The organism is Streptomyces sp. NBC_00328, assembly GCF_036139655.1.
GTDB lineage: Bacteria > Actinomycetota > Actinomycetes > Streptomycetales > Streptomycetaceae > Streptomyces.
Genome location: NZ_CP108013.1, coordinates 4425283 through 4482126, shown reverse-complemented (window position 1 = coordinate 4482126; position 56844 = coordinate 4425283). Strand labels below are relative to the sequence as shown.

Sequence of the window (56844 nt, the reverse complement as noted above, 5' to 3'; positions counted from 1 at the left end):
AAGAAGCGAACAGAACCACCGAGCGGAACCACTGAGCGGAAGTGCCGAGCGGAAGTCCTCAGCGGATTCACCGAACGGAAGCACGCCGCTCCCAAGAACCGAGTCCCGACGCACACCCCCCCCGCGCCGGGACTCTCCCAGAGCCGAGCTTCGGCGCCTCCCCCCCCCGGCGCCGGAGCTCGGTTCCATGTTCGTTCCGGGGTACGGGAGTTGCCGGCTCCGACGGGACGGGCGAGCGCGGAGCGCGGAGGGTTTTTGGGCAGGACGCGGACGGGCCACCCCGAACCTGAACCCCGGGGTGACCCGGACGGCAGATTCTGCCACAGCGGCGTAACCAGCCGTCGCCGACGGTCCACCGGGTGTCACCGCCCCCGTGGCGGACGGCCGACCGTCAGGCGCCGTCAGCCTGTGGCACTCCCCCCGCCCGGCTCAGTCGCGCACCCAACTCCCTTACGTAATCCACAAGTTCTCGCGGTTCTCGCACCGTGAAGTCACAGTCGACCATCGCGATCCGCACCGCCAGCCATTCCATCGAGTCGCTGGAGGAGGCCCGCAGCCGGCAGCTGTGCCCGTCGATCGGCTCGGGCACGCCGACCCAGGCGGGCACGCGCGCCGCGACGAAGTCGGCCGGGGCGGCGAAGGTGACGTCGAACGTGTAGGTCTCCTGACGCCGGTACATCGACTGCCGCAGGAATTCGGCGGCGTTCCCCGTCGGCAGCTCGCGGGGCGTGAACCGGGCCCCCGTCGCGAAGGGTTCGGTCACCCGGTCGACGCGGAACGTCCGCCAGTCGCCGCGGTCGAGGTCGTACGCGACGAGATACCAGCGGCGGCCGGTGGAGACCAGCCGGTACGGCTCGGTCAGCCGCCGCGACGGCGTTCCGTCCCCGGAGCGGTACGCGAACCGCAGCCGCTCGTGCCCCGCGATGCTCGACGCCATCACGGTCAGCGTCTCGGGCGCGATACTCGCCCCGTCTCCGCTGGTCAGGGGAGTGGTCGCGGCCTGGAGCGTGGACACGCGGTGGCGCAGCCGGGACGGCAGCACCTGTTCCAGCTTGGCGAGCGCCCGTACGGAGGCCTCGTCCACACCCGCGACCGCGTGCCCGGCGCCGGCCCGCAGACCCACCGCGATGGCCACGGCCTCCTCGTCGTCGAGGACGAGCGGGGGCATCGCCGTGCCCGCCACCAGCCGGTAGCCGCCGTCCGCTCCCTTGGTCGCCTGCACCGGATAGCCCAGCTCGCGGAGCCGGTCGATATCGCGCCTGACCGTACGACGGGACACCCCGAGACGCTCGGACAGCTCGCCGCCGGGCCACTCGCGGGGCGTCTGGAGGAGGGAGAGGAGCTGGAGAAGCCGGGCCGGGGTATCGGTCGTCATGTTTCCAGGGTGCCGGAGAACTAGGACATGATCTGACCTAATCGGGCCTTACCTTTACTGCATGACCTCCACCGACACCTCTGAGACAGCTCTCAGCAGCCCGGCACCCGGCGTCGCGGCCGACCGACGGCGCTGGTTCGCCCTCGCCATCGTGATGACCGCGGCCTTCATGGACCTCGTCGACGTCACGATCGTCAACATCGCGATCCCGTCGATCCAGCGGGACGAGGGGGCCACGTTCAGCCAGATCCAGTGGATCACCGCGGGCTATGCGCTGGCCTTCGCCGCGGGACTCGTCACCGGTGGGCGGCTCGGCGACATCTACGGCCGCAAGCGGCTCTTCCTCCTCGGCGTGGCCGGTTTCACGGTCGCCTCGGCGCTGTGCGGCTTCGCGGCGAACCCGGAGATGCTCGTCGCCTCGCGCATTCTGCAGGGCGCCATGGCCGCGATGATGGTGCCGCAGGTGCTGTCGATCGTGCACGCGACCTTCCCGGCGCACGAGCGGGGCAAGGTCTTCGGCCTCTTCGGCGCGATCGTCGGCCTGGGCGCGGTCTCGGGTCCCCTCCTCGGCGCACTGCTCATCGAGTGGAACATCTTCGGCCTGGAGTGGCGGCCGATCTTCCTCATCAACCTGCCGGTCGGCATCCTCGCGCTGATCCTGGGCCGCCGCTTCATCAGCGAGTCCAAGGCCCCGAAGGCTCTGAAGCTCGACCTCGTCGGCGTCGCCCTCGTCACGCTCGGCCTGCTGATGCTGCTCTACCCGCTGACCCGCGGCCGTGAGCTGGGCTGGCCGCTGTGGGGGTACGTCTCGATGGCCGGCTCCCTCGTGGTCTTCGCGGGGCTGGTGGCGTACGAGAAGCGGAAGACGGCACGGGACGGTTCACCGCTGGTCGAGCTGTCGCTGTTCAAGGTGAAGAGCTTCGCGGCGGGCATCGCCGTGCAGACCGTCTTCGGTATCGCGCTCGGCATCTTCTTCCTGGTCTGGACGCTGTACATGCAGTTCGGGCTGGGCTGGAGCGCGCTGCGGGCGGGGCTCACCGGGGTGCCGTTCTCGATCGCGGTCTCGGCGGCGGCGGGCATGTCGGTACAGCTCCTTGTCCCGCGCTTCGGGCGCAAGGTGCTCCAGGCGGGCGCCCTGATCATGGCGCTCGGAGTCCTGCTCTACATCTGGGAGTCCGACCGCTACGGCATGGACATCGCCTCCTGGCAGATGGCCCTCCCGCTGGTGGTCATGGGCGCCGGCATGGGCTTCATCGTCGCCCCGCTGACGGACGCCGTGCTCTCGGAGGTCCCGCGCGAGCACTCGGGTTCGGCCTCGGGCCTGATCAACACCGTGCAGCAGATGGGCAACGCGCTCGGCCTCGGCCTGGTCTCGGTCGTCTTCTTCGGCGAGATCAGCGACCGGTTGACCCTCGCCCAGGTGGGGCCGGCCTTCGCGAACGCCTTCGAGCACGCGCTGGGCTGGGTCGCCGCGGTGCTGACCGTCATCTTCCTGCTGATGTTCGCCCTGCCGAAGCGGCCGGCCCAGCATGTGGAGGGCGCGCAGGACGAGCCGGACGCCCAGGACCAGAAGCAGGATCAGGGCCAGGACAAGGCCCTGGGCAAGGACAAGGGTCAGGACGAGGACCGGAAGCCGGAATTCGTGGGCTGATCTCCGCTAGGTCCGTTATCACCCGCGTGACGCGGAGGTCCGAGCAGGAAGGGGCCCCGGCACCTCAGGTGCCGGGGCCCCTTCCTGCTTCAGCCCAGTCGTGCCGCCCGGCGCTCCATCGCGTCCCGGGCCGCGTCCTCCGTCGCGTACACCTCGCACATGTGCCGCCGGTCCGGGGTCGCCGTGTGCTCGACCTCCCACAAGGAGATCTCCTGCCCGTCGCGCAGCAGGAACGCGTGCTCGTAGAGCGAGAAGCACAGTCCCGCCTGCCCGGCGCGGCAAGGGCGCCCGAAAGCCTGCGTGATCTGGTGCGCGAACGCCTCCCGGAGCAGCAGCGACGTGACGTCGGCGCCCGGCCGGTCCGGATTCTCCGCGCGCCGCAGGAGCCGGCGCGCGTGATCGGCGGAGTCGTCGGGCACATAGGTGTGACGCGGCTCGGGGATCGACGACAGCTGCACGAACACGGGCAGCTCGAAGTCCGGCGCGTCCGGAGGGAGCGGGAGCCGGGCCGTGGCGGTCCGCAGCTCCTCCTCGTCGACGTAGACCTCGTGCTGGGCTTCGTGCCCGGTCGCCGTGTTGTGCACCAGCTCCCACAGCGTGACGGCGGAACCGTCGGCGAGCAGCCAGGTGTGCCGGTACGTCTCCCTGTGCAGCCCCGCGCTGTGGTGCGCGGAGTGCAGCGAACTGTCGTGTGCCAGCGCGCAGTCCAGCCGCCGTATCGCCTCGTCGGGCAGCTCGAACGAGTTCAGGGCGCGGCCCAGAAGTCGTGCGAGATGCTCCTCCGGAGACTCGGGCGACTCGGGTGGTTCGTACGCTGCTGTCTCGTACGGAACGCTCAAGGTTTCTCCCGGCGTTGCTGCATGTCACCTTGTGGGTGCATACCGTAGCCCCTCGGTCGGACATCATGTCCGCGAACCGAGAAAACGTACGGACGGAAAACGGGCGGGCCGCGCGGTAAGTTCCCCCGCGGCTCGCCAGGACGTCAATAAGCCCTCGTCAGACGGCACTTCCAGCGGTCGACGCGCCCCGCGAAAGGTTCCGGCCGTAGCACCCATTGTCCGGCAAGGTGCCCTTGCCGCACCAGTTCCCGGCCGCTACAAGACGACCCCGGCGAGCGAGTCCTGACCCGCTCCACCACGCGGACCCGACTCGGACCCGACTCGGGCGCGGCTCGGGGCGGCTCGGCGCAGCGCGCGCCGGCGTGGACCCCCGTCGGCGTGGCCCCCGCCGATCCACTGCCCGCCGCCCCGAGCCGTTCGCGGTCACGAGGGAGAACCGGGACGGTCCCCCAACCCGCCGTCCCCGTACAGCTCTTCGTACGACGGCCACGCCCCGCCAGGCCCGTCCACCGGCTCCGCCGCGCGTACGGCGCGCACGATCGCGCGCGTCACCAGGTCCGCGCCCGCCGCGAGGATCTCGTTGAGCGCCAGGGGATTCCCGGCGTCGAGCGGCCGGTCACCCGTGGCCAGCGCGAACACCGTGTCCCCGTCGTTCAGCAGATGCACCGGCCGTACGGCACGCGCGATTCCGTCGTGCGCCGTACCCGCGAGCTTCTGCGCCTGCGCCCGCGTCAGCCCGGCGTCGGTGGCGACGACGGCGAGCGTGGTGTTCAACGGGGGCGGCGCGTTCCTCGCGGCGGCCTCCGCCAGCCGCAGCCGGGCCGCCTCACGCACCGCGGCGGACGGACCCGCCGTACGCCCTCGCGCCAGCTCCCCGTACGGAATCCCCGTTTCCGGCTCCACCGCCGAGCCCGCCGCGTTGGCCACCACCAGCGCGGCCACCGTGACACCGGACTCCAGCACGGCGCTCGCCGTCCCGACCCCGCCCTTGAGTACACCGACCACGGCCCCGGTACCGGCGCCCACGCCGCCCTCCCGCACCGGCGTGCACAGCGCGCTCGCGGCGGCGGCCTCGACCGCGGCGATCCCGGTGGAGGCGTCCGGCCGCGACCGGAAGTCGCCGCCGCGCCCGAGATCGAAGACGCAGGCGGCGGGCACGACGGGCACGACGTGCGTCGGGTCCGGCCCCACGCGCACCCCCCGTCCCCGCTCCTCCAGCCACGCCATCACGCCCGACGCCGAGTCCAGCCCGTACGCGCTGCCTCCGGTCAGCACGACCGCCTCGATCTTCTGCACGAGGTTGCGCGGATCGAGCGCGTCCGTCTCCTTGGTGCCGGGCCCGCCGCCGCGTACGTCCACGGCGGCGATCACACCTCCCTCGGGAGCGAGCACCACCGTCGTCCCCGTGAGCCAACCGTCCCCGCTGCGCGTCGCGTGCCCCACCCGCAGGCCTACGACATCTGTCAGAGCGTCAACTGTCATACCTCCAGTCTTCCCTGGCCGCGGGCCCCGGCAGGTGTTCGCGCGCGTTGGGCTACGCGCTTCGTGCCGCGCCGGTTGCCGCTTCCCGCGTCACCACGCGTGTGTTCATCAGCATCCCGACCGCCACGGTCAGTGCGGAGACGATCCCCGCGGCGAGCACCGCCCAGTCGCCCAGGAAGGTGCACAGGATGACGAGCAGGGCGGTGGTCGGCAGGACGATCTGCTGGGCGATGCCGACCTTGAAGTGACGGGAGTGCAGTACCCAGACGGCGAGGAAGTACAGGGCGGTCGGCAGCGTCACCGCGGCGGACGCCGAGAGTGCCGAGATGTGCGCCGTGCCGACCGTCTGTTCCACCGCGACCTCCAGACCCGCACCGATCGCCGCCGCCGACGCGAAGATCAGATAGTGGCCGTATCCCCAGAGGAAGGCCTCTCCGTTGGACCGCAGATGGCCGTGGATCGGCACCACGAAGTAGATCCACCAGGCGGAGAACACGATCAGCAGGCCGCCCGCGGCGATGGGGAGCAGCTCGCCCAGCGCGTCGTGCTCGTCGACGGCCGACTTCACCGCGACGGTGGCGGCGGCGATCGTCTCGCCCAGCACGATGATCGTGAACAGGCCGTACCGCTCGGCGATGTGGTGCGGATGCCAGGGCGTGGTGAAGGCCTTCTCCGCGAACAGCGGGACGCACAGCTCGGCGACGGCCACCACCAGGAAGACCCACGGGCGGTCGGCTTCCGGCGCGAACAGCAGGCCGAGCCAGCCGATCTGGCACAGCAGTACACCGCCCGCGTACCGCAGCGCCATGGTTCTCTCGGTCCCCTCGGTGGACCGGGCCACTCTCAGCCACTGCGCGATCATCGCGAACCGCATGATCACGTAGCCCAGCCAGACGACCAGGAAGTCATGGGTCTCGAACGCCTTGGACACCCCGGCCGCGAGCACCAGGACGCCCGCGATCTGCACCAGCGTGACGACCCGGTAGAGCACGTCGTCGTTGTCGTAGGCCGACGCGAACCAGCTGAAGTTCATCCACGCCCACCAGATGGCGAAGAAGATCATCGCGTAGTCGAGGATGCCCTGCCCCGCGTGTCCCTCCGCCACGGCGTGCACCAGCTCGGCGCCCGCCTGGGCGATGGCCACCACGAAACACAGGTCGAACAGGAGCTCCAGCGGCGACGCGACCCGGTGTGCCTCGTCACGGCCCCGGGCGGTCATTCTGCGCAGCGGCCGGTGGCTCGCGGGCCGTGGTGTCGAGGCGGATTCCGGAGCGGAACGGGAGGTCATAGGGCCAAGCACAGCAGAAAAGTGGCGGAAATTCTTGTGAATGCCTTCACAAGTGACCCTGGGCCGGCCCGGCCGGGCCGGCGCCCCCGCGGCGTACTCTTGGGGCATGAGTCCCGCCCCCGCCCCCGAACCGCGCGATCCGAAGCCGGTACTGGTCTTCGACGATCCGTTGAACCAGCAGTCCTCGGACGATACGGACCGTGGGTGGGGCGAGCGGGCCGACAGCACCGGTGACAGTGCCGCCGACCTGAAGCGCTTCCTCGACGAGAAGCCGCCCCACCACCTCTGAGCCAGGCTCCGGGTGTCCTTGCCCCGGGACGCGCCGCCCCCGGGCTCCCGGCGGCGAGATGTGTCGCTCCCGCGCTTCCGGCGCCGGCCGAGTACCCGGGCGGGTGCCCCCGGCCTCGCCGTCAGTAGTCGCGGCGACCCTGACCGCGCTGGGCGACCAACTCGTCGCGGATCTGCTTGAGCACCTCCAGCTCGGACACCTCGAGGACCTCCTTCGCGCCTTCCTTCGCCTTCTGGCGGGCCGCCTGCCGGGCCAGGAACTTGGCCATCGGCAGCACCATCAGGAAGTAGACGACGCTGGCGGTGATCAGGAAGCTGAGCGAGGCGCCCAGCACCGAGCCCCACATGATGCGGATGCCCGCGTCCGCTCCGGTGCCCGTGCAGCGGCCCTCCAGGCAGGAGCTGTAGCTGTCGAGGTTCTTCGTACCGACAGCGCCGACCAGCGGGTTGATGATGCCCTTCACCACGGCGTTGACGATGTTCGTGAAGGCCGCGCCGATGACCACGGCGACGGCCAGGTCGATGACGTTGCCCCGCATCAGGAAGGCCTTGAAGCCCTCCCAGACGCTGGGCTGCTTGTTGTCGCTCACTAGGAGGCCCCTCCGCACAGGTTGTGGAACAAACAGCTCCGCAACCTACGGCAGGGCAGGTCGGGCCCGTCCAACTGGGTAGCTCGAACGAGAGACTTGACACGGTTTCGCCGCTCATCGCAGCGTCACCGCCAGCCGCGATGTGGTGCCGGCGCCGGCCAGTCGCACGGCCGTCGCCCGCGGAACGGAGAGGACGAGCAGTCTTCCGCTGTCGGTGGTGCCGACGTCAGGAACCCCGGTGACCCGCGCCCCGGACGCGACCACCCGCACCTCGCCGCCGCTGCCCGCCGCGACCACGTCGACCCGGTCGCCGGGACGCACCAGGTTCACCGTGGCACCGTCGGCGATCCGGACCGGCGCCCTCACCGTCTCGTCCGCGCCCGGCCCGCGCATGGGTGCGGAAGCCGTGGTGGGGGCGGAAGCGGAGGGCGTGGGCGCCGGATGCCCGCGTGCCCCCTCGGTGTCGCCGGGGCCGGCCGCCACGAGCGCGGCCGCCGTCATGGCCAGGCCCGTGGCGGCCGCCCGCCTCCTGTGCCGTGCGAGGAGCCGCAGCCTGCCCTGCCCGCCGCGTACACGGACGGGCGCGAACTGCGGCACCTCGCACGTCGGAGGCGTGTCCGTGCCCGGCGGGCGGATGTACGGGGAGAGCTGTGCCATGGTGACCACCACCTGTGACGAGGGACCGGCTTGCGATCCCACGATGAGGTCTCGCGGCGAAGCCCGCAGACGTCCGTGGACGACCCAGGGGTTGTGGACAACTCCCTCACCCGAACGGGAGGTTCCGCCCCCGTCCGATACGGGTCACGGCAGCTCGAAGCCGGGATCCATCCCGCCCAGCGCGCTCGTGCACAGGCAGTCCCGCGATCCGTTCGCCGGCAGTCCCGCGACCGCGTCGAAGAGCACGCCCCGCAGCCGGTCCACGTTGGCCGCGAACACCTTCAGCACCTCGTCGTGCGAGACGCCCTCACCGGTCCCGGCGCCCGCGTCGAGGTCGGTGACCAGCGTCAGCGACGTGTAGCAGAGCTCCAGTTCGCGGGCGAGCGCGGCCTCGGGGTGCCCGGTCATGCCGACCACCGACCAGCCCTGCGCCTGGTGCCAGAGCGATTCGGCCCGGGTGGAGAACCGCGGACCCTCTATGACCACGAGCGTGCCGCCGTCCACCGGTTCCCAGTCCCGTCCGCGGGCCGCTCGCACGGCGACCTCACGTCCGACGGGGCAGTACGGGTCGGCCAGCGACACGTGCACCACGTTCGGCACCGTGCCGTCGGGCAGCGGCAGCCCGTCGAAGTAGGACTGCGACCGTGATTTCGTACGGTCCACGAACTGGTCCGGAACGAGCAGGGTTCCGGGCCCGTACTCGGGACGCAGCCCGCCCACGGCACAGGGGCCGAGGATCTGGCGGGCGCCGACGGAGCGCAGCGCCCACAGGTTGGCCCGGTAGTTGATGCGGTGCGGCGGCAGATGGTGGCCGCGGCCGTGGCGGGGCAGGAAGGCGACCCGCCGGCCGGCGATCTCCCCGAGGAACAGGGAGTCGCTGGGCGGCCCGTAGGGGGTGTCCACCCGCAGCTCGGTCACGTCGTCGAGGAAGGAGTAGAAGCCCGAGCCGCCGATGACGCCGATCTCGGCCGAAGCCGTCGACCGCACCCCGGCCGGGGTCTGTGGGTTCTCCGTGTTCGCCATGAACGGCACCCTAAGGGCTGTCCCGGACCGAGGAACGCCGAGGACCCCGTCGTCGTAGACGACGGGGTCCCGTGGAAAGCCTTGGACGGCCGTGTTGGCCCGAAGGCGGCGACGGCCGGTCCGGGAGTCCCGGACCGAGGAGTCCTTAAGCGGCGGAGCTGCCGGCCGAGCCGGTGCTCGACGACTTCGTGTCCGAGGACGACGAGGTGGACGCCGACGACGAGGACTTCGCGTCCGTGGTCGAGGACGTGGACGGCTTCGACGCGGGCGAGCTGCTCGACGACGAGCCGCGGCTGTCGTTGCGGTAGAAGCCGGAGCCCTTGAAGACAATGCCGACGGCCGAGAACACCTTCTTCAGGCGGCCGTTGCATTCGGGGCACTCGGTCAGGGCGTCATCGGTGAACTTCTGCACCGCCTCGAGGCCCTCGCCGCACTCGGTGCACTGGTACTGGTAGGTCGGCACTTGTCTTCCTCCTGGCACTCTCACTCAGTGAGTGCTAACGACGGTCCATACTGACGTATTCCGCGAGATCAGTCCACTGTCACCGGCACGCGGTGACCGACGCCACGTGCGACGGCGCGGCTCGGGGCGTGTGAGGCGAGGCGTGAACGCAGCGCCACCAGGGTCGCCAGAGCCAGTGCCGTACCGGCCATCGGCACCAGGAACCCGGCGCCGTCCCAGAGCCTGTCCTCCAGCTGTCCGGCGACCGTGACGGCCGCCGCCTGGCCGAGCGCGACGGCACCGGTGAGCCAGGTGAAGGCCTCGGTGCGGGCGCCCTGCGGAACGAGGCTCTCGACCAAGGTGTAGCCGGTGATCAGGCTCGGAGCGATGCACATGCCGACCACGAGGCCGAGGCCGGCGAGCACGATCAGCGAGTTCGCGGCCCACAGCCCGGAGGCGGCCAGCGCGAGGGCGGCGTACCCGACGACGAGCCGTCGCTGCGGGGCCACCTTCCAGGCGATCGCGCCGCAGACGATGCCCGAGAGCATGTTGCCCGCCGCGAAGACGCCGTACAGGACACCGTTCAGGCCGGGCTCGCCGATCGACTCGCTGTACGCGGCCAGCGAGACCTGCATGCCGCCGAAGACGGAGCCGATGCCCAGGAACGTCATGATCAGAACGCGTACCCCGGGGATCCGCAGAGCGGAACCGTGCTCCACGCGCGCGTGCCCGGCGGGGGAGACCGCGGGCTGTGTGTTCTTCTGCGCGGCGAACAGCAGACCGCCGACCAGGGTCAGTGACGCCTCGGTCAGCAGGCCCGCGGCGGGGGTGACGGCCGTGCACAGCGCGGTGGCGAGCAGCGGGCCGAAGACGAAGGTCAGCTCGTCCGTGACGGACTCGAAGGCGGCCGCGGTCGACATCAGGGGCGAGCCCTGGAGCTTCACGCCCCATCGGGCCCGCACCATGGGGCTGACCTGCGGCACCGAGGCGCCGGTCGGCACGGCGGCGACGAAGAGGACCCACAAGGGGGCGTCCGCCAGCGCGAGCGCGGTCAGGGTGAAGCCGGCCACGGCGTGCACGAGGACGCCGGGCAGCAGGACGGCCCGCTGCCCGTACCGGTCGGCCAGACGCCCGGTGAAGGGCGCGAACAGCGCCATGGAGACACCGGTGGCGGCCGCGACCGCGCCGGCCGCGCCGTACGAGCCGGTGGTGTGCTGCACGAGCAGCACGATGGAGATCGTCAGCATGGCGAACGGCTGCCGGGCGGCGAAGCCGGGGAGCAGGAACGTCCAGGCGCCGCGGGTACGCAGCAGCTGTCCGTAGCCAGGACGGGAGGTGACCGTGGATGCCACGGCCCGTGCCTTTCTGCCGCCTGGTAGCGCGCCCGTGCGGGGGGCGCCGAGAGCTGTCCTCTTGCGCGGATCTGCGGTAGATACCGGCATCCCCTGCGAAGGGACGTCTCGGCCGCCATACGGTCGCGCCAGCTCTGCGTCAGGCAGAGTTGGTTCGATCAAGGTGTGCGTTTCATCGTACAGGGGGTGACCGTCGTGCCGGGCCTGTGAAAAGGAGCACTCCGTGGCCGTGGGCCTGTGAATGCCCATCTTTTTCGAGATCGTGTTCGATGTCTCGCAAGGGGCCGTCCGGTGTCGCGCAAGGGCCGGCGGCGGCTCACGACGCCCGCGGCAGCCCCGTAGGACCCTCGGCACCCGAGACGGCCCGTAGGACCCGCGATGACCCGACGGTCCCGTCACAAGCCTGTTCTGTGCTGTGTCCGGTGCTCCGTTCCACCGTCGCCGATGCCCAGCCAGTCGGCGAGCTTGCCGCCCTTGCCCACCGCGCGGAGGCGTCTTTCGGTCGCGTCCCGGACCGGGTCGGTCGCCACCACCAGCAGTTCGTCGCCGAGCCGCAGCACCGTCGTGGGCATGGGCACGAAGGACTGCGCCTCGCGGACGACGAGCGTGACCGCCGCGCCCGGGGGCAGCCGCAGCTCGCCCACCTCCACACCGTGCATCCGCGACCCCTCGGGGATCGCCACGGACAGCAGATGACCGCGCAGCCGCTCCAGGGGGGCCGACTCGATGCCCAGGTCGGCGGCCCCTGCGGACTCCCCGAGACGGAGCTTGCGGGCCAGCCAGGGCAGGGTCGGACCCTGGACGAGGGTGTAGACGACGACCAGGACGAAGACGATGTTGAAGATCCGCTCGCTCTCCGCGATGCCGCTCACCATCGGGATCGTCGCCAGGATGATGGGCACGGCGCCGCGCAGCCCCGCCCAGGACAGCAGCGCCTGCTCCTGCCACGGGATGCGGAACGGCAGCAGGCCCACGACCACGCTCAGCGGCCGCGCCACCATCGTCAGCACCAGGCCGATGAGGAGGGCCGGGACGATGTCGTCGCCCATCTCGTGCGGGGTGACCAGCAGGCCGAGCAGCACGAACATGCCGATCTGGGCGATCCAGCCGAGCCCCTCGGCGAAGCCGCGCGTGGCCGGCCAGTGCGGCAGCTTCGCGTTTCCGAGCACCATGGAGGCGAGGTAGACGGCGAGGAAGCCGCTTCCGTGGGCGAGCGCACCGGCGGCGTAGGCCGCGACGGCGATCGCCATCACGGCGATCGGGTACAGGCCGGAGGCGGGCAGCGCCACGTGCCGCAGTCCGTACGCGCCCAGCCAGCCGACCGCGATGCCGATGGCGGCGCCGATGGTCAGCTCCAGCGCGATCTCACCGAGCAGCGCGTACCAGTGCTCCACCGGGCCCGCGGTGGAGAACGCGACGACCAGGATGACCACCGGGGCGTCGTTGAAGCCCGATTCGGCCTCCAGGATGCCCGTCACGCGCGTGGGGAGGGGGATCTTCCGCAGGACCGAGAAGACCGCCGCCGCGTCCGTCGAGGAGACGACCGCCCCGATGATGAACGCCTGGCGCCATTCGAGGCCGATCAGATAGTGCGCGGCCGCGGCCGTGACACCGACGCTCACCGCGACGCCCACCGTTGCCAGCGAGGAGGCCGCCGGCAGGGCCGGTCTGATCTCCTTCCACTTCGTGCCGAGGCCGCCTTCGGCCAGGATCACGACCAGGGCCGCGTACCCGATGACCTGGGTCAGTTCGGCATTGCTGAAATGAACGTCGCCGACTCCGTCCTGGCCGATCGCGACGCCGATCCCCAGGTACACGAGCAGCGTGGGGAGCCCGCTGCGTGAGGAGATCCGGACCGCCGCCACCGCGATGAGCAGGACGAGCGAGCACACGAGCAGGAGCTGGTTGAGGTGGTGGACAGTCAGGGGCTGTTCCTTTCTCGCCGATCCGGTCCCGCCGCGGGCGGCCTCCGGATCCGAGCACCGGAGGCCGGCCACTTCGATGCAAGTACTTCGTTACCTTACCTAACTCTTGACGCTTTCTTGACGTTCCCGGAGGCAAGATCGAACAGTCGTGCTTTCCGGTTTCCTACTCCGCGTCAAGGCGCGGTGGGCCCTGCGCCTATGGTTGCCCCAGCACTCCAGGACCGCCTGCCGCTCGCGTTAGGACAGCAAGGACAGCGATGCCCCCCAACACCACCGCCTCTTCCGGCCAGCAGCCCGGCAAGTCCGGCAGGAAGAAGGGGCGCAAAGCCCGACTGTTCTTGATTGTCCTGGTTCTCGCCATCATCGGGGGCATCGCCTTCGGCGCGTACTGGAGCATCAGCACGGTGCGTGCCTCGTTCCCGCAGACCAAGGGATCCATTCGGATCGACGGGCTGTCAGGGCCTGTGACCGTGCAGCGCGACGGCAACGGGATCCCGCAGATCTACGCCGCGTCCGACGCGGACCTGTTCATGGCCCAGGGCTTCGTCCAGGCGCAGGACCGGTTCTACGAGATGGACGTGCGCCGCCACATGACCTCGGGCCGGCTGTCCGAGATGTTCGGCGCGGGCCAGGTCAAGAACGACGAGTTCCTGCGCACGCTGGCCTGGGACCGGATCGCGAAGAAGGAGTACGACACCAAGCTGTCGGCCTCCACGAAGAAGTACCTCCAGGCGTACTCCCAGGGGGTCAACGCCTATCTTGAGGGCAGGAGCGCCAAGGAGATCTCCCTGGAGTACGCCGCCCTGGGCTTCACCAACGACTACAAGCCGACCCGGTGGACCCCGGTCGACTCGGTGGCCTGGCTCAAGGCGATGGCCTGGGACCTGCGCGGCAACATGCAGGAAGAGATCGACCGCTCCCTGATGACGAGCCGGCTCGGCCCGAAGCAGATCGCGGACCTGTACCCGGACTACCCCTACAGCCGGAACAAGACGATCGTCCGCGAGGGCTCGTACGACAGCGTCACCGGGACGTACAGCTCCTCGGACGCCGCCTCGACGTCCACGGCGGGCACGGGGCTCACGGGCGGCACCGCGGCCCCCTCCGGCTTCCAGAGCCAGCTCTCGGGGCTCTACAAGGTCCTCGACGACCTGCCCACCGCCGTCGGCGTGAACGGCAACGGCATCGGCTCCAACTCCTGGGTCGTCGCCGGCAGCCACACGATCACCGGCAAGCCGCTGCTGGCCAACGACCCGCACCTGTCGGCGTCGCTGCCCTCGGTCTGGTACCAGATGGGCCTGCACTGCACGGCCGTCTCCGCGAAGTGCCAGTACGACGTCTCCGGCTACACCTTCGCGGGCATGCCCGGCGTGGTCATCGGCCACAACGCCGAGATGGCCTGGGGCATGACCAACTCCGGGGTCGACGTCACCGACCTCTACCTGGAGAAGATCACCGGCCAGGGCTACGAGTACGACGGCAAGGTGCTGCCCTTCACGACCCGCAAGGAGACGATCAAGGTCGCGGGCGGTGCCGCCCGGACGATCGTCGTCCGGCAGACCCAGGACGGGATGCCGCTGCTCTCCGACCGTGACGACGAACTGGTCCAGGTCGGCAAGAAGGCCACGGTCGACGCCGAGGCGCCCGACCGGGGCGACGGCTACGCGATAGCACTGCGCTGGACCGCGCTGGACCCGGGCAGGACCATGGACGCCGTCTTCGCGATGGACAAGGCGTCGGACTGGAGCGAGTTCCGCAAGGCGGCCGCGTCCTTCGAGGTGCCGTCCCAGAACCTGGTCTACGCCGACGGTGCCGGCGCGAGCGGCAACATCGGCTACCAGCTGCCCGGCAAGATCCCCACGCGCGCCAAGGGCGACGACGGCTCGCTGCCCTCGCCCGGCTGGGACTCGAAGTACCGCTGGACCGGCTACATCAAGCAGTCCGCCCTGCCCTACGAGTACAACCCCAAGCGCGGCTACATCGTCACCGCCAACCAGGCGGTCGTCGACCCGGACAAGTACCCGTACACGCTCACCACGGACTGGGGCTACGGCACCCGCAGCCAGCGGATCACCGACCTGATCGAGTCGAAGACCAGGGGCGGCGCCAAGATCTCGACCGATGACATGCGCCAGATGCAGCTCGACAACAGCAGCGAGATCGCCAAGCTGATCGTGCCCAAGCTGCTCAAGATCGACGTGCCCGACAAGGACGTCCGCGACGCGCAGAAGCTCCTGGAGGGCTGGGACTACACCCAGGACGCCGACTCCGCCGCGGCCGCCTACTTCAACGCCACCTGGCGCAACATCCTCAAGCTCGCCTTCGGCAACAAGCTGCCCAAGGAGCTGCGGGTCAAGGGTCAGTGCCTGTGGGTCGAGCGGGCCGACACCACCGGTCCGGCGGACGAGGACCAGACGGTGCGCGAGTGCGGCGAGCGTGAGCCGGACCAGGCGCAGCCGGACGGCGGCGACCGCTGGTTCGAGGTGATCCGCAAGATCATGGACGACGAGCACAACGACTGGTGGAAGTCGCCCAAGACGCGCAAGACGAAGGACGACGACCCGATCGACACCCGGGACGAGCTGTTCAGCCAGGCCATGACGGACGCCCGCTGGGAGCTGACCGCCAAGCTCGGCAAGGACATCGACACCTGGAGCTGGGGCCGGCTGCACCGCCTGTTCCTGAAGAACCAGACCCTCGGTACCGAAGGCCCCGGTTTCCTGCAGTACATGCTCAACCGCGGCCCCTGGAAACTCAGCGGCGGCGAGGCGACGGTCAACGCGACCGGCTGGAACGCGGCGGGCGGCTACGGGGTGGTCTGGGTGCCCTCGATGCGGATGGTCGTCAACCTCGGGGACCTCGACAAGTCCAAGTGGATCAACCTCTCGGGCGCCTCGGGGCACGCCTACAGCTCGCACTACACCGACCAGACGGAGAAGTGGGCCAAGGGAGAACTCCTGCCGTGGGCCTTCACCAAGAAGGCCGTCGACAAGGCGACGAGCGACACCCTGGTCCTGAAGCCCTGACGCTTCGGCGGCCGTCGGCGTCGGCGTCCTCGCCGTACTCGACGCCCTGAAGCCGGTGTCCGACGAAAGTGGCCCTCCACGCGTGCGTGGAGGGCCACTTCGCGTCCGCCGTCCGCCGTCCGCCTTTCTCCCGCGTCCGCATTCCGTCAGCGGAAGCGGCGCACTCCCAAGGGGGTCACCACCGCGTGCACGGGCCGGTCGTGCGCCTCCTCCGGGACCCGGTCGACCACCTCGGTGTCGTACAGGAGCACCACCAGGGCCGGGTCGGCGCCCGAGCGTTCCAGACGGGCCAGCACGCGGTCGTACGAGCCTCCGCCGCGCCCCAGCCGCATCCCGCGGGCGTCGACGGCGAGTCCGGGCAGCAGAACGGCGTCGGCGTCCTGGACGGCCGCCGGTCCCAGCCGCTCGCCCGCGGGCTCCAAGAGGGCCATTTTCCCGCCGTGTCGGACCTCCGCGAGGGAGTCCGCCCCGGTGTACTCGCCCCAGTCCAGGTCGTTGTCCGGCAACAGGACCGGCAGGATGACGCGCACCCCGCGCGCGCGGAGCGCGTCCAGGAGGGCGAGGGTGCCCGGTTCGCTTCCCACGGACACGTACGCGGCGACCGTGCCGGCCCGCGCCAGTTCGGGCAGTTCCAGGGCGCGGGCGGCGAGGGCGGCGGCGGTTTCCCGCACGTCATCGGCCGTCAACCCATTTCTCACCGACAGGAGTTCTCGCCGCAACATTCGTTTGTCAGGCTCTGGTTCGCGTCCGACGTGTCTCACAGGTGACTCCTGTAGTTCTCTTAATCCGTTCATATGATCGTGAATTAACCGGAGCCACAGATTCTGCACATAGCCACCGGTTATGGTTGCGGACATGACTGAGTCGCACCCCAGGATCACCAAGGCTGTCATTCCCGCGGCAGGCCTCGGCACCCGGTTCCTGCCGGCCACGAAGGCCACTCCCAAGGAGATGCTGCCTGTCGTCGACAAGCCGGCGATCCAGTACGTGGTCGAAGAGGCCGTGTCGGCGGGTCTTGACGACGTTCTGATGATCACAGGCCGCAACAAGCGCCCGCTCGAAGACCACTTCGACCGCAACTACGAGCTGGAGTCCGCCCTTCAGAAGAAGGGCGACGCGAGCCGGCTCGCCAAGGTCCAGGCGTCGAGCGACCTCGCGACCATGCACTACGTGCGTCAGGGCGACCCCAGGGGCCTCGGTCACGCCGTCCTGTGCGCGGCCCCGCACGTGGGCCGCGAGCCCTTCGCCGTGCTCCTCGGCGACGACCTGATCGACCCCCGCGATCCCCTGCTGGCCCGCATGGTCGAGGTCCAGGAGCGGCACGGCGGCAGCGTGATCGCGCTCATGGAGGTCGCGCCGGAGCAGATCCACCTCTACGGATGCGCCGCCGTCGAGGCCACCGACGAGGGCGACCTGGTCAAGGTGACCGGTCTCGTCGAGAAGCCGGACGCCGCGGACGCGCCCAGCGCCTACGCCGTCATCGGACGCTACGTCCTCGACCCGCACATCTTCGACATACTGCGCAAGACCGAGCCGGGCCGCGGCGGCGAGATCCAGCTCACCGACGCCCTCCAGCAGCTCGCCGCGGACGAGAAGGTCGGCGGCCCCGTGCACGGCGTCGTCTTCAAGGGCCGCCGCTATGACACCGGGGACCGCGGCGACTACCTGCGTGCCATTGTCAGACTCGCATGCGAACGTGAAGACCTGGGCCCGGACTTCCGGACCTGGCTTCGCAGTTACGTAGCCGAGGAGATGTAGGGATTTGAGCAGCGCCGCGACCCGCACCACCGGCCAGGAACACCTCTGGTCGGTGGACGACCACCTGGAGGACATCCTCACGACCGTCCGCCCTCTCGAACCCATCGAGCTGCAACTCCTCGACGCCCAGGGCTGCGTCCTGCTCGAGGACGTCACGGTGCCGGTCTCCCTGCCGCCGTTCGACAACAGCTCGATGGACGGGTACGCGGTCCGGGTCGCGGATGTGGCGGGCGCGAGCGAGGAATTCCCGGCGGTCCTGACAGTCATCGGGGATGTCGCGGCCGGCCAGGCCGACCAGCCCTACGTGGGCCCCGGCCAGGCCGCCCGCATCATGACCGGCGCCCCGCTTCCGCCCGGCGCCGAAGCCGTCGTCCCCGTCGAGTGGACGGACGGAGGCCTCGGCGAGGGACCGGTCTCCCGGATGCGCGCACACAGCACGTCCCCCGAGGGTTCCTCCGGACAGGTCCACGTCCACCGCCCGGCCGAGGCGCGCGCGCACGTCCGCGCCAAGGGCAGCGACGTGAAGGCGGGCGACCGCGCCCTCGAAGCCGGCACCGTCCTCGGCCCGCCGCAGATCGGCCTGCTCGCCGCGATCGGCCGCGGCACCGTACGGGTGCGCCCCCGCCCGCGCGTGGTCGTCCTGTCCACCGGCAGCGAACTCGTCCAGCCCGACGAGGAGTTGGGCACCGGACAGATCTACGACTCGAACAGTTTCGCCCTGTGCGCGGCCGCCCGCGACGCCGGAGCCATCGCCTACCGCGTCGGCGCCGTCGCCGACGACGCCGAGACCCTGCGCTCGACCGTCGAGGACCAACTCGTCCGCGCGGACCTGATGGTCACGACCGGCGGGGTGAGCGTCGGCGCCTACGACGTCGTCAAGGAAGCGCTGTCCTCGGTCGGCGACGAGGACGAGGAGGGCGGCGGCATCGACTTCCGCACCCTCGCCATGCAGCCCGGCAAGCCCCAGGGCTTCGGATCCATCGGCCCCGACCACACCCCGCTGCTCGCGCTTCCCGGCAATCCCGTCTCGTCCTACGTCTCCTTCGAGCTCTTCGTGCGCCCCGCGATCCGCGCCCTGATGGGGCTGCCGGACGTCCACCGGCCCAGGATCCGGGCGAAGCTCTCCGCGGACAAGGCGCTGACCTCGCCGAAGGGCCGGCGGCAGTTCCTGCGGGGTACGTACGCGGACGGCACGGTCACGCCCGTCGGCGGCGCCGGATCCCACCTGGTCGCAGCCCTCGCGCACGCCGACGCGCTGATCGTCGTCCCCGAGCAGGACACCTCGGTCGAGCCCGGCGCCGAGGTCGAGGTCGTGGTCCTCGGCTGAGCGGCCGGACGGAGCGGGCGCCCACCCGGCCCCACCGGGGGCGCCGGCTCACGCCGGGGGCGCACAGCCCCTGACGGGCGGCGTGGCGGCGTACGGGGCGGGCGGTAACCTGTCGCGCAACCAGGCCCACGCTCCGCACCGCGACGGGCCACGACCGGGAGCGCCCACGCACATGACTGTTCCGTCCCGGGGGGAGACCTCCGGACCCCCTGTGCACAGCCGACTGACGCACATCGACGAGGCCGGCGCCGCCCATATGGTCGACGTGTCCGGCAAGGACGTGACCGCACGCACCGCGCGCGCGAGCGGCCGGGTCCTGGTCTCGCCGCGTGTCGTGGAGCTGCTGCGCGGCGAGGGGGTCCCCAAGGGCGACGCCCTCGCCACCGCCCGTATCGCCGGGATCATGGGAGCCAAGCGCACACCGGATCTGATTCCGCTGTGCCACCCGTTGTCGGTGTCCGGTGTCAAAATTGATCTGTCGGTCGCGGACGACGCCGTCGAGATCCTCGCCACCGTGAAGACGACCGACCGCACGGGAGTCGAGATGGAAGCCCTCACCGCGGTCAGTGTGGCGGCCCTCACCGTGATCGACATGGTCAAGGCTGTCGACAAGGGGGCGGTCATCACGGACGTACGGGTGGAAGAGAAGACGGGCGGGAAATCGGGCGACTGGAGCCGGGCATGAGCGGCGGGAGCGTCATCGGCGGAGCCCTTCCGGCGGACTACAGCGCGCTGGTCGTCACGGCCTCGAACCGTGCCGCCGCCGGTGTCTACGAGGACAAGGGCGGCCCCCTGGTCGCCGGAGGCCTCGCGGAATGCGGCTTCGCGGTCGACGGGCCGTGGGTCGTGCCCGACGGTGACCCCGTGGAGGAGGCGCTGCGCAGCGGAGTCGAGGCGGGTTACGACGTCATCGTCACCACCGGCGGCACGGGGATCTCGCCCACCGACCGCACCCCCGAGGCGACCCGGCGGGTGCTCGACCACGAGATCCCGGGTATCGCGGAGGCCATCAGGGCGTTCGGCAGGGACAAGGTGCCCACGGCGGCGCTCTCGCGGGGGCTCGCCGGAGTCGCCCGGGGGACGCTGATCGTCAACCTGCCGGGCTCCACCGGCGGGGTGAGGGACGGACTGGCCGTTCTGGAACCCCTCCTGATCCACGCCGTCGACCAGATCCGCGGCGGCGACCACCAGGGACCCAGCGGCAGTGGGGGTGCGAGCTGAACAGCACATCCTGGCCGGTCGAGCTGGTGGACGGCGATGTCGTCCTCCGGCCGATAAGGCTGCGCGACCAGCGGGCCTGGCGCGAGGTGAACCGGCGCAACCGCGACTGGCTGCGTCCCTGGGAGGCGACGATCCCTCCCCCCACGCCGAGCGGCCCGATCGCGCACCGGCCGACGTACCGGCAGATGGTCCGCCACCTGCGGGCCGAGGCCAACGCGGGCCGGATGCTGCCCTTCGTGATCGAGTACCAGGGGCGGCTGGTCGGCCAGCTCACCGTGGCCGGGATCACTTGGGGCTCGATGTGCTCCGGGCACATCGGCTACTGGGTGGACCAGTCGGTGGCGGGCCGCGGGGTGATGCCGACGGCCGTGGCGCTGGTCAGCGACCACTGCTTCCGCACCGTCGGACTGCACCGCATCGAGGTCTGTATTCGCCCCGAGAACGGGCCCAGCCGCAGGGTCGTGGAGAAACTCGGATTCCGGGAGGAAGGGCTGCGCCCGCGCTATCTCCACATCGACGGCGCCTGGCGCGACCATCTCGTCTTCGCCCTCACCGCGGAGGAAGTGCCCGAGGGGCTGCTCGGGCGCTGGCGGCGGACGCGTTCGGCGAGGAACCGTTCGCATCAGGTGGGATCGGAGCAGGCCGGCTCGCAGAACCCGAGCAAGCCCGGCCACCCCGGAAAATGAAATAGGTGTTCGAAAATGATCGGCGAGCGATCGCGTCAGGACATTAAATTCGCGCTCGCGACGGCCTGTTGATCGCATCGGTCACAAAAAAAGTTCGAAATATCAGCCGGATCGTGCGACACACCGGCGCAATTGGCAGATGGCCTCATACAAACCCCTCTACCGTGTGAGGCGTGAGCAGCAGCGGCCTCATCTACGCAGTCATTGTCGGGGCCTGGGCCGCCTACTTGGTGCCGATGTGGCTCCGTAGGCAGGACGAGCTGAACGAAGCCCGTCCGACGGAACGCTTCAGCACCGCCATCCGGCTGCTGTCCGGACGGGCGGGCATGGAGCGTCGATACGCCAAGGACCTGCGCGCACGCTCCGCCGAGGAGGAGGAGCCCAGCGCCGACCCGGACGGCGTCACCGATTCGGTGGACGTCCGGGCCTTCGCCGTATCCCCGACCCGGCCCCAGGCGACGGACCGGCACCGTCCGCACGTCCAGGAACGAGTACAGGTGCCGGAGCCGGCCCGGGCGGAGCAGGAGCCGGGCGCACGCGCTCCCGGCAAGGAGAGCGGGGCGTACGAGACCTCGGGCACGGCCCGGTCCGTACCGCACCAGTCGGGTGCGCCGTCGCCGAGACCCCCGGCCAAGTCCGCGCCCCAGCAGGCCGCGTCGTCCACGCCCGGCGCCCGCCGGGCGGTCTCGGCGGAGGCCGCGGCGCGGGCCCGGCGTACGAAGGTCCTCGCACGCCGGCGGCGTACGACGGTCATGATGTTCCTCGCCTTCACCCTCGGCGCGGTCGTCGCGGCCGTGGGCGGGCTCGCCTTCCTGTGGGCGCCCGGCGTGCCGGCCGTGATCCTCAGCTCGTACATCGTGCACCTGCGTGTCCAGGAACGGCGGCGCTTCACTTACACCATGGACCGCCGCCGGGCCGAGGTCGCGGCGCAGCGGCTCAGGGAGCGGCAGCCCCGCCGCCGGGCGTCCGTCGACCCGGTGGCGGACGAACCGGAGGAGGGCTCCGCCCCCGACACCGACCCCGGTCTCCTGGCGCTCGCCGCCGACCGTCGTGCGCTCGTCGAGCAGACCGATCACGCCGAGTGGGTCGACCAGCAGCGTGAACGGCAGTGCGGGCCCGCCCAGGGGGACAGCTGGGACCCGGTGCCGGTTCCCCTGCCGACCTATGTGACCGCGCCGGTCGCGCCCAGGGCGACGTCCAGCGTGGACCTGGGCGCCCCGGACGCGTGGAGCTCCGCACGCTCCAGCACGGTGGAGCCGAGCGCGCCCGAGGCGGAGCCGGACGAGGAGGACCTCTCCGAAGGATCCGAGGGCGCCGGGGCGGCGGACGACAGCCGCAGCGACGCCCGGCGGGCGGCGTCCGCGCGCCGGGCCCGCGAGCGCGGACGGACGCCGCTGTTCGACCAGTACGAGGACGGCGAACGGCCGCGCGCGGCCAACGAGTGACGAGTGCGCCGACGGGGGTGCGCGGGGGTCCGGCTGACCAGGCAGGAACGGATTACCGAGCACCTCGATCGGGATGCTAGAGTTTCACTCGTTGCAAGGGCCTGTGGCGCAGTCTGGTAGCGCACCTCGTTCGCATCGAGGGGGTCTGGGGTTCAAATCCCCACAGGTCCACCGCAGCTCAGAGCCCCAGTCGGAGAGATCCGGCTGGGGCTCTTTGGTGTTGCGCAATGGCGAGGCGCGGCGACTGCTTCCGGTCTTCGCCTTCCGGGCTTTTCGGTCTTCGCCCTCCGGGTTTTCGGGCCTTCGCCATCCGGGCCTTTCGGTCATCGCCTTGCGGGCCGATGGCCGTACGCGGCTGTCGGAACGGACCGGCCTTCACCGGACGTTCACGAGGACTCCATGCTGTGCCCATGATCACGCCCGCCGGACCGCAGGTCCCCGCTCAGGCCTCCCCCTCGCCGCCCGCGGCCGCATTTCCCCCCGCCGGCCCGGCCCGGCCCCGGCGGAAGTGGTGGATCGCCCCGCTGGCCGGGGTGCTGGTGGCGCTCCCCGTCCAACTCGTCGCCGCCTTCCTGCTGCTGATGTCCCCCATGGCGTTGGACTCGTGCAGCGCCGCCAGCCCCTGCGGGCGCACGGAGGCCGCCATCGGCGCGAGCCTGGTGCTGCTTCTGCTGGCGGTGCTCTCCCTGGGGGTGCCGTGGTGGCGGGCGAGGAGGAAGAGCCTCGGCGCGGGAATCGGGGTGAGCCTGATACCGCTGGGCCTCACCCTGGCGTCCATCGGCACGCTGCTCGTCGGGATCGTGCTCGGCTGACCCCACGGCACCGGCGACCGTGACGGACCCGCCCGGCGGGAGCGGCGCGGCGGCCGTTCCCATCAGCGCCGGGTGAAGGTCCGCCCCGATGGCTTCCGGGGCTTTCCCTGGTGCTTAGAGGGCCTTGGCGTAGCAGAGGCTCAGTTCGTGGAAGCGGTAGTAGCCGAACTTGGCGCACGGTTCGTAGCCGCTCGACGCGTACAGGGCGACGGCCTCGGGCTGCTTGGAGCCGGTCTCCAGGACCATGCGGGTGCGGTCGGCCGCGCGGGCGTCCTCCTCCAGGGCGGCCAGCATGCGCCGGGCGAGGCCGAGACCGCGGGCCTCGGGGATCACGTACATGCGCTTGAGCTCGGCGTCCCCGTCCGCGTAGCCCTCGTCGTTCTCGTCCTGGGTGCGCCAGCCGCCCGTGGCCACCGGGCGGTCCCACTCGTCGTAAGCGATCAGATAGAGGCCGAACGGCGGGGAGAACATCCGCGCGTCCAGATGCGTGGCGTCGCCGCCGTCGCCGTAGCGCACGGCGTATTCGGCCTGAACCTGGTCGTTGAGCTTGACGGCGTCGGGATGGTCGAAGGGGACCTGGCGGAAATTCATGCGTAATACCGTACGTCTATGCGATAGGTGAATGGGCGGGCGGTGCGGGTCCGGCAGGTCGTGCCGTTCTCGTCGGTCGAGTTCCGGCCGGTCGCACGGATGTAGATCGAGTTCTGGTCGAACGTACCGATTAAGTATTGTGCCCCGGGTGCTGACTGTGACCTCTGTGAATGTGAACGGGCTCCGGGCCGCCGCGAAGAAGGGTTTCGTGGAGTGGCTCGCGGAGACCTCCGCGGACGTGCTGTGCCTCCAGGAGGTGCGGGCCGAGCCCGGGCAGCTTCCCGAAGAGGTGCGCGCGCCCGAGGGATGGCACGTCGTGCACGCCCCCGCCGCCGCCAAGGGCCGCGCCGGTGTATCCCTCTACACACGCCGTGAGCCCGACCGTGTCCGGATCGGCTTCGGGTCCGAGGAGTTCGACTCCACCGGGCGGTACGTCGAGGCGGACCTGCCCGGTGTCACCGTCGCGAGCCTCTACCTCCCCTCGGGCGAGGTCGGGACCGAACGGCAGGACGAGAAGGTCCGGTTCATGGGCGAGTTCCTGGCCCACCTGAAGGAACTCAGGGTGAGGGCCGCCGCCGACGGGCGCGAGGTCGTCGTCTGCGGCGACTGGAACATCGCCCACCAGGAGGCCGACCTCAAGAACTGGCGCGCCAACAAGAAGAACTCCGGCTTCCTGCCCGAGGAGCGGGAGTGGCTCGGCCGGGTCCTGGACCCGGAGGGCGGCGGGTACGTCGACGTCGTACGCGCCCTGCACCCGGACGCCGAGGGTCCGTACACCTGGTGGTCGTACCGGGGGCGGGCCTTCGACAACGACTCAGGTTGGAGGATCGACCTTCAGGCCGCCACGCCGGGGCTCGCGGGCAAGGCGGTCAAGGGGTTCGTGGAGCGCGCGGCGACCCATGGGGAGCGCTGGTCCGACCACGCCCCGGTCACGGTGGTCTACGAGCTCTGAGCGGCCTCGTCGCGCCCCTGGGGCCCGGTGCCCCGGACCTCCCGCGGGTCCCGGTGCTCCCGTAGCCGGCGGTCCATCGCCATCGACAGTTCCGCCTCCACCACGCTCTTCGCCAGGGGGCGCAGGCGCTGGAGGTCTTCGGGGGTGCGGTCCTCGGTGAGGACCAGGGTGGTGAAGAGTTCGGCCAGTGCCTCGGTGTGCTCCCGTACGCGGCGGGCGGCCGTCAGGACGTCCGCGAGCGGGATGCCCTCGCGGACCAGGGCGGCCGAGACGTCGAGCAGGCGGCGGCTTATGTGCACGATCTCGCCGCCGTCCGTGCCGAGATAGCCGAGGTCGAGCGCCGCGGCGAGGTTCTCCCCGGTCGCCTGGCCCGCGAAGACGTCGGCCAGTTCCTCGGGGGAGAGGCGGACCGGGGTCTCCTCGGTGGGCTCGCCGAGGCCGAGCAGTTCGCCGACGTCGCGGCCGTGGTCGAAGGCCTCGGCCAGTTCCGCGATGCCGTTCAGGGTGTGGCCGCGTTCCAGCAGCGCCGAGATGGTGCGCAGACGGGCCAGGTGGGTGTCGTCGTACCAGGCGATGCGGCCCTCGCGCCGGGGCGGCGGTATGAGCTTGCGCTCCCGGTAGAAGCGCAGCGTGCGCACGGTGATGCCGGCCTCCTCGGCCAGTTCCTCCATGCGGTACTCGCGACGGCCGGGCTCCGGCGCCGGGCGGGCGGTGCCGGTGAGCGGCCCGGGGGCCGGGGCCGATGCTCCGCACGTCGGCGCATCCGTCCGGCGTCCGCCGGACTTCCGCGTCGCCGTGCCCCCTGCCCGCGTCTCCGCGCCGCGCTTTCCTGATCCCTCGGCCACGTCCGCACCCTACGTCGTACCCCGGGTAACTTTCCCGCTCGCGACCCCTACCCATGAGTACGAAGCTGCTCTACCCTCCCGATTGTGCCAGTGTTCACTGGCATGGTCGTGCGGGCTAGGGAGGCGTCGGGATGACCGAGCACGAGCATGTACGGGTGGCGGTGATCGGGTCCGGGTTCGGGGGGCTGGGCGCCGCCGTGCGGCTGCGACGCGAAGGGATCACCGACTTCGTGGTCCTGGAGCGGGCCGGCAGCGTGGGCGGCACCTGGCGCGACAACAGCTATCCCGGGTGCGCCTGTGACGTCCCGTCGCACCTGTACTCGTTCTCGTTCGCGCCCAACCCCGAGTGGCCGCGCACCTTCTCCGGGCAGGAGCACATCCGCGCGTACCTGGAGCACGTGGCGGACGTCTTCCGGCTGCGGCCGCATCTGCGGTTCGACACCGAGGTCACGAAGATGACCTGGGACGCGGAGAAGCTGCGCTGGGGGATCGAAACGAGCAGCGGGTTCCTGACGGCGGACGTCGTGGTGTCCGCGACCGGGCCGCTCTCCGACCCCAAGATCCCGCAGATCCCGGGCATCGACACGTTCACCGGCAAGGTGTTCCACTCCGCCCGCTGGGACCACGACTACGACCTGCGCGGCAAGCGGGTGGCCATGGTCGGCACCGGGGCCTCCGCCATCCAGATCGTCCCGGCGATCCAGCAGGACGTCGCCCGGCTGACCCTCTTCCAGCGCACCCCGCCGTGGGTGATGCCGCGGGTCGACCGGGCCATCAGCGGCGTGGAGCGGTGGTTGCACCGGCAGGTGCCGTTCACGACCAAGGGCAGGCGCGGACTGCTCTGGGGCATCCGGGAACTCCAGGTGCAGGCGTTCACCAAGCGGCCCCATCAGCTCGGCGTGGTCGAGCGGCTGGCCAAGCGGAACATCGCGCGCGCCGTGAAGGATCCGGCGCTGCGGAAGAAGCTGACGCCCGACTACCGGATCGGCTGCAAGCGCATCCTGCTGTCGAACGCCTACTACCCGGCGCTCACCCGGCCGAACGTGGACGTCGTGGCCTCCGGGCTCGCCGGGATCGACGGCTCCACGGTGGTCGCCGCCGACGGCACGAGGGCCGAGGTCGACGCGATCGTCTTCGGGACCGGCTTCCACGTCACCGACATGCCGATCGCCGACCGGGTCGTCGGGGCGGACGGCAGGACGCTCGCACAGGCCTGGGAGACCGGCATGAAGTCGCTGCGCGGCGCCACCGCGGCCGGCTTCCCCAACTGGATGACGATCATCGGACCGAACACCGGGCTCGGGAACTCCTCGATGATCCTGATGATCGAGTCCCAGCTCAACTACATGGCGGACTTCGTACGGCAACTGGACGTCCTCGGGGGACGCGTGGCGCTCGACGCCCGCCCCGCCGCCGTGGACGCCTGGAACCACAAGGTCCAGGAACGCATGAAGCGCACGGTGTGGAACACCGGCGGCTGCACCAGCTGGTACCTCGACGCCAACGGCGTCAACACGACCGTGTGGCCCGGTACGACGACCGAGTTCCGGGGCGCCACGCGCCATGTCGACCTGGGGGAGTACGACGTGCTGCGCGCGGCGCGGCCCGTACCGGGAGAAGCGCCGGAGGCCGCGCCCGAACCGCGTACGAAGAGCACCCGCAAGAAGAAGGTGGAGGCAGGAGCGTGAGCCGACTGACGCACGAGGCGCACGGGGTGTACGCGCCTCCCGTGCCGGCGCGGGAACTGATCGCGCACTCCGCGGACGGCGCGCGACTGCACGTCGAGGTGCACGGCCCCGAGGGCGCGCCCGCCGTCGTCCTCGCCCACGGCTGGACCTGCTCGACCGCCTTCTGGGCGGCCCAGATCCGGGACCTCTCCGCCGACCACAAGGTCATCGCGTACGACCAGCGCGGGCACGGACGCAGTCCCGCGAGTGACGCGTGCAGCACCGAGGCGCTCGCCGACGACCTGGAGGCGGTGCTCGCGGCCACCCTCGCGCCGGGCGAGAAGGCCGTGCTCGCGGGCCACTCCATGGGCGGGATGACGCTGATGGCGGCCTCGGCGCGGCCGCGGTTCCAGGAGCACGCGGCGGCGGCGCTGCTGTGCAGCACGGGGAGCACGCGACTGGTCGAGGAGGCGCGTGTGCTGCCGTGGCGCGCCGGACGGCTCCGGACGCGTCTCACCGGGGCCGTGCTCGGCTCGCGCGCGCCGCTCGGGCCCGTCACGCCGGTCGCCAGGCGGATCCTCAAGTACGCGACCATGGGCCCCGGTTCGTCTCCCGTCATGGTGGAGGCGTGCGCGCGGATCGTGCACGCCTGTCCGCGCGCCGTGCGCCACGCGTGGTCGGCCGTGCTCGCCACCCTCGATCTCGAAGCGGGGGTACGGGAGTTGAGGGTGCCGACGGCGGTGATCGCGGGCAGCGTTGACCGGCTGACACCGGTCGTGCACGCGCGCGCCCTCGTGGCGGCGCTGCCGAACTGTGTCGGCAGCACCGAGCTGCCGGGCCTCGGGCACATGACTCCGGTGGAGGCGCCGGAACTGGTGACGGCCCGCATCAGGGAACTCGTCGCCACGTACGCCGCGGAGATCGCGGAGATCGCGGGGACCGCTGAGACCGCGGGGACCGCAGAGATCAAGGAGGGCGCATGAGCAGCAGGGTCAGCCTGGAAGGGCAGGTCGCCGTCGTCACGGGGGCCGCGCGCGGTGTCGGCGAACTCCTCGCCCGCAAGCTCTCCGCGCGCGGGGCGAAGGTCGCCCTGGTCGGACTGGAGGCGGACGAGCTGAAGCGGGTCTCGGAGCGGCTGCGCGGCGAGAGCGACCACTGGTACGCCGACGTCACCGACCACGAGGCGATGGCGCGGGTCGCCCAGGAGGTCGAGCAGCGGTTCGGGAAGGTGGACATCGTCGTCGCGAACGCCGGTGTCGCGAGCGGCGGCCCCTTCGTGGACTCCGACCCCGTCGCCTGGCGGCGGGTGATCGAGGTGAACCTGATCGGATCGGCGGTCACCGCACGGGCGTTCCTGCCGGCGCTGATGAAGAGCCGGGGCTATCTGCTCCAGATCGCGTCGCTGGCCGCGATGACCCCCGCCCCCATGATGTCGGCCTACTGCGCCTCCAAGTCCGGTGTGGAGGCGTACGCGCACAGTCTGCGCGCCGAGGTCGGTCACAAGGGCGTTCGCGTCGGCGTCGGGTATCTGTCCTGGACCGACACCGACATGGTGCGCGGAGCCGATCAGGACGAGGTGATGCGGGAGTTGAGGCAGCGGCTGCCGTGGCCGTCCAACAAGACCTATCCGCTGGGGCCGGCCGTCGAGCGGATCGTGGCCGGGATCGAGCGCCGCTCCAGCCATGTGTACGCGCAGTGGTGGCTGCGCGGGATGCAGGGGATCCGGGGGTACCTGCCCGGCGTCATCGGGTCGGTCGGGCAGCGCGAGATGCGGCGGTTCGAACCGCGCCTCGGCGGTGTGCGGACCGGGCTGGTCGGTGCCGGCGGAGCGGCCGACGAGGAGGAGCGGAAGTCGACGGCTCCGTAAGCCGGATGGAGGCGCCCCGGGGGGATCCGGGGCGCCTCCGGGCGTCTCCGGGAGGCCTCCGGAGTGTGTCCCACCGGCGTGTCTCACGGTGAGTGACTGACCGAAATGCGTGCTCTGTTCCTGCGTGTCAGTCTGGTCGAGGCCCGGACCTCCCTCACTCACAAGGGGGTCGAGGGCCGAATCCCTCACCCGCAACAGGAGTGAATCTCATGAGCATGCAGGACCAGTTCAAGGACAAGGCCGAGCGGATGAAGCAGCAGGGCAAGAAGAAGACGCGCCCCGAGGGCCGGCAGGACGAGGCGAGCCGCCGTGCCCCGGCCGGCCGCGACGGTGCCCCGGCTCGTGACGGCGCGATGCCGGACGCGGAGCGAGCTCAGCGGGAGGCTCAGGACCGCTTCGACCAGGACTACGACGTCTGATCGAAAGGCCCGCTCGGCCTGAATGGGGCGCCCTCTTCCCGGAGGGCGCCCCCTTCTTGTGCTCGTTTCCGGCGAGTCGGGTAGTCCGGTCCGGTGAGTCCGGTGAGTCCGGTCTCGTCAGTGCGTTCGGTCCCGTCGGTCCCGTCGGTCCCGTCGGTCCCGTCGGTCCCGTCGGTCCCGTCGGTCCCGTCGGTTCGGTCAGCCCGGTCGATCCGGTCTCGGCCGGTCACTCCGGTCGCGGGGGGAGCTTCGGCCTTCTTCTGTCGGGCACGTCCGAGTGGTCCGGCGGGGAGGCCGCCGGGTGGGCGCGCAACAGGTCGAGGGAGAGCTGGATGGCGTCGTCCAACTGGGCGTGACGCCCCTCCGCCCAGTCGAGCGGGGTGCGCAGGATCTCCAGGTCCGGTGCGACGCCGTGGTTCTCGACGGACCAGCCGTACGCGTCGAACCAGGCGGCGTTCATCGGCACCGTGATGACCGTGCCGTCGCCGAGACGATGGCGGCCGGTCATGCCGACGACGCCGCCCCAGGTGCGCTGCCCCACGACCGGTCCCAGCTTCAGCAGTTTGAAGGCGGCGGTGATCATGTCGCCGTCGGACGACGTCGCCTCGTCGGCCAGGGCCACCACCGGGCCGCGCGGGGCGTTGGAGGCGTACGACACCGGCTGGGCGTCGCGGGTGAGGTCCCAGCCGAGAATCGTGCGGGTGAGCTTCTCGACGACCAGTTCGCTGATGTGGCCGCCCGCGTTGCCCCGCACGTCGACGATGAGGGCCGGGCGCGAGACCTCCATCCGCAGGTCGCGGTTGAACTGGGCCCAGCCCGAGCCGCCCATGTCCGGGATGTGCAGATAGCCGCAGTGTCCGCCGCTCAGCTCCCGCACCACCTGGCGGCGTTTGGCCACCCAGTCCTGGTACCGCAGGGGGCGTTCGTCGATCAGCGGGACCACCGCCACCCGGCGCGGGCGGCCCTCGCCCTCGGCCGGGGTGAAGGTCAGCTCCACCGTCGTGCCGCCCGCTCCCGCGAGCAGCGGATACGGTCCGGTGACCGGGTTCACCGGACGCCCGTCGACGTGGGTGAGGACCGCGCCTTCGCGGATGCCGGTGCCGGCCAGCGGTGAACGCGCCTTGGAGTCGGACGAGTCACCGGGCAGGATGCGCTTGAGCATCCAATGGCCGTCACGGCAGACGAAGTTGGCGCCCAGCAGGCCCTGCCAGCGCTGGTAGTGGGGCGGGCCCTCGTTGCGGCGCGCGGGGCTCACGTACGCGTGCGAGGTGGCCAGTTCGCCGAGCACCTCGCGCAGCAGGTCCGCGAACTCGTCCGGGGACGAGACCCGTTCGACCAGGGGGCGGTACTGCTCCAGGATCGCGTCCCAGTCGATGCCGCACATGTCCGGGTCCCAGTAGTAGGCGCGGATGATGCGGCCGGCCTCCGAGAACGCCTGGCGCCACTCGGCGCACGGGTCCACCTCGTGCAGGATGCGGCGCAGATCGATCCAGACGGTGGAGTCGCTGTCGCCGGACTCGGTGGCGGGGACGGCGCGCAGGTCGCCCTCGTCGACGACGACCAGCCGGGAGCCGTCGCCGCTCACGGCGAACCAGTCCAGATGGTCGACGAGTTCGGACTTTTTCGCCTTGGTGATGTTGAAGAACTCCAGGGTCGGACGGCCGGTCGTGTCGTCCGGGTTGGCGAACGTCTCGCCCAGCGCGCCGGAGATCGGCCAGCGCAGCCAGACCAGACCGCCGCCCGAGACGGGGCGCAGCGCCGAGTACTTGGAGGCGGTGACCGGGAAGGGAGTCACCCGGCTCTCCAGGCCTTCGAGTTCGACGGTCGTCGCGGTGCCGTCGCCGGACCCGTCCTCGACCGGGTCGAGGCCTCCGGCGACCGGCCGCCCGTCCGGGTTCAGCGCGAACGGGGAAGGGGTGGCCGAGGACAGGGGGACGAGGTAGGGACGGCAGCCGAGGGGGAAGGACAGGTCCCCGGTGTGCACGTCGTACACGGGGTCGAAGCCGCGCCAGGACAGGAAGGCGAGATAGCGGCCGTCCCGCGTGAACACCGGATTCTCGTCCTCGAAGCGGCCGTTGGTCACGTCGACGATCAGACGGTCCTTTATGCGCGCCATCTTGATCTGCCGCAGCGAGCGCCCGATCCCGGGGTGCGACCAGGTCAGCCAGGCGCCGTCCGGCGAGAAGGCGAGGTCCGTCACCGGTCCGTTGATGGACCGGATGAGCTCGGTGACCTCACCGGACCCCGCCCTCGGAACGTCCCCGGACTCGGCCCCGGTCCCGGATTCGGTCCCGGTCCCGGGGCCGGATTCGGCCCCGGTCCCGGATTCGGCCCCTGCTCCGGACTCCGTCCCTGTCCCTGTCCCGGACTCCGACCCCGCCTTCGCCCCTTCGGCCTCGTCACTCTTCCCGGACTTTGCCGAGTCCCCGGAGTCCCCGGAGTCCCCGGAGTCACCCAGCTCATCGAGGCCGCCGAGTTCGGCGGCCTCGCCGGGTTCCTCCGTGGCGTCGAGCAGGAGCAGTCGTCCGTCGTTCGAGGCGATGGCGAGACGTTCGCCCTGTGGGTCCGACACCAGTTCCTGGACGCGGCCCAGCCGGCCGGAGGCGAGGCGGCGCGGCTCGCGGGCGCCGGTCGCGCGCGGCAGGTAGGCGATCTCGACAGCGTCCTCGCCCTCCGCGTCGGTGACGTAGGCGACCTGGCCGCCCGAGCCGAGCATCTCCGGAAGCCGGACCCGTACGCCCGGGGTGTCCGCGATGGTGCGCGCGGGACCGTCGCGATGGGTGAGCCAGTACAGGCTGCCGCGTACGACGACGGCGGAGGCCCGGCCCGTCTCGTCCACGGAGATGCTGTCCACGTGCTGGGCGGCCGGCACCGGGTACGTACGCCGTCCCGCGCGCGGACCGCCCAGCAGGACGTCGAGGCGGCGCGGAACCGACTCGGGGGACAGGCTGTCGACGATCCACAGATCGCCGGCGCACTGGTAGACGACCCGGGTGCCGTCCGAGGAGGCGTGCCGGGCGTAGAAGGCGTCGTGGTCGGTGTGCCGGCGCAGGTCGGAGCCCTCGTACGAGCACGAGTAGAGGTTCCCGATGCCCTCGTGGTCGGAGAGGAACGCGATCCGCCCGTCGACGAACATCGGGCAGGCGAGATGGCCGCCGAGCTCGGCGACCAGTTGCCGTCCGTGCAGCCAGATACGGCCCATGGCCCCGCCCCGGTAGCGCTTCCAGGCGGCCGGTTCGTGCGGTGGGGTGCCGGTGAGCAGCAGGGTCTTGCGCTCGCCCTCGATGTCGGCGACGCCGATGTCCGAGACCGGGCCCCAGGGCTGTTTGCGGCCGGGGTCGCCGTCGGTGGGGACGGAGTAGGCCCAGGTGAAGTAGGAGAAGGGCTGGCCGTGCGAGGCGACGGCGAGGATGTCGCCTTCGGGGGACCAGCCGCACACCTGGGTGTCGGCGCTGCCCCAGTAGGTGAGCCGGTGGCCCGGTCCGCCGTCCACCGGCGCCAGGTGGATCTCCGGGACGAGGCTCCGCCAGCTCGTGTACGCGATGCGCCGGCCGTCGGGGGAGAAGCGGGGGTGGCCGACCTTGGTGCGGTCGACGGTGAGCCGCCATGCGCGCCCGCGGCCGTCGAGCGGGGCCAGCCACAGGTCGTCCTCCGTGACGAAGCACAGCCGGTCGCCGCTCAGATGCGGGAAACGCAGATAGCCGGGGGAGTTCTCGTCCGTGGTCGCGTTCTCGTACTCGTGGCTCACCTCCCCATGCTTTTCCGCTGGAGTGACCCCGGCAACTCGTGGCGCCGGGGGCGCGTTGTGGGACGTGGGCGCGGGCGGGGGTACGGGAGGTGCGCATGGGGCGCGTTCAGAAACGGACGCGCCCCGTACAGGCTCGCGCCCCGTACGGGCCCCGCACCGGCTCGGCCCCGCACGGCCCGGGCCCCGCACCGGCTCCCGCCCCCACCGTCCCCAGGTGTAACCCGCCCCCGGGCGTGCCCCGCCCCCGGCGTGACCCAGCACACGTACGAAACGGTTTCGTTTCGCTGATGTCAGGGGTATGTTCAGGGACATACGAATCCGTGTCGTTCGAAGCGGGAGAGGTGAGTGGGATGGCTGAAGCCGCAACGGTGCGTCGCAGTCGGATCACGCCCGAGCGCGAGGCCGAGCTGTACACGGCCGTGCTCGGCCTGCTTCGTGAGGTCGGCTACGACGCCCTCACGATGGACGCCGTCGCGGCCCGTACCCGTTCCAGCAAGGCCACCCTCTACCGCCAGTGGGGCGGCAAGGCCGAGCTCGTCGTGAAAGCCCTGCGGCACCAGAAGCCGCTGAAGTTCTCCGACATGGACACCGGGAGCCTGCGGGGCGACTTCCACGCACTGGCCCTCCGGCAGGACGACTGCCAGATGGAGCAGGACTCCGCGCTGATGCGGGGTCTGGCCATGGCGGCGCACGGGAACCCGGATCTGCTGAAGGCGTTCCGGGAATGGCTGATCGAGCCGGAGATGGAAGAGCTGCGCCGGGTGCTCCAGCGCGGTGTCGACCGAGGTGAGATCCGAGCGGACAACCCCGCGATGGAGTACGTGATGCACATGCTCATCGGCGCCTTCGCGGCCCGCACCATGATCGACGAACTCCCACCGACGCAGGCCTTCCTGCATTCGTATGTCGACGCCGTGGTCCTCCCCGCTCTCGGCGCCTGACGTCCCACTCCTGACCCTTCCCCTGTTCCACCCCCGTGGATCCCTGCGGTGATCCACCTCTACAGATCCCTGTAGCCGCACCTGACGCGCCGCTCACGTCGTCGGGCTGATCCCCCCTGCCCCCACTCGGGTGATCACACCAGCCCCTGCCCTTCCACGACCTGACCGGGAGTACGCCCTCGTGGCCACATTCCTCTACAAACTCGGCCGACTCGCCTTCCGGCGACGGCACTTCGCCGCCCTGATATGGGTGGCCCTGCTGACGCTCGCGGGTGTCGGCGCCGCCTCCGCGCCCGTCGCGGGATCGTCCTCCTTCTCGATCCCCGGCACCGAGGCGCAGAAGGCCTTCGACCTGCTGGAGAGCCGCTTCCCCGGAATGAGCGCCGACGGAGCGACCGCACGGGTCGTCTTCAAGGCGCCCGCCGGCGAGAAGATGGCGGACAAGGACAACAAGGCGACGGTCGAGCAGGCCGTCAAGGTGCTCGGAACCGGTTCCGAGGTCACCTCCGTCACCGACCCGTTCAAGGCCCACGCCGTGAGCAAGGACGGGACGATCGCCTACGCCTCGGTGAAGTACGACGTCTCAGGCATGGAGCTGAAGGACGCCTCGAAGGACGCCCTGAAGGCGGCCGCCGAGGACGCGCGGCACTCCGGGCTGACCGTCGAGGTGGGCGGTGACGCGCTCCAGGCGACGCCCGAGACCGGTTCTTCCGAGGTCATCGGCATCGCGATAGCCGCGGTCGTCCTCGTCATCACCTTCGGTTCGCTCATCGCGGCCGGACTGCCGCTGCTGACCGCGCTGATCGGCGTCGGCATCGGCGTCTCGACGATCACCGCGCTCGCCAGCGTGCTCGACCTCGGCTCCACCACGTCCACCCTCGCGATGATGATCGGCCTGGCGGTCGGCATCGACTACGCCCTCTTCATCGTCTCCCGCTACCGGGCCGAGCTGGCCGAGGGCCGAGAGCGTGAGGAAGCGGCCGGACGGGCCGTCGGTACGGCGGGCTCGGCCGTGGTCTTCGCGGGACTGACCGTCGTGATCGCGCTGGTCGGACTGTCGGTCGTCAACATCCCGATGCTCACGAAGATGGGTGTCGCCGCGGCGGGCACCGTCGCCGTCGCCGTCCTCATCGCCCTGACGATGATCCCGGCGCTGCTCGGATACGCGGGCCGCAGGGTCCAGCCGGCCGGCCAGAAGAGCAGGTTCCTCGGTGGCGGGCGCGCCGCGAAGAAGGCGGGCAAGCCGAACATGGGCACGCGCTGGGCGAGCTTCGTCGTCCGCCGCCCGCTCGCGGTGCTGCTGCTCGGCGTGGTCGGCCTCGGCGCCGCCGCGGTCCCGGCGGCCTCGCTCCAGCTCGGCCTGCCCGACGACGGCTCGCAGCCGACGTCCACCACCCAGCGCCGCGCCTACGACCTGCTCTCCGAGGGCTTCGGTCCCGGGTTCAACGGCCCGTTGATGGTCGTCGTCGACGCCAAGGCGAGCGACGCGCCCAAGACGGCGTTCAGCACGGTGCACGACGAGATCGCGGACCTCAAGGGTGTCGTGAGCGTCAGCCCGGCGGCCCCCAACAAGGCCGGGGACACCGCGATGATCACGGTGATCCCCGACTCGAAGCCGTCCTCCGTCACGACCGAGGACCTCGTCCACACCATCCGCGGCGCGGGCGGTGACATCAAGGCCGAGACGGACGCCACGGTGCTCGTCACCGGCTCCACGGCCATGAACATCGACTTCTCGCAGAAGCTCAACGACGCGCTGATCCCGTATCTCGCGCTCGTGGTCGGCCTCGCCTTCCTGCTGCTGATCGTGGTGTTCCGGTCGATCCTCGTTCCGCTGAAGGCGGCGCTCGGCTTCCTGCTCAGCGTGATGGCGGCCCTCGGCGCGGTTGTCGCGGTGTTCCAGTGGGGCTGGCTGTCCGGCCTGATGGGCGTCGAGGAGACCGGCCCGATCATGTCGATGATGCCGATCTTCATGGTGGGTGTCGTCTTCGGTCTGGCCATGGACTACGAGGTGTTCCTCGTGACGCGGATGCGGGAGGCCTTCGTCCACGGCGAGAAGCCTGCCCAGGCGATCGTGACCGGGTTCAAGCACGGCGCCCGCGTCGTCACGGCCGCCGCCGTCATCATGATCGCCGTGTTCTCCGGGTTCATCGGCTCCAGTGAGTCGATGATCAAGATGATCGGCTTCGGTCTCGCCATCGCCGTCTTCTTCGACGCGTTCGTCGTACGGATGGCACTCGTCCCGGCGGTGCTCGCGCTGCTCGGCAAGCGGGCCTGGTGGCTGCCGAAGTGGCTGGACCGCGTGCTGCCGAACGTCGATGTCGAGGGCGAGGGCCTGCGCGCGCTCGACGACAAGGCGCGTGAAGGGGACGAGGACCGCAAGCTGGTCGGCGTCTGACCCTCGGCTCCCGCCGCCGGACCGTTCACACGAGAGACCTCGCCGACGCCTCGGCGAGGTCTCTCGCGTACGTGCCGTTGCTCAGTGCGCCACGGGTGTGGCGGCCGTGTACGTACGGCGGAGGAAGCGCATGAGCGCCTTCGTGTCGAGCTGCACGACCGCCACTCCTTGCGCCGAGTGGAACTCCAGGACGGCCTGGACGCGGCCGCACGGCCAGATGCGTACGTCGCCGTTGTCGACGGGGACGCGCAGACCCCGTTCCAGGAGTTCGCGGTCGAAGGTCCACTCGTGAGGGCCGGGCAGCGTGATGCGCACCTGGCGGGGGTCCGTCTCCGGGTCGTACCGGAGGGCCACCGGGACGGCCCGGTGTTCGTCGTCGAGGGAGTCGGCGGTGTCCGTCACGATATGAGCGCGGGCGTACTGCTCGACGGCGTGCATGAACCGACTCCTTACGCTGTGTGACCTATGCGGAAGATGTGAATCCCGTCACCATTCCAATGTCGCACATCTGGAGGAAACCGCTCTCCGGCCGTCCGCGGCCCTCCCTCGAGGACGCCTGCCCGGTCGCGGCGCGTTCATGTGCGCGGTGGTCACATCCGCGGGCGGTCCACGCCCTCCGCGCCCGCGAACTGCTCCCGTACGCCTGCCCGTCGCAAGCTGTTCGCGCATTCCCGCTCTTGCAAGTCGTTCGCAACAAGGCATTATCATCGGACGGTGCACGTTCCTGACGGATTCATCAATGCCCCGGTCTCCGCGGTCACAGGCGTGGTCGCCGCAGGCGCCGTCGCCGTGAGCCTGCGAGGTGCCCGCCGTGAACTCGACGAACGGACCGCGCCGCTCGCCGGCCTGGTCGCCGCCTTCATCTTCGCCGTGCAGATGCTGAACTTCCCGGTCGCCGCCGGGACCAGCGGACATCTCCTCGGAGGCGCCCTGGCCGCGATCCTCGTCGGCCCCTTCACCGGCGTCCTCTGCGTCTCCGTCGTCCTGCTCATGCAGGGAATCCTCTTCGCGGACGGCGGCCTCACCGCGCTCGGCGTGAACATCACCGACATGGCGATCGTCACCACGGTCGTCTCGTACGCCGTCTTCCGCGGCCTGGTGACGGTGCTGCCCCGCAAGCGGCGCTCGGTCACCGTCGCGTCATTCGTCGCCGCGCTGCTCTCCGTCCCGGCCGCCGCGGTCGCCTTCACCCTCATCTACGCGGTCGGCGGGACCACCGACATCGCGCTCTCCAAGGTCGCCACGGCCATGGTCGGCGTCCACGTCCTCATCGGCATCGGCGAGGCCGTGATCACGGCGCTCACCGTCGGCGCCGTCATCGCCGTACGGCCCGACCTCGTCCACGGCGCCCGCGGCCTCCAGCAGCGCCTCAAGCTGCGCGTGGACGGGGAACTCGTCGACGTCCCCGCGGCCGCCGCCCCCGTCGCGGCCCGCTCCTCGCACCGCAAGGTGTGGATCACCGGCCTGGTCACCTCCCTCGTCCTCGCCGGATTCGTCAGCTTCTACGCCTCCGCGAGCCCCGACGGCCTGGAGAAGGTCGCCAAGGACAAGGGCATCGACGCGAAGGCGAAGGCGCACGCCTCCGAGGACTCGCCGCTCGCCGGATACGGAGTCAAGGACGTCTCCGACGCCCGCCTGTCCGGTGGTCTCGCCGGGGTGATCGGCGTCGGCGTCACCGTCGTCGCGGGCACCGGCGTCTTCTGGACGGTCCGCAGGCGCCGTACGGCCGACACCTCGCCCGCCTCCGTGCCGGAAGGCGTCTGAGGTGGGGGCGGGTCACGCGCACCAGCTGTACCGGCACGCGGACTCCCCCGTGCACGCGCTGCCGCCGCACACCAAACTCGCCGCCGCCCTCGCCTTCGTGGTCGTGGTCGTCTCCACCCCGCGCGAGGCCATGTGGGCGTTCGCGCTGTACGCCGTGCTGCTGGCGGTGGTCGCCCACCGGGCCCGCGTACCGGCGGGCGTCCTGCTGAGACGGCTCCTGATCGAGATCCCGTTCGTCGCGTTCGCGGTGCTGATGCCCTTCGTGGCGGAGGGCGAACGGGTGGACGTGCTGGGACTGTCCCTGAGCGTCAACGGCCTGTGGGGCGCCTGGAACGTCCTCGCCAAGGGCACCCTCGGTGTCGCCGCCTCCGTCCTGCTGGCCTCGACCACCGGACTGCGTGAGCTGCTCCTCGGCCTCCAGCGGCTGAAACTCCCGCCGCTCCTCGTGCAGATCGCCTCCTTCATGATCCGCTACGGCGATGTCATCACCGACGAGATGCGGCGCATGCGGATCGCGCGGGAGTCGCGCGGCTTCGCGGCGAGCGGAGTGCGGCACTGGGGGGTGCTCGCGAAGTCGGCGGGCGCGCTGTTCATCCGCTCCTACGAACGCGGGGAACGCGTGCACCTGGCCATGGTGAGCCGCGGGTACGCCGGTTCCATGCCCGTCATCGACGAGGTGACCGCGTCCCGGGCGCAGTGGTCGTACGCCCTCGCCCTTCCGTTCGCCGCCCTTGTCGTATGTCTGTTGGGATGGACGCTGTGATGTCTGCTGCACCCTCTCTGGAGGTCTCCGGCCTCGCGTTCGCCTACCCGGACGGGCACCAGGCCCTGTTCGGCGTGGACTTCCGGATCGGACGCGGCGAGCGCGTCGCCCTGCTCGGCCCGAACGGCGCCGGCAAGACCACCCTCGTCCTGCACCTCAACGGCATCCTGACCGGCGGCGCCGGAACGGTGACGGTCGCCGGACTCCCGGTCGGCAAGCGGCACATGGCGGAGATCCGGCGCAGGGTCGGCATCGTCTTCCAGGACCCGGACGACCAGCTCTTCATGCCGACCGTGCGCGAGGACGTGGCCTTCGGGCCGGCCGCCGCGGGCATCAAGGGCGCCGAGCTGGAGGCCCGCGTCCGCACGGCGCTGGAGCGCGTCGGCATGGAAGCCTTCGCCGACCGCCCTCCGCACCACCTGTCCTTCGGGCAGCGGCGCCGGGTCGCCGTCGCGACGGTGCTGGCGATGGAGCCGGAGATCCTCGTCCTCGACGAGCCCTCCTCCAACCTCGACCCCGCCTCCCGGCGTGAACTCGCGGACATCCTGCGCTCGCTGGACGTCACGGTCCTCATGGTCACCCACGACCTGCCGTACGCCCTCGAACTGTGCCCCCGCTCCCTCGTCCTCAGCGAGGGCGTGATCGTCGCCGACGGCGGGACCGGCGAGCTCCTCTCCGACGACGGGCTCATGCGCACCCATCGTCTGGAGCTGCCCTTCGGGTTCGACCCGCGCTCCGTGACAATGGGGGCGTGACGAAACAAGAGGACGTCGGGCCGCCGGCCGGGTCGCTGCTGCTCGACGACCAGCTGTGCTTCGCCCTGTACGCCGCCCAGCGCGCCGTGACCGCCGCGTACCGCCCGCTGCTGGAGGAACTCGGCCTCACCTACCCGCAGTACCTCGTCCTGCTGGTCCTGTGGGAGCGCGGCGAGACCACGGTCAAGGAACTGGGCGCCGCCCTGCACCTCGACTACGGCACGATGTCGCCGCTGCTCAAGCGGCTGGAGTCGGCGGGGCTCGTACGCCGTGAGCGCTCGGCGCAGGACGAACGCTCGGTGCGCGTCGCGCTGACCGGGCGCGGCGAAGTGCTCAGGGAACGCGCGGAGGAGGTGCCGCAGGCGCTGCTGACGGCGACAGGCCTGAGCGAGGCCGACGTCACGCGCCTGCGCGAGGAGCTGCGCCGGCTGACCGAACGCGCGGAGAACGCGGCGGCACGCGGACGCTGACACCGGGACCGGCCCCCTGCCGAGGCTGCCGGGGCCGGGGCCGGATCACATGATCGGCAATGGGTACCCCGAGGCTTTCCGCGCTCCATACCGGCCAGTACCTTGTGCACCATGCACTTGTGCGCGATGCATGTGTGCGCCACCTTCTGTTGCCCGCCCCGGGGGAGGCCTGCCGTGTCCGACGGCACCGTTGTCGACACCCGTCCGACGAAGATCATGTATGTCGCCGAGGCGACCGCGCACGGCGGCCGGAACGGCTATGTGACCAGTCAGGACGGGCAGCTCGAACTGAAGGTCGCGATGCCGCCGGCGCTGGGCGGCGACGGGAACGGCACGAACCCGGAGCAGTTGTTCGCGGCCGGATTCAGCGCCTGCTTCCACAACGCGCTGGTCATGGTCGGCCGCCGGGCCGGACTCGACCTCTCCGGCTCCACGGTCGCGGCCAAGGTCGGGATCGGCCCCAACAAGCAGCGCGGCTACGGACTGGCGGTCGCCCTGAGCGTCTCGCTCCCCGTCGTCGACGAGGCCGTGGCGGCGAAACTCGTGGACGAGGCGCACGAGGTCTGCCCGTACTCGAACGCCACCCGCGGCAACATCGAGGTCACGATCCTGCTGGGCTAGGAATCGAAGGCCGCGGACGCGTGTTGCACTCGTCATCGGCAGCGGTGAGGCGACAGGGAGCGCGGGCGTGGACGTGAACGGCACAGTGGCGGAGGGCTTCGAACCGGTCAGGGAGGCGTTCGCGGCCAACTTCGCGGCGCTGGGGGACCGGGGCGCCGCCGTCACCGTGTACCGCGACGGGCACAAGGTCGTCGACCTGTGGGGCGGCACCCGTGACGTCGACGGCACCGAGCCCTGGCAGCCGGGCACCGCGCAGATCGTGCGCTCCGCGACGAAGGGCGTCGCCGCCGCCGTACTCCTGCTGCTCGCCCAGCGAGGACACCTCGACCTGGACGCGCCGGTCGGCGTCTACTGGCCCGAGTACAAGGCGCACGGCAAGGAGCACACGCGCGTACGGCATCTGCTCGCGCACCGGGCCGGCGTGCCCGTCCTCGACCGTCCGCTCACCCCCGCCGAGGCCGCCGACCCCGACCTCGCGGCCGCGGCGGTGGCCGCCCAGACGCCCGTATGGGAGCCGGGAGCCGAGCACGGGTACCACGCGCAGACGTACAGCTGGCTGACGGGCGAGCTGGTCCGGCGCGTCACCGGACGCACCCTCGGCCGGTGGATCGCGGACGAGGTGGCCGGGCCGCTGGACCTCGACCTGTGGGTCGGGCTTCCGGAGACGGTGGCCGGCCGGGTGGGCCGGGTCGCTCAGATCGAGGCACCGGCCATGCCGGGCGGTCTCAGGACCCGCCCCAAGCGAGCGGTCTCCGAGGCGTACGCCGACCCGGGCAGTCTCACCCGCCGCGCCTTCGCCGCGATCACCCCGATGCCCGACGAGAACGATCCCGGCTACCGCTCCGCCGTCCTCCCGGCCTCGAACGGCATCGCCACCGCCGACGGCCTCGCCCGCTTCTACGCCGCGCTGATCGGGGAGGTGGACGGCGTCCGGCTGTTCACGCCCCAGACGCTGGCGGCCGCGCGGACGGAGCAGTCCGCGGGACCGGACCGGGTCCTCGTCGTCAGCACCCGGTTCGGTCTCGGCTACATGCTCCACGGCGGAGCGTCGCCGCTCCTCTCCCCGGGTTCCTTCGGCCACCCCGGGCGCGGCGGCGCCCTCGGCTTCGCCGACCCCGAGTCGGGCATCGCGTTCGGCTATGTCACCAACGGCTTCCGCAAGAGCGTGACGGCGGACGCACGGGCCCAGGCGCTGGTCCGGGCGGTGCGGACGGCCGTCACCGCGTAACCGCCCGACCACGGCAGGCCGCCCGACCACGGCAGGCCGCCAAACCGTCGGAGAGCCGCCCGTCGGCCGTGTGTGACTCCTGGATGTACGCCGGCGGCCGTGGATCCGTCGGCAGCACCGTCGCGGCCGCGACGGTCGCAGGGGAGAAGGTATGGCACGTCGAACGGTAAAGCGACGTATCCATCGCCCCGCATTCAACGGCCGTCGCCCCGCATTCAACGGCCGTTTACGTGCCTGTCTGCAGGGACTGCCGCGATGCCGGCGAGATATCTCCACGGCCGCGGTTGTCTCTTCGTCACGATCACCATGAAAAGAGCAGCGAGCGACCAAACCGATATTCACATGATCGACGGCATTTGTTGAGGCCTTTTAGCCCGGCACGGCGACTTGGAAGGCGGCACGCCATAACCCTGTTGCTTTTCCAGCGTTTGCAGGTGTGCGGGTGATTGCCCGCAGTGACGCTAGAAAGGTACATATTTATGAGACGGGCTACTCGAAACCGTGTGCTCGCTGTTGCCGCCGCATCTGGCGCGATGGCCGTGGCTCTTCCCGCGTCCGCCGTCTTCGCGGCCGACGGTGCTGACGCCGGGGCTACGGCGGCCGATTCGCCCGGAGTGCTTTCCGGGAACAACATCCAGGTTCCCCTGTCCGCGGCGTTGAACCTCTGCGGCAACACGGTGGACGTCGTGGGGCTGCTCAACCCGGCCGTGGGCAACGTGTGCAAGAACAAGGACACGGCCGAGGCCGACGGTGCGGAAACCGGCGGCGGATCGGACACGGCGGGCGGAGCCTCGGCTGATGGCCGCGTCACGGACTCGCCCGGGCTGCTCTCAGGCAACGGTCTGCAGCTCCCGGTCGATCTGCCGGTGAACGTTTCCGGGAACAGCGTCAACGCGGTCGGCGTGGGTAACCCGGCGTACGGCAACCAGTCGGTCAACGGCGGTCACCACGCTCACCCGCACGTTCCCCGAACAACTCCGGCCCCCGAGCCCTCGGCCCCGACGCCCCCGGTGTCACGAACCCCGGCCCCCCGGCATGAGGCCGTTCCGGACACCCCGGACATGGCGACGTCCACGCTGGCCCACACAGGAGCGGATCTGACTGTGCCAGCCCTCGCAGGCGGCGCCGCGTCCCTCCTTGCGGGTGCGCTCCTGTACCGCCGCTTCCGCCCAACTCGCTGACCCGGATGCCTGTTCAGCCCCATCGAACCTGTTTGGTGGGGCACAGGGGGGCTGCCGGTTCCTGTCCGCCCGTTCGTCCGCTCAGCCCGATGGCGAGAAGGCTCATGAAAACGGAGGCGGCGTGAACGCTTCATGCGTCCACGCCGCCTCCGTGTATCCCGATGCAGGGATGGTGCCGGCTAAATCGACAAGGCAGGCAGGTACGGTCAGAGCGCCCGGCTGTTGCAGCCCATTTCGGAGCCGAGATGGCTCTTCTGCGCGCCCGCGGCCCCTTCTCCGTTCAGCAGGTTGCCGGCCAGGCCGGTGAGGGCGCCGACGCTGCCGAGCACCTCGATGTTCATGTCGTGCGAGCGGCACTCGACGCCCTGCGTGATGTCGATGCTGTCGGTGTCGTGGCCCTCATCGCCGTAGGCGAAAGCGGTGTTGGCGCCGAAGGAGCCGACACCGCCGAGGAGGACGCTCAGAAGAACTACCTTGTGCAACTTGCGCATGTGAAGCTCCTTGGAGGAAGTGCGGGGATCTGACCTGTTCAGTCAGGACAGCGGATGTGCAGGGGGCGGGCTGTCAGCCGAGTCGGGGAAGTCCCAGCTGCCCGATGGGCGGGGCCGCGATCTGCCCGAGGGCGACCGGAGCCAGTTCCGGTGCGCTCGTGGGCGTGATCGTCCCGTCGACGAGCGGGTTCACCTGAGGGTTGAGCTGCGGGTTCACCTGGGGGGCGACCATCATCGGGGCCTCTGAGTCGAGTACCTGGGGTACCGCTACCTGGGGGGCCACTTGCGGCATGACCTGTGGCATGACCTGCGGCACGACCTGTGCCGGTGCGGCCTGCGCAGGCTGTGCGGGTGCGGCCTGCACGAACCGTGCGGGAGCGGCCTGCTGCGGGTTCGACGTGCTGGAGGCCTGGGCCGTCCCCTGTGACGATGCCGAGGCCGAGGCGTATCCGGTCTGCTGTGGTCCTGACGGGGCGGCCTGTGGGGCTGGTTGGGGAGCCGCGGCCGGAGCAGCCGCCTGATCCGGAACCGATGCCGGGGTGGTACTGAGGCGCCCCTCCGGTGAGTCGGCATAGCTGCCGCTGGCGCCGATGCCGGCCAAACCGCTGGCCGCCGCGACGACGAGCGCGGCCTTGTGAAGCTTCCGCATGAAACCCTCGGCCCTTCGTTACCTGAGATGTGAGTCCATTGCAATCAATGCGGTCACGCGTGCAGTTGGTGCGTCACTCGCATCGCGCCGGAGGCTACGGTTGTCTCGAGGAGCACGCGGACTTCGTATCGGAGTTGGCAGCGGATCCTCTACCTGTCAAAGGTTTGCGGTCGCTGCCCTCTCCTCCGAGGAACGAGATTTCGGCGCCGTGGTCACGGCACTCGACGGGCCGTCACCCATTTGCCGTCCGCCGGCCCGGGCGTCACGGCTCGCACGCCGCACCGAATGGGTGACCACACCCCCGCACCCGTTTCGAGCCCGTGTTTTTTTCGTTCCCCACGGGGCGATAGGGATGGCCCATCGCGGCCGAATGGAGCAGCGAGGACAGCGAAGACTGCGCTGCCGCATCGGCACATCAGCTTCCGTGCACAGGTCAATTGAAGAGCCGAGGAAACTCATGCGTATGCTTCACAAGATCGCGCTCGTCGCCGCAACAGCCGGCGGCCTGGCGGGCGTCGGCGCCGGCCCAAGCTCCGCCGTCACCCCGTCCGCACCCAACGGCGTTGCACCGCACCCGGTTTCGCAGCCCGATGCCCAGGCGGCCTCGGCGTCCTCCGCTCAGGCGACCGCGCAGACCTATGGCTCGCCGGCTCGGCAACAGCTGGCGCCGGCGCGTGGCGCTCAGGTTTCCCCGCAGGTCAGCCCGCAGCTGAATCCGCAGCTCAGCCCGCGGATCGCTCCTGAAGCGCCGCGGCAGCAGCAGGGCGCTTCGGCGGGGCAGGCCAACCTGTTCCGTCCGTACCAGGAGTGCAGCCCGCAGACCCTGCTCGACGCGAACGTCCCGATCGCCCTGCTCGCCTCGTCCCAGACCCGGGGCGTCGAATGCACCCAGGCCAACAGCCAGACGAATTCTTTCGCCAACGTGCAGCAGCACTGACGGACGACCACGTCGATGCCGGGCACTGGCGGTGGACGGACCGGGCTCGGCTCGTCCCGCGATACGACTTTCGGTGCTTCCTCGGCGACATAAAAACCTTGGCGACATAAAACCAGCGTGTCGTTGTCCAGTTCAAGGCATTTGTCGCTAATGTTCTGCCCTGTAACCGCGATCTACCCACAGATCGCAAAAACTCACCCCCACACGGAGATGAAATGCGCAAGCTTCGCAACGTTGCGGTCCTGGTCGCTGCCATCGGCAGCATCGGGCTCGTTGGCGGTACGGCCTACGCCGGCGGTCACGGCGAGGGCGGCGGCGACCAGTTCAGCGTCACGCAGAGCTCCAGCTGCAAGTCGCACGACCTGAACCTCGACGTCCTCGGCCAGGTCGGCGTGCTGAACGGCCTGCTGGGCAACGCCCTCAACGGCGAAGGCAACCCGGGCGCCCAGTCCACCTCGCTCGGCTCGAGCCAGGGCTGCAACAACAGCGCCTTCTGAAGTCCCCTTAGGCGTAAAAACGCTTAACCGTGAACGGTCCCGGCACTGAGCCTCAGGGCAAAGTGCCGGGACCTTCATGTGCGCCAAACCACTTCCGAGGCGGCACAGCGTTGCGCTGGCCCCTTCCGGGAGCTCCGTTCTGGAGCCCTTGAATTCTTCGCGTCACATAGAGGCGATCTCTCGCAGATCGCATTCACCTCACTTCTTCTGGAGATGGCATGCGCAAGCTCCGCACGGCCGCTGTCCTGATGGCCGTCCTCGGAAACGTCGGGCTTCTGGGCGCCGGCGTCGCCCAGGCAGATCAAGGCTGGGACGGGGGCGACAGCTTCAAGGTCTCGCAGCACAGCACCTGTCAGTCGCACGACCTGAACCTCGATGTCCTCGGTCAGGTCGGCATCGGCAACGGGCTGGGCGGCAACCTCCTGGGCGGCGAGGGCAACCCGGGCGGCCAGAAGACGTCGCTGGGCTCGACCGCGGGCTGCAACAACAAGTTTGGCGGCTAAGACGCCGAACGCAGCAGCGGCCTTCGCCTGATCCTGCGCTCCGTCACGGAAGCATGGGATCAATGCGAAGGCCGTAGCTGTGAGGCTGTCGCACCCCGGCACGTCCCGAGGGGTGCGATGGCCGAACACCAGCCTCTTCGAAAACGAAATGCTGGTCCGGGAACCCTTCCCCGGACCAGCATTTTCCGTGAACGCTCAGACGCCGAAGTGCGGCTTCTTGAACCCCTTGGGCAGCGTGGCCGTGTTGTTGCACTCCACAACCGGCCCCACTTTGGCGGGGGCGCTTCCCAGGAGTTGGTCCTGCTGGGTGACCACGTGCGGTCGGTCCGTTGTCGAGCACTGCTGGTCCTGCTCGATGACGTGCGTGCCGTCCTTGTCGGTGTACGTCTCATTTTTCTGGACGCACGCGACGTCCTTCTGCTCGGTGGGGCAGGCGCCCGCGTTCACCCCGGCATGTGCTGTAGCGCCGAGGCAGATGGCGGCGAGGCTTCCGGCGAATGCCGCGACGGCCGCAGTCTTCTGTGAAAGGAGCATGCGTTGAATTCCTTTATGGTGAAGAATCAGATAATTCTTTATTGACCGGCGTTATCGGCGTCGAGAAAATCGGGCAATTGAATCCTTGTCCGCCGGCAGGATGGTTGTAGCCCGGACGCGAACTCGGCGTCCGGGCTACCTGCACCACGGGATATCACTCAGCGCACCGCTCGGTCCGTATCCCCGACGCTGAATGAGGCCGCGGCGGGCCTTCACTCGGAGCTCTGGCGCTTAGCCGTTGTCACCCTGCTCCTGCGGCTGAGTCTGCTCCTGCGGCTGAGTCTGCTCCTGCGGCTGAGTCTGCTCCTGGGGCTGACCCTGCTCCTGGGGCTGACCCTGCTCCTGCGGCTGGGCCTGGGGCTGAGCCTGCTCCTGGGGCTGGACCTGCGGCTGGATCTGCTCCTGCGGCTGGATCTGCTCCTGCGGCTGGGCCTGGGGCTGAGCCTGCTCCTGGGGCTGGACCTGCGGCTGGATCTGCTCCTGCGGCTGGACCTGGGGCTGACCCTGCTCCTGCGGCTGGGCCTGGGGCTGACCCTGCTCCTGCGGCTGGGTCTGCTCCTGCGCCTGCTTCTGCTCCTGCGGCTGGACCTGCTCCTGCGGCTGGAGGTAGTAGCCACCCCCGACGGCCACGGCGTTGGCGGACGTGCTGGCGACGGCGGTGACCGGTACAGGCACGCTGTCGTTACCGTCGGCGAAGCTGATGCCGGCGCCGAGGGCGGACAGCCCCGCTACGGCTGCCGCTACGACCATGGCGCGCTGGAACTTACGCATAAATGACCCTTTCCTGGTCCAGGCATATCGCCCGGAATGACCACTTACCGTAAACGTTTGCACGCCAGGTGTAATCAATCGGGGATTTACGCCCCATGTCGCACTGGAGCCCCGTATGGGGTAGAGCGTCATTGGCGCCATAGGGCGGGGTTCAGCCGTCGCATTCCTCAGGGGAGGATGTCGGGCAGTTCCCGCTTTCCTTCGATCGGCCGAGGTGCTCCAGACGTGGCAGGTGAACAGGTCACCCGGGGGCCGAGCCGTGTCGTGCCGTTGCCCGAAGGGGCGGGCAGCGTCACGGCCTGCACCGGCATGCAGGTCTCCTGGTGAGGAATGGCGTCGCGCCCGGTGGTCCTGCCTTCGATGTGCTGCACGCAGATGACGTCCCCTTGGAGGTTCCGAGTGCAAGATGCCGGGTCTCCCGCGGCGTGCGCATGCGTGAAGCCCATGGACGTCACGGCGAGCCCGCCGATGAGCCCCGAGAGGGCCACGATCTTTTTCCTGTTGAACATATGATGCGTGTCCTTTGGTACGGGCGCCCCGGGCGCCGCTCCCTCACGATCGGCCGCGCCGCAGGTGTGGCCTGCGGCACCGGGCCTTTCCAACTTTCCGCGTCGGCTGGACATTTGGCCTGACAGGCGGATGGAGCCGCTGGTCGGGGGAACGTGCAGGGCATAGCCGACCTGAACGGCCGTTCCCTCTGGGCTTCACCAGCCCTGGCCGGCTCGCACTGAGATCAAGGCGGCCGGCTGCCGGCATTCGATCCCTTCGGGTTAACCCGAAGGGATCCCGTGCCGAACGTCGCGATGCTGACGTCGCTGACCTCAGCCGTTGAAGGCGCGGTTGTGCTGGCCGCAGGCGGTGTCCCGGGTCTGGCCCAAGCCGAGCACTCCGATCGGGATGTCGTTCTCCGACACCGTCTGCGGGCTGCACTCCTGGTAGGGGCGGTAAAGGTCCACCGTCCGCGGTCCCTTGTCATGGGTGTCGGCGACAGCTGTTCCGGCACCCATGGCGGACAGGCCACCGGCCACCGCTACTGCTGCGATCACGACCTGCTGAAACTTACGCATGGAACCCTCGGTTCTCCATTGCTTACACGTGATAGCTAGTTGCCTAGCGTGACGGGCTGAACACTAGCAGTAGCGCCGAGTGGTCGGAGCGCGGAGGGAATCGCGTCCGGCGGAGGGCCCGGACCCGGGTTGACGCCAACTGGCGCCACAGAAAGAGGCTTTGCTGTTCGGCATACGGTATGGACGCACCGCGGACGAGGGCCCGGCACGGCACACCGCCGCATCAACCCGATGACCTGGAGCGAGAGTTAGGGCTGCGGACCGTCAGCTCGTTGTTCTGATCCTCGGCGTCAGGGTGATGCCGAGGACGGGGCCGTCGAACGAGGGGTGCAACTGAGGGTAGTTGGGGCTACCGACGGGCCGCTGAGAGGCGGCCGTCGAAGGTGATGGCCGCGGCGGCGAGCGGCGTCACGCCATCGGCTCGCGCACGTCCACCAGCGTGCCGCCCGCGTGCGCGATCAGGCTCCGCGGGTCCATGGGGAAGACGGTGAACGGCGTGCCCGCCGAGGTCCACACCGTGTCGTGGCCGAGCACCGAACGGTCCACCAGCACACGGATCCTCGTACGGTGTCCGAAGGGCGGCACCGCACCGGTCCCGTACCCGGTCGACTCCCGCACGAGGTGTGCCCCCGCCCGGGTGATTTTTTCGGCGCCCAGTTGCCGCCGCACGAGTTCCATGCCGACGTGCGCCGAGCCGTCCAGCAGCACCAGCACCGGAGCCCCGTCCGCCGCGAAGAACAGTGACTTGCAGATCTGGCTGGGATCGCAGCCGATCGCCGCGGCGGCCTCGGCGGTGGTGCGGGCCGTGGCGGGGAAGCGCCGGACACGTGCGAGCACCTCGCCGAGGCCCAGCTCCCGCAGGGCCTCGGCGAAACGGGGGTCGGTGTCGTTCTCGACGGAGGACTGGCCCTCGCCGGCGTTCTCATCGGTGACGTTCATGCACCGCACGCTAGTGGCCGGTGTACGGCGCACGCGAGCGGGTCCCGGACAGGCCGCCGGGCCCCTGGCCTCAGTCCCACCAGAATCTCCACAGCGGGGCGTCGACGAGGGACGCCGCGTAGCGCGGGAATGGCGTCGGAGGGTCGTCGACGATGTTGTCGGCCGTGGTCAGCAGGTGTTCGACGGCGATGCGCGTCGCCTGCCGCTCGTCGCGCGGCGGGCTCGCGACGGAGACGTACAGCGTCGATCCGATCACGGCCAGGACACGCGCCCCGAAACGGTCCTCCCAGCTCCGCAGCAGCGCGCAGAGCAGGGTGAGGGGTCCTCCCGCGCGCCAGCCGATGACGGCGGGGATGTCGGCGCTCCGCGCGGCCTTCACGAGGCCGAGGGAGATTCCCGGCTCTCCCTCGTGCATGAGGTGGGCGAAGATCGCCGCGTGGGCGGCCTCGTCGGGGTCGACGCCCGAGGAGAGGGTGGCGGGGGCCAGGCCCGGCCACCGGTCGAACGGCGGACCCGGGTCGTCCTCCCAGGGCTCGATGAACTCCGCGAGGTCCTCGGGGACCGCCGATGGAGCGGAGGGCTCGGCCCGCCACGCGAGCCGGCGCCGTCGGTCGTCGTGCCAGGCCTGCTCCATCGCGGCTTCGAGGTCGACGGCGGCTATCTCGGCGAGGCCGAGGGAGCGCGGGTGGTCGTCGTGCGCGTAGCAGAGGATCGGCCGCAGGCCGGTGGCGTCCTGCTGCCGCTGGGCGAGGGTCCACACGTCCAGCAGCGGGGCGTACGGCATCTTGTCGGCGTACCACATGACCGGTGAGCCGGCGGGTACGCTGCGGCCGGACGGCAGGCCTTCGGGAAGCGAGAACGTCATGCGCGGAGCGTAGAAGGCCGCACTGACATCGCCGCGTTCCCCGACTCCCGTCTGATCCTGGGCAGTTGCACCCCCGGGCGGCGCGGCGCCCCTGCCCCGGGCGGATCCGCGGGGCCGGGAGTGCTTCCCGGAGCCGTGGAGCGGGTGTCAGCCGCCGTTGCCCGCCTTCAGGAGGGCTGCCACGATCGGGCCCGCCGTGCTGCCGCCGTGGCCGCCCTGCTGGACGACGCCGGCTCCGGCCAGGTCGCCCTTCCACGCGGTGAACCAGCCGTTGGGCTGTTTCTGGTTGTCGACCTCGGCGGAGCCGGTCTTGGCACCGTAGTCGGGGCCGAGTCCGGCCATGGCCTCGGCGGCGGTGCCGGCGGCGGCCGTGTACTGCATGACCTCGCGGAGCTGGGCGAGCGTGGTCGCGGACATCGTGCGGGAGGCCTTGGCCAGCGTGCGGTGGTCGACCGACGGGGCGACCAGGTACGGCTGGTGGAAGGTGCCGGACTGGACCGTGGAGGCGACGGACGCCATGTTGAGCGGGTTCATGCGGACCCCGCCCTGGCCCATCAGCTCGGCGGCCATCTGCGCGGCGCTCTGCACCGGCACCGAGCCGTCCGCCGACGGCACCCCGATGGCCCAGTTGTTCAGGCCCAGGCCGAAGACCTGCTGGGCCTGCTTGGTCAGGTCGTCGTCCTTCAGCTTCTTGGCCTGGGAGATGAAGGCCGTGTTGCAGGACCGCGCGAAGCTCGCCTTGAACGTGCCGTTCTTGATCTCGAAGTCGTCGTCGTTGTGGAACTTCCAGCCGCCGTACGTCACCGTCTTGGGGCAGGGATGCGGCTTGTCGGGGGAGGCGAGGCCCTTCTCGAAGAGCATCGACGCCGTGATGACCTTCATCGTGGAGCCGGGTGCGAGGGAGCCCTGGAAGGCGGTGTTGAAGCCGTGGCCGGTGTTCGCGACGGCGAGGATCTCACCGGTCGAGGGCCGCATCAGCACCACCGACGCCTTGGGCTTGGCGGCCACCAGACGCTCGGCCTCCGCCTGGAGGGTCGGGCTGAGCGTCGTCTGCACCTTGCCCGGCGTGCCCGCGCTGAGCGTCAGCAGGGTCTTGTCGGGGGTCTTCTGGGCGCCCTTGGCCGCGGCCTTGCGGACCACGCGCAGCTCTATGCCCGCCTTGCCGCCGGCCGTCTTGCCGTACTTCTCGCGCAGCCCGTCGAGGACCGTGCCGAGCGAGGGGTACTTGGCGGCGGTCAGCTCACCGCCGTGCCGGTCGATGGCGGTGACCGGCGGCGTCCCGGCCTCACCGGTCACCAGCCGGTCGCCGTCCTGGAGGTCCGGGTGGACCACGGACGGCTTCCAGCCGACCTGCGCCACGCCGTCCTTGGCCCCCCGCACGACCGTCAGTTTCGAGGTGTACGACAGCGGCTTGGTCATGCCCTTGTAGGTGACCTTGGCCTTGACGGTGAAGGGGACGTCGGCGCCCGAGCGCTTGCCGCCGGTCAGGGTCACGTCGCTGACGTGGGCGTCCTTGCCGAAGCCGGTCAGTGTGGTCGTGGCGGCGGCCGAGTCGTCGGTCGCCGCGGCCGCCGCGGTGACATCGCCGCTCTGCCAGGCGTTCAGGAAGGCGGTGGACGCCATGGTGACCTCGGCGGCCGACAGCGGGCCCGTCTTGACGGCCTTGCGGGTGGTGGCCGTGGTCCCCTCGTCGGCCGACGCCCCACTGCCGTAGAGGCTGTAGGCACCCAGCGCCCCGCCGACGACGGCCACGGCGATCACCCCGCCGAGTACGGCGGGCTGCTTCGTCTTCCGTCGCTCGGCGACGCGCCTTCTCTTGCCCACAGCCCTGTTTCCTCCGCCGTCCCCTGGTGCCCCGTGATGCCCCGTGATGCCCCCGTGCCTCTCGCTCCTCAACGAGAAGCACCACCCTAGGGTCCCGTCCTGTGCGGAGCGACTTCAGCCGACCGTTCGTAGCACAGCTGCGACGATCGGGCCGGCCGCCTGACCGCCGTGACCGCCCTCCTGCGTCATGGCGGCGGCCGCCATGTCGTTGCGGTACCCGGTGAACCAGCTGTTGGACTTGGCCTGGCCGTCGACCTCGGCGGAGCCGGTCTTGGCTCCGATGCTGCCGCCGAGTGCGCTCATCACCGGGGCCGCGGTGCCGCTGACGGCCGTGCGGTTCATCATCGCGCGGAGCTGCGCGACCGTGGCGCTGGACAGGCCCTTCGCGGTGGCCAGTTCACGGTCGTCGAGGGAGCGCGGCACGATGACCGGCTGCCGGAAGACGCCCGTCATCGCGGTGGCGGTCACCGACGCCATGTTCAGCGGGCTCATCTGGACCTGGCCCTGGCCGATCATGTTGGCCGCCGTGTCCGGGCCGCCGGAGGCGGGTACGGAGCCGTCGAAGGAATCGATGCCGGTCTTCCAGTTGTTCTGACCGAGTCCGAAGCGCTGCTGGGCCTCGTTGGTGAGGGAGTCGACCTTCACCTCGTCCGCGTACTTCACGAAAGCGGTGTTGCACGAGCGCGCGAAGCTGTCGGAGAGCGTGGCGTTCTCCTGCGGCTGCATGCCCTTGAGGTTGTGGAAGGTCTGACTCTGCCAGGCCGCGGTGTCCGTACAGGGCGCGGGGCCGTTGGCCGTCGTGATGCCGTTGTCGATGAGGGTCGCCGCGCTGATGATCTTCATCGTGGAGCCGGGCGCGAGTTTGCCGAGGAAGGCCGCGTTGAAGCCGTCCGCTCGGTGGTTGGCCACGGCGAGCACCTCTCCGGTGCTGGGTTTGACGGCCACCACGGAGGATTCGGCGAACTGGGTGACGGCCTTCTCCGCGGCGGCCTGCGCGCTCGCGCTGAGCGTCGTACGGACCTTGCCCGCCCGCCCCTCGGCGAGAGTGACCAGGGTCGTGTCGCCGCTGCTCCCACCGCTGTGCCGGATCGACAGCTCGATACCGGGGCTGCCGCCCGCCGTGTCGCCGTACTTCTCCCGGAGCGCGTCCAGGATCGGCCCGAGGGACGGGTACTTCTCCTTCGTCAGGACAACGTTGTTCCGGTCCACGGCCTCGATCGCCGGGCTCGCCGACTCGCCCGTGACCAGGGTGTCCCCGTCCTTCAGCTCCGGGTGGACGACGGACGGCTTCCAGTCGACCAGGGCCTTTCCGGTGGTCTCGCCGCGGACGACGGTCAGCTCGGAGTCGTACGCGAACGGCTTGCTCTTCCCGTCGTACGACACCGTCGCCTTGACGGAGAACGGCACCCGAGTCCCGGACGTGGCGCCCGGCGTGATCTTCACGTCGGTCAGATGCGCGTCGTCGCGGTAGCCGGCGAGCAGCCCCTCGGCGCTCGACGCGTAGTTCGTGTCCGCGGCCGCCTCGGCCGCGTCGCCCTTCTCCCAGGCCGCGAAGAACGCGCGGCTGGCCTCCTTGACCTCGGCGCCGCTCGGCGGCCCGGTCTTCACCGCGGCGGGCCCGCCGTCTCCCGTCGCACCGCCCCCGCTGATCGAGGTCACCACGTTGTAGGCGCCGTACCCGGCGCCTCCCACCATCACCGCGAACACACTGCCTATGACGGCAGCCCTGGCCCCCTTGCGCATCGCGCGAATCCCTCCCCGTGAACCCTCCTCCGAACTTCTGAACGCGTTCAGAAAAGCCGGTTCACTTCGCACTGTAGGTGCGGACGGGGCCCGTGGTGCAGACCTTCGCCGAATTGTTGCTCAAACCACGGAGACGCATCCGTGAACACCATTCACGGATGCGTCCATGCGCTTCTTTTCGGCCAGCCGGGTCGGTCCGGCCCCACCTATCCAGCCACGGTCAGGCGGATGTCGGCGCCGATGATGCCGAGTCCAGCCATATTCCGTCGCGCATGACGACTCTCCCGCGCAGTTCCGGCTCGCCGCGCCAGGCGCGCACCGTCCTCGGGACCACTCGCACATACAGGAAGGAACCCTCTTCCACGCGTGGGTCCCACCCGAACTTTTCGGCGAACGCCTCCGCTGCGTCTCCGGGCACCTCTTGGTCCGGGAAGCACTCCGCCTCACCTTGGAGGAGCACCACGTCGAAGGTGTCCGGCAGCGCCAGGCGCACGCGCGCCTCCTTGAGGACGTTCCGCGCAGTCACGGAAGTGGCGCCGGTGCACATCCACATCGCTCGCCCGTCCCACAGGAACCACAGGGGCACCTGGTGCGGCCCGTGATCAGGGTGAGCCGTCGACACCCACACGTCCCGCTCGGTGACGAGCCGCTCCAGAGCGTCGCGTATACGCTCCGCCGTCTCGCGGCGGACGATTCCCGTGGTCTCCATGGGGTCCGACCCTAGCCAGGCAGGCCCGAAGCGCGCCTGAGGCGCAGGACCTACTCCCGGCGACCGATGACCGCTCCGGCAGTTGCTGTCCCGGCCGGCAGGATCACGATCGGCGACGACCACTGACGACCGGCAACGACAGCGGCGGTCCGACAAGGTGTCGGACCGCCGCTGTCGTCTGCCCGGCTAGACCCACGTATCCAGCCACATCCGGGATCTCCATTGGTCGATGGGGATCGCGGTGCCGGTGTAGATGGGCCAGAAGTAGATGAAGTTCCAGAGGATCAGGAGGACCAGGACGCCTGCTCCGGCCGCGCCGATGACGCGGCGGCGTTCTCCGGCGCCCGGTGGGCCGAGGATCGCGCCGATCATCATCGTCACGGCGAGGCACAGGAACGGGACGAAGACGACGGCGTAGAAGAGGAAGATCGTGCGCTCCTGGTACATGAACCAGGGGAGGTAGCCGGCCGCGACGGCGCAGGCGATGGCGCCCGCCCGCCAGTCGCGGCGGAAGGCCCAGCGCCACAGCACGTACAGGATCGCGAAGCAGGCGGCCCACCACAGCAGGGGCGTGCCGAGCGCCAGCACCTCACGGGCGCACTTGTCGCCCGCGTCGGCGGGGCAGCCGTCCTTGCCGGGCAGCGGGGACTCGTAGAAGTACGAGACCGGGCGGCCGAGGACGAGCCAGCTCCACGGATTGGACTGGTAGGTGTGCGGCGACGACAGCCCGACGTGGAACTTGTAGACCTCGTGCTCGTAGTGCCACAGGCTGCGCAGCCAGTCCGGGAGGAAGGTCCAGTTGCCGCCCCTGCCGTCCGTCATGGCCCAGTTGCGGAAGTAGCCGCCCTTGCCGTTGTCCGGCGACAGGATCCAGCCGGTCCAGGAGACCAGGTACACGGACAGGGCGACCGGGACCGTCGCCAGGAACGCGAGGCCCGTGTCGTGCCGGAGCGATGCCGCGTAGGGGTGGCGGGCGCCCGCCACCCGGCGCGAGGCCACGTCCCACAGGACCGCCATCACACAGAACGCGGCGAGGATGTACAGCCCGTTCCACTTGGTGCCGATGGCCAGGCCCAGCATCAGGCCCGCCCCCCAGCGCCAGGGCCGCCAGCCCAGCCGGGTCGTCTCGGCGATGTGCGCGTCGGGGCGGACGAAGCCGTTCTCGTCGGCGGGCAGCGCGGCGGCCAGCCTGGCCCGCGCCTTGTCCCGGTCCACGACCAGACAGCCGAAGGCCGCCAGCACGAAGAACATCAGCACGCCGTCGAGCAGCGAGGTGCGGCTCATCACGAAGTGCAGACCGTCCACCGCCATGAGCGTGCCCGCGAGGCAGCCGAGGAACGTCGAGCGGAACAGCCGGCGTCCGATCCGGCACAGCAGCAGCACCGACAGCGTGCCGAGCAGCGCCGTCATGAAGCGCCAGCCGAAGGGGTTGAAGCCGAACATCCACTCGCCGAGCCCGATGACGTACTTGCCGACCGGCGGGTGCACGACATAGGCGGCGTCGCTGGGGACCGAGACGTGCCCGTTGCGCTGGAGGATCAGGTCGTTGGCGTTCTTCGCCCAGTTGACCTCGTAGCCGCGGTGGAAGAGCGCCCAGGCGTCCTTGGCGTAGTACGTCTCGTCGAATATCACCGCCTTCGGGCTGCCCAGGTTCCAGAACCGCAGCAACCCGGCGAGCAGGGTCACCAGGAGCGGGCCCACCCAGCCCGACCAGCGGTTGAAACGGTCGGCGACCTCCTGGCGCAGCCCGAGCGAGGCCCAGATTCCGGGGCCTGGCTTGGCGTACGGCGGTACGAGCCGGTCGCGCACATCACTTCGGGGCGGCGCCGTGTAGCCGAATCGGCGCAGCCGATGCTGCCACGACGGCCGTCGGGTGTCGGCGGCCTGGCCCTGCCGGGTGTCCGTGGAGGACGCGGTA

54 protein-coding genes and 1 tRNA gene (1 of these 55 only partly in view) are annotated in these 56844 nt (G+C 70.4%); 28 read left to right on the top strand and 27 right to left on the bottom strand.

Going from position 1 to position 56844, the window contains the following annotated elements:
• Window positions 1-391 precede the first annotated feature (391 nt).
• On the bottom strand, window positions 392-1375 hold the full coding sequence (locus OG485_RS19550; protein ID WP_328669617.1) for a helix-turn-helix transcriptional regulator: 984 nt from the start codon (window positions 1373-1375) through the stop codon (window positions 392-394).
• Between the two features lie 61 nt (window positions 1376-1436).
• Between OG485_RS19550 and OG485_RS19545 the strand changes: the two genes are divergently transcribed.
• The gene (locus OG485_RS19545; RefSeq protein WP_328669616.1) at window positions 1437-3026 is read left to right on the top strand and encodes an MFS transporter; all 1590 of its coding nucleotides are present in this window, start codon (window positions 1437-1439) and stop codon (window positions 3024-3026) included.
• Window positions 3027-3115: 89 nt separating this feature from the next.
• Here OG485_RS19545 and OG485_RS19540 read toward each other — a convergent pair whose 3' ends face one another.
• The 3 genes from OG485_RS19540 to OG485_RS19530 form a co-directional block, all read right to left on the bottom strand.
• Window positions 3116-3865 (bottom strand): DUF6227 family protein, encoded by a 750-nt coding sequence (locus OG485_RS19540; RefSeq protein WP_328669615.1) that lies wholly within the window; start codon window positions 3863-3865, stop codon window positions 3116-3118.
• A 423-nt stretch (window positions 3866-4288) separates the two neighbouring features.
• Window positions 4289-5347, bottom strand: a complete 1059-nt coding sequence (locus OG485_RS19535; protein WP_328669614.1) for a P1 family peptidase — start codon at window positions 5345-5347, stop codon at window positions 4289-4291.
• Window positions 5348-5399: 52 nt separating this feature from the next.
• Complete coding sequence (locus OG485_RS19530; protein WP_328669613.1) at window positions 5400-6635, bottom strand: low temperature requirement protein A; 1236 nt, start codon at window positions 6633-6635, stop codon at window positions 5400-5402.
• Between the two features lie 106 nt (window positions 6636-6741).
• On the opposite strand from OG485_RS19530, the gene OG485_RS19525 reads away from it, so the two are divergent.
• A complete protein-coding gene (locus OG485_RS19525; protein ID WP_328669612.1) occupies window positions 6742-6924 on the top strand; it encodes a hypothetical protein in 183 nt (60 codons plus the stop codon).
• A gap of 121 nt (window positions 6925-7045) precedes the next feature.
• On the opposite strand, the gene mscL is transcribed toward OG485_RS19525, so the two are convergent.
• The 6 genes from mscL to OG485_RS19495 all read right to left on the bottom strand — a co-directional run bounded on the left by mscL (window position 7046) and on the right by OG485_RS19495 (window position 12984).
• On the bottom strand, window positions 7046-7513 hold the full coding sequence (gene mscL, locus OG485_RS19520) for a large conductance mechanosensitive channel protein MscL (RefSeq protein WP_328669611.1): 468 nt from the start codon (window positions 7511-7513) through the stop codon (window positions 7046-7048).
• Between the two features lie 114 nt (window positions 7514-7627).
• Entirely contained in the window at window positions 7628-8170 is a 543-nt protein-coding gene (locus tag OG485_RS19515) for a hypothetical protein (protein WP_328669610.1), read from the bottom strand.
• A gap of 144 nt (window positions 8171-8314) precedes the next feature.
• On the bottom strand, window positions 8315-9193 hold the full coding sequence (locus OG485_RS19510; protein WP_328669609.1) for an S-methyl-5'-thioadenosine phosphorylase: 879 nt from the start codon (window positions 9191-9193) through the stop codon (window positions 8315-8317).
• A gap of 145 nt (window positions 9194-9338) precedes the next feature.
• Window positions 9339-9656 carry an FmdB family zinc ribbon protein gene (locus tag OG485_RS19505; protein WP_328669608.1) on the bottom strand — a complete coding sequence of 106 codons (318 nt, stop codon included), beginning with the start codon at window positions 9654-9656 and terminating at the stop codon, window positions 9339-9341.
• 68 nt (window positions 9657-9724) lie between these two features.
• Complete coding sequence (locus tag OG485_RS19500; protein WP_328669607.1) at window positions 9725-10987, bottom strand: MFS transporter; 1263 nt, start codon at window positions 10985-10987, stop codon at window positions 9725-9727.
• A 395-nt stretch (window positions 10988-11382) separates the two neighbouring features.
• Window positions 11383-12984 (bottom strand): potassium/proton antiporter, encoded by a 1602-nt coding sequence (locus OG485_RS19495; RefSeq protein WP_328669606.1) that lies wholly within the window; start codon window positions 12982-12984, stop codon window positions 11383-11385.
• A gap of 185 nt (window positions 12985-13169) precedes the next feature.
• Here OG485_RS19495 and OG485_RS19490 point away from each other — a divergent pair, with 185 nt between their 5' ends.
• Window positions 13170-15938 (top strand): penicillin acylase family protein, encoded by a 2769-nt coding sequence (locus OG485_RS19490; RefSeq protein ID WP_328669605.1) that lies wholly within the window; start codon window positions 13170-13172, stop codon window positions 15936-15938.
• 146 nt (window positions 15939-16084) lie between these two features.
• Here OG485_RS19490 and OG485_RS19485 read toward each other — a convergent pair whose 3' ends face one another.
• Window positions 16085-16660, bottom strand: a complete 576-nt coding sequence (locus OG485_RS19485; RefSeq protein ID WP_443048729.1) for a 5-formyltetrahydrofolate cyclo-ligase — start codon at window positions 16658-16660, stop codon at window positions 16085-16087.
• Between the two features lie 133 nt (window positions 16661-16793).
• On the opposite strand from OG485_RS19485, the gene galU reads away from it, so the two are divergent.
• The 8 genes from galU (at window position 16794) to OG485_RS19445 (ending at window position 23187) form a co-directional block, all read left to right on the top strand.
• Window positions 16794-17696, top strand: a complete 903-nt coding sequence (gene galU, locus OG485_RS19480; RefSeq protein ID WP_326787229.1) for a UTP--glucose-1-phosphate uridylyltransferase GalU — start codon at window positions 16794-16796, stop codon at window positions 17694-17696.
• A 4-nt stretch (window positions 17697-17700) separates the two neighbouring features.
• Complete coding sequence (gene glp, locus OG485_RS19475) at window positions 17701-19023, top strand: molybdotransferase-like divisome protein Glp (protein WP_328669603.1); 1323 nt, start codon at window positions 17701-17703, stop codon at window positions 19021-19023.
• 172 nt (window positions 19024-19195) lie between these two features.
• A complete protein-coding gene (moaC, locus tag OG485_RS19470; protein ID WP_328669602.1) occupies window positions 19196-19708 on the top strand; it encodes a cyclic pyranopterin monophosphate synthase MoaC in 513 nt (170 codons plus the stop codon).
• Complete coding sequence (locus OG485_RS19465) at window positions 19705-20244, top strand: MogA/MoaB family molybdenum cofactor biosynthesis protein (protein WP_328669601.1); 540 nt, start codon at window positions 19705-19707, stop codon at window positions 20242-20244. Before moaC ends, OG485_RS19465 begins: the two co-directional genes overlap by 4 nt.
• Window positions 20245-20270: 26 nt before the next feature.
• Window positions 20271-20930 carry a GNAT family N-acetyltransferase gene (locus OG485_RS19460; RefSeq protein WP_328669600.1) on the top strand — a complete coding sequence of 220 codons (660 nt, stop codon included), beginning with the start codon at window positions 20271-20273 and terminating at the stop codon, window positions 20928-20930.
• Between the two features lie 173 nt (window positions 20931-21103).
• Window positions 21104-22375: a divisome protein SepX/GlpR gene (gene sepX / locus OG485_RS19455; RefSeq protein WP_328669599.1), complete on the top strand. Its 1272-nt coding sequence runs from the start codon at window positions 21104-21106 to the stop codon at window positions 22373-22375.
• A 97-nt stretch (window positions 22376-22472) separates the two neighbouring features.
• Window positions 22473-22546, top strand: a tRNA-Ala gene (locus tag OG485_RS19450).
• A 239-nt stretch (window positions 22547-22785) separates the two neighbouring features.
• Window positions 22786-23187, top strand: coding sequence for a hypothetical protein (locus OG485_RS19445; protein WP_328669598.1), 402 nt, complete (start codon window positions 22786-22788; stop codon window positions 23185-23187).
• 114 nt (window positions 23188-23301) lie between these two features.
• Here the strand turns inward: OG485_RS19445 and OG485_RS19440 are convergent, their stop codons facing one another.
• On the bottom strand, window positions 23302-23778 hold the full coding sequence (locus OG485_RS19440; RefSeq protein WP_328669597.1) for a GNAT family N-acetyltransferase: 477 nt from the start codon (window positions 23776-23778) through the stop codon (window positions 23302-23304).
• A 148-nt stretch (window positions 23779-23926) separates the two neighbouring features.
• On the opposite strand from OG485_RS19440, the gene OG485_RS19435 reads away from it, so the two are divergent.
• Window positions 23927-24730 carry an exodeoxyribonuclease III gene (locus OG485_RS19435; protein ID WP_328669596.1) on the top strand — a complete coding sequence of 268 codons (804 nt, stop codon included), beginning with the start codon at window positions 23927-23929 and terminating at the stop codon, window positions 24728-24730.
• Here OG485_RS19435 and OG485_RS19430 read toward each other — a convergent pair.
• Window positions 24718-25401 (bottom strand): MerR family transcriptional regulator, encoded by a 684-nt coding sequence (locus OG485_RS19430; RefSeq protein ID WP_328674564.1) that lies wholly within the window; start codon window positions 25399-25401, stop codon window positions 24718-24720. The genes OG485_RS19435 and OG485_RS19430 overlap by 13 nt on opposite strands.
• A gap of 305 nt (window positions 25402-25706) precedes the next feature.
• Between OG485_RS19430 and OG485_RS19425 the strand changes: the two genes are divergently transcribed.
• The 4 genes from OG485_RS19425 to OG485_RS19410 all read left to right on the top strand — a co-directional run bounded on the left by OG485_RS19425 (window position 25707) and on the right by OG485_RS19410 (window position 29528).
• Window positions 25707-27263, top strand: a complete 1557-nt coding sequence (locus OG485_RS19425) for a flavin-containing monooxygenase (RefSeq protein ID WP_328669595.1) — start codon at window positions 25707-25709, stop codon at window positions 27261-27263.
• Window positions 27260-28225, top strand: a complete 966-nt coding sequence (locus tag OG485_RS19420; protein WP_328669594.1) for an alpha/beta fold hydrolase — start codon at window positions 27260-27262, stop codon at window positions 28223-28225. The genes OG485_RS19425 and OG485_RS19420 overlap by 4 nt, the downstream gene beginning before the upstream one ends.
• Window positions 28222-29109, top strand: a complete 888-nt coding sequence (locus OG485_RS19415; protein WP_328669593.1) for an SDR family oxidoreductase — start codon at window positions 28222-28224, stop codon at window positions 29107-29109. Before OG485_RS19420 ends, OG485_RS19415 begins: the two co-directional genes overlap by 4 nt.
• A gap of 209 nt (window positions 29110-29318) precedes the next feature.
• Window positions 29319-29528: a hypothetical protein gene (locus tag OG485_RS19410; RefSeq protein WP_328669592.1), complete on the top strand. Its 210-nt coding sequence runs from the start codon at window positions 29319-29321 to the stop codon at window positions 29526-29528.
• A 226-nt stretch (window positions 29529-29754) separates the two neighbouring features.
• Here OG485_RS19410 and OG485_RS19405 read toward each other — a convergent pair whose 3' ends face one another.
• The gene (locus tag OG485_RS19405; RefSeq protein WP_328669591.1) at window positions 29755-33276 is read right to left on the bottom strand and encodes a S41 family peptidase; all 3522 of its coding nucleotides are present in this window, start codon (window positions 33274-33276) and stop codon (window positions 29755-29757) included.
• 350 nt (window positions 33277-33626) lie between these two features.
• Between OG485_RS19405 and OG485_RS19400 the strand changes: the two genes are divergently transcribed.
• A complete protein-coding gene (locus tag OG485_RS19400) occupies window positions 33627-34217 on the top strand; it encodes a TetR/AcrR family transcriptional regulator (protein WP_328669590.1) in 591 nt (196 codons plus the stop codon).
• Window positions 34218-34398: 181 nt separating this feature from the next.
• Window positions 34399-36615, top strand: coding sequence for an MMPL family transporter (locus OG485_RS19395; RefSeq protein ID WP_328669589.1), 2217 nt, complete (start codon window positions 34399-34401; stop codon window positions 36613-36615).
• A gap of 81 nt (window positions 36616-36696) precedes the next feature.
• On the opposite strand, the gene OG485_RS19390 is transcribed toward OG485_RS19395, so the two are convergent.
• Complete coding sequence (locus OG485_RS19390; protein WP_328669588.1) at window positions 36697-37053, bottom strand: SsgA family sporulation/cell division regulator; 357 nt, start codon at window positions 37051-37053, stop codon at window positions 36697-36699.
• Window positions 37054-37329: 276 nt separating this feature from the next.
• Here OG485_RS19390 and OG485_RS19385 point away from each other — a divergent pair, with 276 nt between their 5' ends.
• The 7 genes from OG485_RS19385 to OG485_RS19355 all read left to right on the top strand — a co-directional run bounded on the left by OG485_RS19385 (window position 37330) and on the right by OG485_RS19355 (window position 43397).
• Window positions 37330-38379: an energy-coupling factor ABC transporter permease gene (locus OG485_RS19385; protein WP_328669587.1), complete on the top strand. Its 1050-nt coding sequence runs from the start codon at window positions 37330-37332 to the stop codon at window positions 38377-38379.
• 1 nt (window position 38380) lies between these two features.
• Complete coding sequence (gene cbiQ / locus OG485_RS19380; RefSeq protein WP_328669586.1) at window positions 38381-39142, top strand: cobalt ECF transporter T component CbiQ; 762 nt, start codon at window positions 38381-38383, stop codon at window positions 39140-39142.
• Window positions 39142-39897 (top strand): energy-coupling factor ABC transporter ATP-binding protein, encoded by a 756-nt coding sequence (locus OG485_RS19375; protein ID WP_328669585.1) that lies wholly within the window; start codon window positions 39142-39144, stop codon window positions 39895-39897. The genes cbiQ and OG485_RS19375 overlap by 1 nt, the downstream gene beginning before the upstream one ends.
• A complete protein-coding gene (locus OG485_RS19370; RefSeq protein ID WP_326787250.1) occupies window positions 39894-40367 on the top strand; it encodes a MarR family winged helix-turn-helix transcriptional regulator in 474 nt (157 codons plus the stop codon). The genes OG485_RS19375 and OG485_RS19370 overlap by 4 nt, the downstream gene beginning before the upstream one ends.
• A 216-nt stretch (window positions 40368-40583) precedes the next feature.
• On the top strand, window positions 40584-40988 hold the full coding sequence (locus OG485_RS19365) for an organic hydroperoxide resistance protein (protein WP_443048925.1): 405 nt from the start codon (window positions 40584-40586) through the stop codon (window positions 40986-40988).
• A 67-nt stretch (window positions 40989-41055) separates the two neighbouring features.
• Complete coding sequence (locus tag OG485_RS19360) at window positions 41056-42216, top strand: serine hydrolase domain-containing protein (protein ID WP_328669583.1); 1161 nt, start codon at window positions 41056-41058, stop codon at window positions 42214-42216.
• Between the two features lie 533 nt (window positions 42217-42749).
• The gene (locus OG485_RS19355; RefSeq protein WP_328669582.1) at window positions 42750-43397 is read left to right on the top strand and encodes a chaplin; all 648 of its coding nucleotides are present in this window, start codon (window positions 42750-42752) and stop codon (window positions 43395-43397) included.
• Between the two features lie 206 nt (window positions 43398-43603).
• On the opposite strand, the gene OG485_RS19350 is transcribed toward OG485_RS19355, so the two are convergent.
• Both OG485_RS19350 and OG485_RS19345 read right to left on the bottom strand, forming a co-directional pair.
• Window positions 43604-43888, bottom strand: coding sequence for a hypothetical protein (locus OG485_RS19350; RefSeq protein ID WP_328669581.1), 285 nt, complete (start codon window positions 43886-43888; stop codon window positions 43604-43606).
• Window positions 43889-43961: 73 nt separating this feature from the next.
• Window positions 43962-44537, bottom strand: a complete 576-nt coding sequence (locus tag OG485_RS19345) for a hypothetical protein (protein WP_328669580.1) — start codon at window positions 44535-44537, stop codon at window positions 43962-43964.
• A gap of 463 nt (window positions 44538-45000) precedes the next feature.
• Between OG485_RS19345 and OG485_RS19340 the strand changes: the two genes are divergently transcribed.
• From OG485_RS19340 to OG485_RS19330, 3 genes are all read left to right on the top strand, one after another.
• Window positions 45001-45474, top strand: coding sequence for a hypothetical protein (locus OG485_RS19340; protein ID WP_328669579.1), 474 nt, complete (start codon window positions 45001-45003; stop codon window positions 45472-45474).
• 215 nt (window positions 45475-45689) lie between these two features.
• A complete protein-coding gene (locus OG485_RS19335) occupies window positions 45690-45971 on the top strand; it encodes a hypothetical protein (protein ID WP_328669578.1) in 282 nt (93 codons plus the stop codon).
• Window positions 45972-46189: 218 nt separating this feature from the next.
• The gene (locus tag OG485_RS19330; protein WP_328669577.1) at window positions 46190-46474 is read left to right on the top strand and encodes a hypothetical protein; all 285 of its coding nucleotides are present in this window, start codon (window positions 46190-46192) and stop codon (window positions 46472-46474) included.
• Window positions 46475-46669: 195 nt separating this feature from the next.
• Here OG485_RS19330 and OG485_RS19325 read toward each other — a convergent pair whose 3' ends face one another.
• The 10 genes from OG485_RS19325 to OG485_RS19280 form a co-directional block, all read right to left on the bottom strand.
• Complete coding sequence (locus OG485_RS19325; RefSeq protein ID WP_328669576.1) at window positions 46670-47008, bottom strand: hypothetical protein; 339 nt, start codon at window positions 47006-47008, stop codon at window positions 46670-46672.
• Between the two features lie 231 nt (window positions 47009-47239).
• Entirely contained in the window at window positions 47240-47779 is a 540-nt protein-coding gene (locus tag OG485_RS19320; RefSeq protein ID WP_328669575.1) for a hypothetical protein, read from the bottom strand.
• 167 nt (window positions 47780-47946) lie between these two features.
• Window positions 47947-48288 carry a hypothetical protein gene (locus OG485_RS19315; RefSeq protein WP_328669574.1) on the bottom strand — a complete coding sequence of 114 codons (342 nt, stop codon included), beginning with the start codon at window positions 48286-48288 and terminating at the stop codon, window positions 47947-47949.
• Window positions 48289-48600: 312 nt separating this feature from the next.
• Window positions 48601-48846, bottom strand: a complete 246-nt coding sequence (locus OG485_RS19310; protein WP_328669573.1) for a hypothetical protein — start codon at window positions 48844-48846, stop codon at window positions 48601-48603.
• Window positions 48847-49254: 408 nt separating this feature from the next.
• A complete protein-coding gene (locus OG485_RS19305) occupies window positions 49255-49785 on the bottom strand; it encodes an aminoacyl-tRNA deacylase (RefSeq protein ID WP_328669572.1) in 531 nt (176 codons plus the stop codon).
• Between the two features lie 70 nt (window positions 49786-49855).
• Window positions 49856-50650, bottom strand: a complete 795-nt coding sequence (locus OG485_RS19300) for a DUF4253 domain-containing protein (protein WP_328669571.1) — start codon at window positions 50648-50650, stop codon at window positions 49856-49858.
• A 147-nt stretch (window positions 50651-50797) separates the two neighbouring features.
• Window positions 50798-52474, bottom strand: a complete 1677-nt coding sequence (locus OG485_RS19295; protein WP_328669570.1) for a penicillin-binding transpeptidase domain-containing protein — start codon at window positions 52472-52474, stop codon at window positions 50798-50800.
• 114 nt (window positions 52475-52588) lie between these two features.
• Complete coding sequence (locus tag OG485_RS19290) at window positions 52589-54217, bottom strand: penicillin-binding transpeptidase domain-containing protein (RefSeq protein ID WP_328669569.1); 1629 nt, start codon at window positions 54215-54217, stop codon at window positions 52589-52591.
• 220 nt (window positions 54218-54437) lie between these two features.
• Entirely contained in the window at window positions 54438-54926 is a 489-nt protein-coding gene (locus OG485_RS19285) for a pyridoxamine 5'-phosphate oxidase family protein (RefSeq protein WP_328669568.1), read from the bottom strand.
• 186 nt (window positions 54927-55112) lie between these two features.
• Window positions 55113-56844 carry the 3' portion of a dolichyl-phosphate-mannose--protein mannosyltransferase gene (locus OG485_RS19280; RefSeq protein ID WP_328669567.1) on the bottom strand. Its footprint extends 8 nt past the window's final position, so the window shows 1732 of its 1740 coding nt (coding positions 9-1740); its start codon lies beyond the right edge, outside the window; its stop codon occupies window positions 55113-55115.

Coding starts and splice junctions, on each gene's coding strand:
- OG485_RS19550 (WP_328669617.1), bottom strand. CDS start 1,375: ATGACGACCGATACCCCGGCCCGGCTTCTCCAGCTCCTCTCCCTCCTC.
- OG485_RS19545 (WP_328669616.1), top strand. CDS start 1,437: ATGACCTCCACCGACACCTCTGAGACAGCTCTCAGCAGCCCGGCACCC.
- OG485_RS19535 (WP_328669614.1), bottom strand. CDS start 5,347: ATGACAGTTGACGCTCTGACAGATGTCGTAGGCCTGCGGGTGGGGCAC.
- OG485_RS19530 (WP_328669613.1), bottom strand. CDS start 6,635: ATGACCTCCCGTTCCGCTCCGGAATCCGCCTCGACACCACGGCCCGCG.
- OG485_RS19525 (WP_328669612.1), top strand. CDS start 6,742: ATGAGTCCCGCCCCCGCCCCCGAACCGCGCGATCCGAAGCCGGTACTG.
- OG485_RS19515 (WP_328669610.1), bottom strand. CDS start 8,170: ATGGCACAGCTCTCCCCGTACATCCGCCCGCCGGGCACGGACACGCCT.
- OG485_RS19510 (WP_328669609.1), bottom strand. CDS start 9,193: ATGGCGAACACGGAGAACCCACAGACCCCGGCCGGGGTGCGGTCGACG.
- OG485_RS19490 (WP_328669605.1), top strand. CDS start 13,170: ATGCCCCCCAACACCACCGCCTCTTCCGGCCAGCAGCCCGGCAAGTCC.
- OG485_RS19485 (WP_443048729.1), bottom strand. CDS start 16,660: ATGTTGCGGCGAGAACTCCTGTCGGTGAGAAATGGGTTGACGGCCGAT.
- galU (WP_326787229.1), top strand. CDS start 16,794: ATGACTGAGTCGCACCCCAGGATCACCAAGGCTGTCATTCCCGCGGCA.
- moaC (WP_328669602.1), top strand. CDS start 19,196: ATGACTGTTCCGTCCCGGGGGGAGACCTCCGGACCCCCTGTGCACAGC.
- OG485_RS19465 (WP_328669601.1), top strand. CDS start 19,705: ATGAGCGGCGGGAGCGTCATCGGCGGAGCCCTTCCGGCGGACTACAGC.
- OG485_RS19445 (WP_328669598.1), top strand. CDS start 22,786: ATGATCACGCCCGCCGGACCGCAGGTCCCCGCTCAGGCCTCCCCCTCG.
- OG485_RS19440 (WP_328669597.1), bottom strand. CDS start 23,778: ATGAATTTCCGCCAGGTCCCCTTCGACCATCCCGACGCCGTCAAGCTC.
- OG485_RS19430 (WP_328674564.1), bottom strand. CDS start 25,401: ATGGAGGAACTGGCCGAGGAGGCCGGCATCACCGTGCGCACGCTGCGC.
- OG485_RS19425 (WP_328669595.1), top strand. CDS start 25,707: ATGACCGAGCACGAGCATGTACGGGTGGCGGTGATCGGGTCCGGGTTC.
- OG485_RS19415 (WP_328669593.1), top strand. CDS start 28,222: ATGAGCAGCAGGGTCAGCCTGGAAGGGCAGGTCGCCGTCGTCACGGGG.
- OG485_RS19410 (WP_328669592.1), top strand. CDS start 29,319: ATGAGCATGCAGGACCAGTTCAAGGACAAGGCCGAGCGGATGAAGCAG.
- OG485_RS19400 (WP_328669590.1), top strand. CDS start 33,627: ATGGCTGAAGCCGCAACGGTGCGTCGCAGTCGGATCACGCCCGAGCGC.
- OG485_RS19390 (WP_328669588.1), bottom strand. CDS start 37,053: ATGCACGCCGTCGAGCAGTACGCCCGCGCTCATATCGTGACGGACACC.
- OG485_RS19375 (WP_328669585.1), top strand. CDS start 39,142: ATGTCTGCTGCACCCTCTCTGGAGGTCTCCGGCCTCGCGTTCGCCTAC.
- OG485_RS19365 (WP_443048925.1), top strand. CDS start 40,584: ATGTATGTCGCCGAGGCGACCGCGCACGGCGGCCGGAACGGCTATGTG.
- OG485_RS19355 (WP_328669582.1), top strand. CDS start 42,750: ATGGCCGTGGCTCTTCCCGCGTCCGCCGTCTTCGCGGCCGACGGTGCT.
- OG485_RS19350 (WP_328669581.1), bottom strand. CDS start 43,888: ATGCGCAAGTTGCACAAGGTAGTTCTTCTGAGCGTCCTCCTCGGCGGT.
- OG485_RS19345 (WP_328669580.1), bottom strand. CDS start 44,537: ATGCGGAAGCTTCACAAGGCCGCGCTCGTCGTCGCGGCGGCCAGCGGT.
- OG485_RS19340 (WP_328669579.1), top strand. CDS start 45,001: ATGCTTCACAAGATCGCGCTCGTCGCCGCAACAGCCGGCGGCCTGGCG.
- OG485_RS19335 (WP_328669578.1), top strand. CDS start 45,690: ATGCGCAAGCTTCGCAACGTTGCGGTCCTGGTCGCTGCCATCGGCAGC.
- OG485_RS19330 (WP_328669577.1), top strand. CDS start 46,190: ATGCGCAAGCTCCGCACGGCCGCTGTCCTGATGGCCGTCCTCGGAAAC.
- OG485_RS19325 (WP_328669576.1), bottom strand. CDS start 47,008: ATGCTCCTTTCACAGAAGACTGCGGCCGTCGCGGCATTCGCCGGAAGC.
- OG485_RS19320 (WP_328669575.1), bottom strand. CDS start 47,779: ATGCGTAAGTTCCAGCGCGCCATGGTCGTAGCGGCAGCCGTAGCGGGG.
- OG485_RS19315 (WP_328669574.1), bottom strand. CDS start 48,288: ATGTTCAACAGGAAAAAGATCGTGGCCCTCTCGGGGCTCATCGGCGGG.
- OG485_RS19310 (WP_328669573.1), bottom strand. CDS start 48,846: ATGCGTAAGTTTCAGCAGGTCGTGATCGCAGCAGTAGCGGTGGCCGGT.
- OG485_RS19305 (WP_328669572.1), bottom strand. CDS start 49,785: ATGAACGTCACCGATGAGAACGCCGGCGAGGGCCAGTCCTCCGTCGAG.
- OG485_RS19300 (WP_328669571.1), bottom strand. CDS start 50,650: ATGACGTTCTCGCTTCCCGAAGGCCTGCCGTCCGGCCGCAGCGTACCC.
- OG485_RS19290 (WP_328669569.1), bottom strand. CDS start 54,217: ATGCGCAAGGGGGCCAGGGCTGCCGTCATAGGCAGTGTGTTCGCGGTG.
- OG485_RS19285 (WP_328669568.1), bottom strand. CDS start 54,926: ATGGAGACCACGGGAATCGTCCGCCGCGAGACGGCGGAGCGTATACGC.